Below are 57,671 nucleotides of genomic sequence, written 5' to 3'. Positions count from 1 at the left end.
CGATGGCGCGCGCCTCGAGCACCTCGACGATGCGCCCGCCGATGCCTTCATGCAGCCGGTCCTCGCGCACGAGCAGCGTGCGGACCTCGCCGATGTCCTTCCAGATGACGTGCAGGGCGCCGCATCCCAGCACCTCGCCCGCCGACTCGGCCACGACGAACTCTTGCACGGCCTCGTACAGCGAGACCATCTCTTTGCCCAGCAGAATGCGCCGGGCCACGAGCGGTTCGAGCAGCCCGAACATTCCCGGCACGTCGGAGGTGCGGGCCGGCCGGATGACGATGTCGCTCACGGTGAAGAGCCTACGTCGCCGGTGGCGCGTCGCCGCGGTATTGCGCGCGCGTCAGCCCTTCCAGACCGTCTTGAGGTTGCAGAACTCGCGGATGCCCGCGGCGGCCAGTTCGCGACCCACGCCGGAGTCCTTGACGCCGCCGAAGGGCAACTCAGGAAACGACGCTGTCATGCCGTTGACGAACACGGCGCCGGCGTCGAGCCGGTTGATGAACCACTCCTGTTCGTCCGCATCGGTGGTCCACACCGCCGAACTCAGGCCGAAGGTCGTGCCGTTGGCGACGGCGGCGGCCTCCTCGCGGCTGGCCACACGGTAGATGGATGCCACGGGCCCGAAGGCCTCCTCGAGGTACAGCCGCATCTCGGGCGTGATGCCCTCGAGCACGGTCGGCTCGAAGAACCAGCCGTCACGGTCGGGCACGGTGCCACCGGTGCGCACGGTCGCCCCCTTGGCCACGGCATCCGCCACCTGCGACTCGAGCTCGTCGCGGCCCGATTCGGTCGCGACCGGGCCGACATCGGTCGACTCGTCGAGAGGGTCACCGACGGTCAGGGCCGCGACCTTCTCGGTGAACAGGCGCACGAACTCGTCGTAGACGTCGGCGTGGACGATGAACCGCTTGGCGGCGATGCACGACTGGCCGTTGTTCTGGTTGCGGGCGGTGACGCCCACGGTCGTGGCCTTCTCGAGATCTGCGGAGGGCATGACGACGAACGGGTCGGAGCCGCCGAGCTCGAGCACGACGTGCTTGACCTCGGAGCCGGCGATCGAAGCGAGGGAACGGCCGGCGGGCTCCGAACCGGTCAGGGTGGTCGCCTTGATGCGCGGGTCCCGCAGCACGGATTCGACGCGGGATGCCGGAATCAGCAGCGTCCGGAACGCACCGGACGGGAACCCGGCGCGATCGAACAGGGTATCGAGGTAAAGAGCGGCCTGCGGCACGTTCGACGCGTGCTTGAGCAGCCCGACGTTGCCGGCCATGAGCGCGGGACCGGCGAAGCGCAGCACCTGCCACAGAGGGTAGTTCCACGGCATCACGGCCAGCACGATGCCGATCGGGGCGTACCGCGTACCCGCAGCCGACGCGTTGACCTTGGCGGGGTCGGCAAGCTGCTCGGGGGCGAGGAACTCCTCGGCGTTCTCGGCGTAGAAGCGCAAGCCCTTCGCGCACTTGAGCACCTCGGCGCGGGCGGCGGCGATGGGCCTGCCCATCTCGATCGTGATGAGACGACCGAGCTCGTCGGCGTCGTCTTCGAGCAGTTGCGCTGCCTTGTTCATCCACTCCGCGCGCTGCGCGAAGGTCGTGTCCTTCAGCGCCTCGAACGCGGCCTGCGCCTCGGCGATGCGCCGATCGACCTCTGCGTCATCGTGCGCCTCGAAAGTCTTCTCGACCTGTCCGGTGGTGGGGTTGATCGTCGCGATGGCCATGGGTCTCCTTCGAATACACGCCTGCCCGTCAAGCCTAAGCGCTCACGGGTGCCCGGAGCCCTGCGGTGCGCCGATGGGAGGCATGCGTGCACGCACGGCACAGCACCCCGCAGACACGCGCGCACAGCGTCGCCGCGCACGCACGCAGCCCCGCAGCGATCACCAGTCAATCGAAAGCGGCCCCGTTCCGAGAAACGGGGCCGCTCGATCCGGCGGCTGACTCAGCTGCCGGCGATGATGTCGGGCGTCGCGCCGATCTGCTCGGGCGCGCCCACACCGACCGCGACCTTCTCGCCGCGCGGCGCGTGCTCGAACACGAACTGGCCGTTCTCGGCATCCACCTTCACGTGATCGCCGGAGTTCAGTTCGCCGTGCAGAATCCGCTCGCTGAGCTGATCCTCGATCTCGCGCTGCATGGCGCGACGCAGCGGGCGCGCGCCCAGCGTCGGGTCGAAACCGATCTCGATGAGCTTGTCTTTCGCGGCATCCGACAGCTCGATGGTCATGTCGCGGTCGAGCAGGCGCTCGCCCAGACGCTTGGTGAACAGGCCGACGATCTGGCGCAGTTCGTCCTTGTTCAGCTGCGGGAAGACGATGATGTCATCCACGCGGTTGAGGAACTCGGGCTTGAAGTGGCGCTTGAGCTCTTCGTCGACCTTGCCCTTCATCCGCTCGTATGAGGTCGTCGAGTCGCCCTCGACCTGGAAGCCCACGGGGCCTCCGGCGATCGCCGACGAGCCGAGGTTCGTCGTCATGATGATGACCGTGTTCTTGAAGTCGACCACGCGACCCTGACCGTCGGTGAGGCGACCCTCTTCGAGAATCTGCAGCAACGAGTTGAAGATGTCGGGGTGGGCCTTCTCGATCTCGTCGAAGAGCACGACCGAGAACGGCTTGCGGCGCACCTTCTCGGTGAGCTGGCCGCCCTCTTCGAACCCGACGAACCCGGGAGGGGCACCGAACAGCCGCGACACCGTGTGCTTCTCACCGAACTCGCTCATGTCGAGCGAGATCAGCGCGCCCTCGTCGTCGAACAGGAACTCGGCGAGCGCCTTGGCCAGCTCGGTCTTGCCGACGCCGGTGGGGCCGGCGAAGATGAACGAGCCCGACGGACGCTTCGGGTCCTTCAGCCCCGCGCGCTGGCGGCGAATGGTGCGGGCGAGGGCCGAGATGGCCTCTTCCTGACCGATGACGCGCTCGTGCAGGGCCTTCTCCATGAAGACGAGCCGGCTCGACTCCTCCTCGGTGAGTTTGAAGACGGGGATGCCGGTGGCCTGTGCCAGAACCTCGGCGATGAGCCCCTCATCCACCACAGCGGTGGTCGCGACATCACCCGAGCGCCACTGCTTCTCCAGGCGCAGACGCTCGGCGAGCAGCGACTTCTCCTCGTCGCGCAACGACGCGGCCTTCTCGAAGTCCTGCTCCTCGCTGGCCTGCTCCTTCGTCGTGCGCACGTCGGCGATCTTGTCGTCGAGTTCGCGCAGCTCGGGCGGGCTGGAGAGGATCGACAGCCGCAGGCGAGCCCCGGCCTCGTCGATCAGGTCGATCGCCTTGTCGGGCAGGAACCGGTCGGAGACGTAACGGTCCGACAGGTTCGCAGCCGCCACGATCGCGCCGTCGGTGATCTGCACCTTGTGGTGCGCCTCGTACCGGTCGCGCAGACCCTTCAGGATGTTGATGGCATGCGGCAGCGTCGGCTCGTTGACCTGCACCGGCTGGAAGCGGCGCTCGAGCGCGGCATCCTTCTCGAAGTGTTTCCGGTACTCGTCGAGCGTGGTGGCGCCGATCGTCTGCAGCTCGCCGCGCGCGAGGAGCGGCTTCAGAATGGATGCCGCATCGATCGCGCCCTCGGCGGCGCCCGCGCCCACCAGGGTGTGGATCTCGTCGATGAACACGATGATGTCGCCGCGGGTGCGGATCTCTTTGGTGACCTTCTTCAGGCGCTCTTCGAAGTCGCCGCGGTAGCGGGACCCGGCGATGAGCGAGCCGAGGTCGAGCGAGTAGAGCTGCTTGTCCTTCAGCGTCTCGGGCACGTCGCCCTTCACGATCGCCTGGGCGAGGCCCTCGACGACCGCGGTCTTGCCGACGCCGGGCTCGCCGATGAGGACGGGGTTGTTCTTGGAGCGGCGGGAGAGGATCTGCATGACCCGCTCCGCCTCCTTCTCGCGCCCGATGACGGGGTCGAGCTTGTTGTCGCGGGCGGCCTGGGTGAGGTTGCGGCCGAACTGGTCGAGCACCTGCGACCCGCCCTGTGCGCCCTGCGCCGACTCGTGTGCGGCGCCCGAGACGGCAGCGGGCTCCTTGCCCTGGTAGCCGCTGAGCAGCTGGATGACCTGTTGGCGCACCTTGTTCAGGTCCGCGCCGAGCTTGACGAGCACCTGGGCGGCGACGCCCTCGCCCTCGCGGATCAGACCGAGCAGGATGTGCTCGGTGCCGATGTAGTTGTGGCCCAGCTGCAGCGCCTCGCGCAGGCTCAGCTCGAGCACCTTCTTGGCGCGCGGCGTGAACGGGATGTGCCCGGTCGGCTGCTGCTGACCCTGGCCGATGATGTCCTGCACCTGCTCGCGCACTGCGTCGAGCGAGATCCCGAGCGACTCGAGCGCCTTCGCGGCGACGCCCTCCCCCTCGTGGATCAGGCCCAGGAGGATGTGCTCCGTCCCGATGTAGTTGTGGTTGAGCATCTTCGCCTCTTCCTGGGCGAGCACAACCACGCGACGGGCTCGATCGGTGAATCTCTCGAACATCTCTGACTCCTCCGGACGCACACTTCTGGCGCCTTGCTTCGAGCGTAACGAGAGCTCGCGGGCCACGTCGCGCTGTTCGCTGGGGGCATAGCGGTGTGACGGTGTGCGGCGAGCACGCTGGGCCGCGGCATCCCGCCTCCCGCTCCGCTCCTCCGCCCGCGTTTCGTTCAGTCGTCACGGATGACTATTTCTGCGCGCCACAGCCGTAATCTGCGACGACTGAAATTGCGACTCAGACTTCGGTCGTCGCAGATGACCGTTCTGTGCCGGGAAATCGGTAATCCGCGACGACTGAAGTACACAGTGGATGCCGCGAGCCGCGCAGAAACGACGGCACGGGAAGCCGCGAGCCGCGCAGACCCCTTGACGCGCAGCATCCACCGCCCTTATCGTTCTTCGATAACAACGACTATCGATAAGGAGACGTCGTGGGCTCATTCTCGTGGGTGCACCTGCTGGTGCTGCTCGCCGTCGTGGCGATCATCGTGCTGGTCGTCGCGCTGGCGCTGCGCGGCTGGCGGCGGCGCGGCATCGACACCACTGTCGGCATCACCCTGTCGGGCGCAGCGATCGTCGCAGCGGTCTCGCTGCTGTTGGCCATCGGCACGGTCATCACGGTGCTGGCCTCGGACTCGGTGCACTTCACGATCCCGGTGAACGAGTATTGGCCGCCGCTGCCCGACGGCGTCACTGTCACGACGTCGGCGCACCTGGAGAGCGGCGGCTTCACCTCGGCCGACGTCTGGGTCACCGGGGCGAGCACCGCCGCGCGCGTGTTCTGGGCGCTCGGGCAGGGCATCGGCTACCTCGTGCCCGCCGCGGTGGCTGCGCTCATTGCCATCACGTGCTTCCAGCTGCTGCGCGGCGTGCCGTTCGCGCGCATGGTCGTGCGCGCCGCGCTTGTCACCGCGGTCATGGTGCTCGTCGGCGGAGTCACGGCCGACGTGCTCAGCCAGATCGGCGGCAGCATCGTCTCGCACGAACTGCTGTCGATGACCGCGGCATCGTGGACCGATCCGCAACAAGATATCGACGCGCTTCTGCCGCAGCCGACGATGTCAGTGATGATCCCGTTCTGGCCGATCGGCGCCGGGCTCGGCTTCGCCGCGCTGGCCGCGGTGCTCAAGTACGGCGCTGTGCTGCAGCGCGACACGGAGAGGCTCGTGTGATGACCACGACCACGCGCGAGAGAAGCGATTCGGCCACCGTTCTGGCGATCGGCGTCATCGCCGCGGTCGCCACCGTGTGGTGGGGAGCCGATCGCGCCTACTCCACGTTCCGCGCGCCGCTGGGCATCGCCTGGCACATCCAGATCGACGAGATGCCGGTCAACGCGACGGTCGGTTCGGCGACGGGCGACGTCTCCGCGATCGTCGGCGAAGGCACGGTCTTCGCCGAGCACGTCAATGCTGTGTCGATCGTCATGATCATCGTGTCGCTGGTCGCTTCGATCCTGACGGCGCTCGTCGTTATCGGATGCGTCATGTTCCTGGCGCGCAGCGCAATGCGCGGCACGCTCTTCACTCGCCGCACCGCGCGCGCCTGGGATGTCATCGGCGGCGCACTCGTCGCCGGCGGCGTGCTCATGCTCGTCGGCGACACCCTCGGCGGCAATGGCGTGCTTGCTGCCCTCGGCCTTCAAGATGCGGATGTCGCCCCCTCGGTCGGCTTCTGGGGATACGCCCCGATGTGGGCCGTCGGCTGTGCGTGCGGGCTGATCGGCATCGCGTACCGCCGCGGGCTCGCGCTTCAGCGCGACACCGAGGGGCTGGTGTGATGGGCTACGTCGACTGGGCGTTCCTCGCAACCTGGCTCGGCGCCCCGTCGCTGGTCGTCATCGTCATCGTCGCCCTCGCCGTCTTCGCCGGGAATCGCACCAGCCGTGCCGCACGGCGTGCAACAGCCGTGGTCGCCGCAGCAGCCGGCGCGGCCTCGCTGCTGCTCGCCGCATACAGCGCGACGGCGATCGTCAGCGTCGGCATCCAGGCGTTCACCTCGCCGACGCGGTTCTTCACCGACGTTGCTCTGAGCAGCACGGAGGCGCCCGACTTCGTGCGCGACACGCCCGCGATCGTCGACGGCGGCTACTCCACGCTCTGGCTCCAGGTGAAGGGGGTGGATGCCGCAACCCGCTGGGCCCTCTGGCTTCAGGACGCGCTGCCCTGGGTGGCCGCCCTCGCCGTAGCGATCACGATCGTCTGGCTGGCACTCCGCGTGCTGCGCCGGCGACCTTTCGGGCGACGCCTCCCGATCGCGATCGGCATCAGCGCGATCGCGGTGCTCATCGGCGGCATAGGCACCCAGGTGTTCGACGCGATCGTGCAGAGTCGTCTGATCGACTTCCTCGGTCCAGACGGCACCACCAGCGGATGCACCTCGGAGGGCCTCTGCGAAAGCATCGGGAGCGCGCTGAGCCTCGACAGTTCGCCCGTCTTCTGGGCGCTCGGGTTGGCCCTCGTGGCCGCGGCGTTCCAGTATGGTGCCACCCTGCAGCGTGACACGGAGGGGCTCGTGTGACTCCCGCCGACGAGGACGAGCTCACCGGCATCCATTGCCGGCTCGACGAGCTGCTCGCCGAACGCGGCATGACCCTGACCCGCCTCAGCGAGCTGGTCGGCGTCTCGATCGTGAACCTGTCGGTGCTCAAGAACGACCGCGCACGGGCGATCCGCTACTCGACGCTCTCGGCGATCTGCCGCGCGCTCGACTGTGAGGTCGGCGAGTTGCTCGTGCGGGCGGACTGAGCCGCGGCATCCCGTCCCGTCCCGGGCCACTTAGCATCGAAGAGTGACCGAGTTCGTGTTCAATCCGCGGCGCGATGCGACCGAAGATGCCGGCGACGACGCGCGCCCGCGCGACCTCGTCGATCGCCCTGAGATGTTCGGGCGCTGGGGCAAGCCCATGCGCGCCGCCGCGGGGGTCGACCCCACAGACGCACGGTTCATCGCCGCGAACCTGCAGCACTGGGTCGCGAACGCGATGCGTGAGGAAGTGCTCATGCTGCGCACGAACCTCGCGACGCTGCTGCCGACGCTTCACACCACCTCGCCCGAGGTCACGCTCGACCGCATCTCGCGGCTGCAGCATGGCGACGAGCCGATGCGCCTCGACGACCTGCTCGTGTTCGCGCGCCGCTTCGACAGCGTGCGCGACATCCTCGTGTCGGCATTCGGCGACGCGTCACGGCCGGCGGTGACGACCAAGCCGCCCGAAGAGGGCGGCATGGGCCCCGTCATCACGACCGGGCGCGGGCGCTCTGCCGGTTGAGGTTCGGCGGGCCGGGCTTCAGCGGGCCGCGCGTTGCGCGAGCCTCACGCGGCGGCTCCCGAACCCGTACCCTCGTTCAGTCGTCACAGATGACGACTTCACGCGCCGAAAACGGTAATCCGCGACGACCGAACGAATGCATCGAGTTTTCAGTCGTCACAGATGACGACTTCACGCGCCGAAAACGGTAATCCGCGACGACCGAATCGCGAGCGGGTGCATGCCGCGAGGGGTGGATGCCGAGAGCGGGTGCATTCCACGACCGAAACGACGAGAGCGGGTGGAAGCCGCACCCGAAACGACCGAGAGCGGGGTGGATGCCGCGACCCGGCGCGCTCGCAGACAGCAACGAAGCGCGGGCCCGACACCGCGACAAGCACGAGCCTGTGGATAACCGAAACGGCGGTCGCGGCATCCATGCCACAGTGTCTGCATGCCATCGGACGACCTGCCGCCGACTCTCGGCGCCGCGTTCGATGTCGTCGCCGCTCGCAGCGCCGGAGTGAGCCCCTCGCGCCTGCGCCGCCGCGACCTCGAGCGCCCGTTCTACGCCGCGCGCAGCGTCATCGGCGCGTCGCTCATCGTCGACGAGGAGGCCGATGCCCGGCGCGCGTATCCACGCAGCGCGGCGGAGAAACGCATCCACCAGCGCGCGATGCAGTTCGCCGCCGTAATGCCCGACGACGCCTTCTTCGCCGGCGTCACCGCCGCGGTTCTGTGGGATGCTCCACTCCCGAAGCCGTTACTGACAAGCACCGATGCTCATCTCGACGTCGGCGTGATCTGGCCGCACCGGGCACCACGCCACAGCGGCATCACGGGTCACGCCCTTCGCCGTCCGCTCGTGCACACGGTGGCGCACCCTGTCTCAGGGCTGCGGGTGACATCGCCATCCTCGACGTGGGCGATGCTCGCGACGGTCCTGCCGCACCCCTACGACCTCGTCGCGGCAGCGGACTACTTCGTGCGGGTCATCGACCACCGTTCAGCCGACCGAACGAACCAGTCGCGCCGCCACTTGCGACGCTGAAGCAGCTGACGTCTGCCGTGGACGCCGGCCGCCGCCGCGGCATCCACCATCTGCGGGACGCACTCCCTCGTGTGCGCACGGGTTCAGCGTCACGCCCCGAGACCTGGACCCGCTTGACCCTCATCGACGGCGGGCTGCCCGAACCCGTTCTCGACCATGATGTTCTCGACCACGCGGAGCGATTCGTCGCACGCGTCGACCAGGCCTACCCGCAGTGGAAGATCGCCATCGAGTACGAGGGCGCGCACCACAACACCGATCAGCAGTGGGAGAGCGACATCGAGCGGTATGCGCGCCTGGAGGCTGCCGGCTGGCTCGTCATCCGCGTCTCGCGCACGCTGCTCTTTCAGCATCCCGACCTGCTCGTCGCCCGCGTGCGCGACGCGATCGTCCGCCGGTCGCGCTGAACGCTCGCGCACGCGCCGTGCCGCGGCATCCATCGTCCCGTTGCCCTTTGCGCGCGCGACGCGAGTCTTCAGTCGTCACAGATGACCGCTTTCGAGCGCTGAAATGGTCATCTGTAACGACCGAAATCGCCGCGCGCCGTTCGGTCGTCACAGATGACCGTTCTGGGACGTGAAGACGGTAATCCGTGACGACTGAATGAGAGGGGTGGATGCCGCGGGCCGGCGCACCCCGCAAAGCCGCGGGATGCCGCGGTCCCGCGCACCCCCGCAAAACGACAAGCGAGCCGCGACCCCTACTGCAGCGCCGAGGTCAACCGCGCGATGTTGTCGAGCACGGTCGAGCGCAGCGGCTGCTTGCGCCACTCCTCGAGCGTGATCTCGCGCGACAGCTCGCGGTACTGCTGCTCGACCTCGCGCATCTCCGCGACGAACTCTTCGCCGCGCACGAGCATCGAGATCTCCAGGTTCAGACCGAACGAGCGCATGTCCATGTTGCTCGAGCCGATGATCGCGACCTCGTCGTCGATCGTCATCGACTTCGAGTGCAGGATGTACGGCGCCCTATACAGCCAGATGCGCACGCCCGCCCGCAACAGCGCCTCGTAGTAACTGCGCTGCGCGTGGTAGACGAGCGCCTGGTCGCCGATCTCCGACACGAACAGCTCGACCTGCAGCCCGCGATGGCACGCCGTGGTCACCGCGAGCAGCAGCGCCTCGTCGGGCACGAAGTAGGGGCTCACGATGATGAGCTTGCGCTGTGCCGAGTACATCAGCCCGAGGAACAGCCGCAGGTTGTTCTCGAACCGGAATCCCGGCCCGCTCGGCACGATCTGGCAGTCGAGGTCGCCACCGCTCTCGCCGATCGCGAACATCTCGTCTTCGGTCTGCAGCGCCTCGTCGGTCTCGCTGTACCAGTCCGACAGGAACACCGCGTTCACCGACCCGACGATGGGTCCGTGAAGTTTCACCATCAGATCGACCCAGTGCAATCCGCGCTTGACGTTCTTGCGCAAGTTGTACGTCGAATCGGTGACGTTCTGCGAACCCATGAACGCCACGTCGCCGTCGACGACGAGCAGCTTGCGGTGGTTGCGCAGGTCGGGGCGCTGATACTTTCCCTTCAGCGGCTGCACCGGCAGCATGAGCTTCCATCGCGCACCCATGGCGTCCAGCCGCTTCAGCGTCTTCCGATAGAACGGCTTGCGCCAGTTGGCCCAGTGGTCCAAGAGGACACGGACCGGGATGCCGCGGGCACACGCGTCTTCGAGCGCCGCGAAGAATCCGTCGGTCGAGGCGTCCGTCTGCAGGATGTAGAACTCGACGTGCACGTACTTCTGCGCCCCGCGGATGGCCTGGGCCATCGCATCAATGCTGCCTTGGTAGTCGGAGATGAGGTGCGCTTCGTTGTCGCCGGCCAGCGGCATGGCACCCAGCTGGTGGTTCATCGTCACCAGAGACGTGAACCACTCCGGCGCGCCCGGACGCAGCGATCCTAGGTCGAGCTGAGCGCTGGCGTCGCGGATGAACTCGTTGATGTCGTCCTGCTTGCGCCGCCGCTTGCGCGGCAGGTGCGGCGTGCCGATGAGCAGGAACAGCAACACGCCCGCGACGGGGATGAAATAGATGGCCAGAAGCCAGGCCATCGCCGCAGTAGGGCGGCGGTTGCGCGGAACGATGATGATCGCCGCGACGCGGATGATGATGTCGAAGACGAGGACGACGATCGGCCACCACTCGACGATCTGCGCCATCCGACCTCCCCCACACTCCCTGTGGACTCAGAGTATCCGCAAAGCGCCCGCCGTCAGAGATGGCGGGCGCGGGGATCGGGATGCCGCGGCGCGCGACGTGCGCTCAGGCCCCTGAGCGAGCGGGACGAAGAGCCGCTCGCTCTCGTGAAGTCAGCGGGTGACGGCCGGCGGTTTCGGCGGGAGTCCGCGCTTGGCCCGCTCTTCGGCCTCGACCTTGCTGTAGGTGCGGCGCTCGTTGCGATCCATGTGGATGATGCCGCGCAGCATGTAGATGAGCAACCCGAGCACGACGATGGTCGGGATGAGCGACCACACCGCGGCGACCCAGAAGTTGTCCATGCACCCATCGTACCCGCGGTCTCAATGAACGGGCGGGGCGCCGCGGGGCGCGGCATCCACCACCGTCACTTCACGAGCGGGAAGAGGATCGTCTCGCGGATGCCCAGGCCGGTGATCGCCATGAGCAGGCGGTCGATGCCCATGCCCATGCCGCCCATCGGGGGCATGCCGTGTTCCATGGCGCGCAGGAACTCCTCGTCGATGCGCATGGCTTCGTCGTCACCGGCGGCGGCGAGCTTCGCCTGTGCGACGAAGCGCTCGCGCTGGATCACCGGGTCGACCAGCTCGGAGTAGCCGGTGGCCAGTTCGAAGCCGCGCACGTAGAGGTCCCACTTCTCGACGACGCCCGCGATGGAGCGGTGGTCTCGCACGAGCGGGCTCGTGTCGACGGGGAAGTCCATCACGAACGTGGGGCGGGTCAGGCCCGGCTTGACGAAGTGCTCCCAGAGTTCTTCGACCCACTTGCCGTGCGTGGGATGCGGCGGCTCGTCGACCCCATTCGCCGCCGCGAGTGCCTCGAGCTCGGCGAGCGTGGTCTGCGGGGTGACCTCCACTCCGGCCGCCTCGGAGAGCGAGCCGTACATCGAGATGCGGTCCCACTGGCCGCCGAGGTCGTACTCGGTGCCGTCGGCCCAGGTGACCGTGGTGGACCCAGCGACCGCGATCGCGGCGTTCTGCACGAGCTCCTGCGTGAGGTCGGCGATGCCGTTGTAGTCGCTGTACGCCTGGTACGCCTCGAGCATCGCGAACTCAGGGCTGTGCGTCGAGTCGGCACCCTCATTGCGGAAGTTGCGGTTGATCTCGAACACGCGATCGATGCCACCAACCGCCGCCCGCTTCAGGTACAGCTCGGGGGCTATGCGCAGGTACAGCTCGGCGTCGAACGCGTTCGAGTGCGTGACGAACGGGCGGGCCGCGGCCCCGCCGTGCTGGATCTGCAGCATCGGCGTCTCGACCTCGATGAAGTCATGGTCGGTGAACGTTTGGCGCAGGCTCGCGTTGACCTTCGCGCGGGCGCGCACCGTCTGGCGCGCCTGATCGCGCACGATCAGGTCGAGGAACCGCGAGCGCACGCGGCTCTCTTCAGAGAGCTCGGTGTACAGGTTCGGCAGCGGCAGCAGCGCCTTGGATGCGATGGCCCAGTCATCGACCATGATCGACAGCTCGCCGCGGCGGCTCGAGATCACCTCGCCGCGCACGTACACGTGGTCGCCGAGGTCGACGAGTTCCTTCCAGCGCTGCAGAGACTCGTCGCCCACCGAGGCGAGCGACACCATCGCCTGGATACGGCTGCCGTCACCCGCCTGCAGCGACGCGAAGCACAGCTTGCCGGTGTTGCGGCTGAACACGATGCGCCCCGCGACGGCGGCGGTCACGCCGGTCTCGGCACCGGCCTCGAGGTCGCCGAAACGCTCGCGGAGTGCGCCGATGGTGTCGGTGACCGGAACCGTCACCGGATACGCGCCGCCCGCGGCATCCACCCGCTCCGCGATCAGCCGCTCGCGCTTGGCAAGACGGACCGCCTTCTGCTCGATGACATCGTCTTCATCGGTGTCTGTGGCAGGCGTGGTGGCAGGGGTGTCGGTCATGACGGCGGGCTCCTCGGAAAGTCGCCGTCCAGTCTATCGGCGCGCGGGTTGGGCCCCTGAGCGGCGGATGCCGGGGGGTGGTAGCGCGGGTGGATACCGCGGGCTGGATGCCGCGGGGTGGATGCCGCGGACCGGCGCGCCCGCACGGCGCACCGGCGCGGTGCCCTCGCCAACAACGCGCACGTTCGGCCGTCACAGATGACGGTCTTCACGCGTCAGAGCGGTCATCTGTGACGACTCAGCATCGGGCCGCGAACTCTGTCGTCGAGAACGACCACTTTCTCGCAGCATCGCGGTCACACGTGACGACGGAAGAATGGATGCCGCGGGCCGGCGCTCCCGCTCCGACGCCTGAGTCGCGCTACGCGCGCGCGTGCGCGACTCGGCGGAAAAGGTAGAACGCGTGGATCGCGCCCTCGGTGACCGTGCCTTGCCCGGTCGCCAGCACGCGGTTCGTCGAGGTTGCACCGGTCTCGACGAAGACATGGTCGACGTGCTCGAGGTGCCAGCCGACAGCTTCGATCGCGGCGAGCTGGCTGACGCCGCCGTCCCCGTGTCGGATCGAGTTGCCGGATGATCCGAAGCCCGACGGCTGCCCGTTCAGCGCCGCGGTCACATCCGTGAACTGGAAGAACCCGTCGCCGTTCGCATACGCCGCCTCGGCGCGCCCGAGCGGACTGGCCAGATATGCCGCCCGGCGACGCTGCTCCTCGGCCGCTGCCTGTTCGGCTGCCGCCTGCCGCTGCTCGGCCTCGCGCTGCTGTCGCTCGGCTTCCTTCTGCTCTTCGGTCTTGCCCCAGGCCATCGACGCCTCCTCGTGGATCCCTCCACACCGTAGCGGCCGGCCGGCCCGCGGCATCCACTCGGCACGCCGCGAGGTTCGTTCGTCAGCTTCTGCAGGCGCTCGTGTCTGGGCTCTGCAGAAGCTGACTGTCGGAATCGGCGGTGGGATGCCGCGCGCCGCGGACCCGCCGCGGTGACGGCGCCGAATCGCCGACCGATAGCCGCAACCCGCCGGCCGACAGCCCCGGCCCCGCGACGCCGGCCGCTCAGAGGTCGGGCTGCTCGGGCGCGCCCAACTCGGGCTCGCCCGGGTCGGCTAGCGCGTCGTCGACGGTCGAATGCACGATCACCGAGAGGAACGCCCGGGGGTTCTCCACACCGGCCGAGGCCAGCAGTCCGGAAGCCTGCCGCACGATCGAGCGCGAGAACTCGGTCGCGGTGGCGATGCCCTCGGCGTAGGCAGCGCGATCGGCGTCGTCGACCACGACCGGCTCGCAACCGAGCTCGACGGCCAATGCCTGGGCGATCGGCAGCACTGCCGCGGGGGCCGTGACGGCCGCGTACGCGTCGGTGAGGCGGCGCAGATCCATCGAGGTGCCGGTGAAAGTGATCGCGGGATGGATCGCCAGCGGAATCGCCCCGCTCCCCGCGGCCGGCGCCAGCACCTCAAGCCCGTACCCCGGGTCGGTGTGCACCACGAGCTGCCCCATCTGCCACGCGCCCACCTCTGCCAGCCCCGCCACGAGCCCCGGCAGCTCATCGTGCGGCACGGCCAGCACCACGAGCTCGGCGCGACGCACGACCTCGGGCGCGTCGAGGAACGGCGCACCGGGCAGCACCGACTCGACGCGGTCGTCGTCCGACCCGTGCGTGATGCCGACCACCGCGTGCCCGGAACCGGCGAGCGCAGCGCCGATCACGGGGCCGACACGCCCGGCGCCGATGATGCCGACGCCGAGGCGCCCGTCACGGCTCATGATTCCTCCGGGTCGCCGGGGCGGGATGCCGCAGCCCCGGGCTCATCGTCGGGGCGGGATGCTGCAGCCCCAGGCTCGTCGCCCTCGCCAACCGCTCCGGCGTCCACCCCAGCCGCAGCATCCATCCCGGTTCCGGCCTCATCCGGGACGACCTCGCGAAATCCGGTACGACCTCGCGGATTCAGGTACGACCTCGCGAAATCCGGTACGACCTCGGTGGGCAATGCGGGCCCCCGCGCGGCAGCGGGCCCACCCGCAACGTCGGACCCCGCCGCAACGACGCCGGCCTCCGCCACATCGACGACCTCGACGCCCCAGCGGTGGCTGCGGTCGCTCGTGCCGGCCACGACCGCGGCGGCCTCGGCATCCGCGAACAGGCGCACCGCGGCATCCCGATCCACGCCCCCGAGCTCGCCCGAGACGCGGCCCGCGATAGTGTGCGCATGCACCGACGCCACGCCCAGCGAGCGCGAGAGCGGCCCCTGGTGCATGCCGACGCTCTGCAGTCGCGCGAGCGGAAAGATCCCGAGCGTCCGCCAGATCACCCCGCGGCGCAGGAACAGCGCCGCCGGTGTCAGCTCGAAGCCATTGCGCCGCCACGAGAACAGCCGCAGAATCCGCGCGCGCCGCGGCGTATTCGTGTACGGGTCGCCGGGCTGAGGCCCGAGGATGCCGTGCTCGAACACGAGCGGCCATTCGGCCTCGGGCATGCCGGGCATGAGCAGCCGCAGCACGCGCTCGACGTCGCGCCGGTCGCCGACCGGCAGCACCTCGGCGAACTGGTCGTTGCCGTTCTGGTCGGCGCGCTTGCCGGTCATCCGGTTCACGGTGATCGACCACCACCCCGCCGGCCGCCATATCAGCGGCTGGCGCACCTCGATCGCGTGGATGCGCCCGGGTGGCAGCGTCTCGGTCACGGTCGTGAACAGCCCGTACGTGATGCGCACGCCGTCGGGCGTGGGAGCGATCGCGTAGCGCAGCGACTTGGTCAGCGACCGTACGAACACCGCACCGAACCCGAGGAAGATCGGCACGATCGTGAAGAGGATCCAGGGCGTTCCCACGACCGACCCGACGATCGCGGCGATCACGAGCACCACGAGAGCTATCAGCCGGCCGCTGAACACGCGCGAGAGAATCAGCCGCACGACCGGAATGTGCACGACCGACGCCTGCTCGGCGACAGGTTCTTCGGCGCCCAGAACGAGTCCGGTGAGGGCGTCAGTGACGATGGATGCCGCGGCCTGCGTCCGTGAGCCGTGCACGCCCTCGCGCGCTTGCTGTTCGGCCAGGCGCCGCCCGGATGCGAGCCGCAGGATGTCGGCGCGCACGGCCTCCGCGTTCGAGGTCGAAAGGTACTCGAGCTTGACGTTGGCGTCGGTGCCGGCACCGACGACCTCGAGCTTGGCCATGCCGCACAGCCGTGCGAGCATCGGCCGGGTGAGGTTGACCGCCTGCACGCGGTCGATCGGCGAGCGACGGTGGCTGCGGAACAGAACGCCCTGCCGCACCTCGACATCGTCGCCGGTGATGCGGAACGAGTGGAACCGCCAGGCGAGGTAGAACAGGCCGACGAGCACGATCACGATGACGAGCACGGCCAGCAGTGCGAGAGGCACGAGCCCGTGCCTGAGCACGAAGTCGACCGGGTCACCGGTGTCGTTGAATTCGGGTCCTTCCGGCACCGCCGACCGCAGGAAGAAGTCGATGATCCGCTCGCGCAGGTTCGAGATCACCAGGCCCGCGACGATCACCAGCACGAGCCCGCCGCGGAACAGCGGCGTGAGCGGGTGCATCCGGTGCCACTGCCCATCCGACAGCGGCGAGCGCGCCCCCGGCAGCGACCCGGGCGGGGCGCTCGGACCCGAAGGGAGCGGGCCCGGCAGCGGTGCGCCGGCGGGATCGGTCATAGTCCCGTCCTGCGGGTCTCGGCGACGGCGATGAGGGTGTCACGCAGGCTCTCGGCCGCGCCCTGGGTGAGTCCGGGAATGGACACGCCGGTGGATGCCGCAGCCGTGACGAGCTTCAGCTGTGCGATGCCGAACGCCCGGTCGAGCGGCCCATGCGTGATGTCGACGAGCTGCATGCGCCCGTAGGGCACCGCGACCATCCGCTGCCACAGGATTCCGCGACGGAACACGAGGTCGTCGGCCCGCAGCTGGTAGCCGAACGAGCGCGCCTGCCGCGGCGTGATCGCCGCCGTCCAGGCCGCTCCGATCGCGACCACGCCGGCCGGGACCCACAGCCAGACCTCACCGCTGAACGACGTGATCACCGCTGCCGCAGCCAGCACGACGACGAACAGTGCCGTCAGCGAGATCAGCCGCACCCACACGTACGCACGCGCCAGCTGATGCCACGTGCCGTCACCCAGCGGCAGCCGATTCTCGCTGCGCGGCTCGAGCACACGGTCGAACGTCTTGTCGTCGAGCACGGGCGCTGCTGCCTCGGCTTCGGCCCCCGGCGTCTCAGTGGGCGGCGTAGTGCCCGTCGGTGTCGCCGGTGTCGGAGTCGTCGACTCCTCCGGCCCCGCTCCCGGCTCCGGGATGCTTGTCATCGTCGTCCTTCCGGATCGTGCACAGGTGTTCGGCGATCAGGCCGCCCACCAGCAGCAGCACCGCGCCGACCGCCGTGCCGATCAGCGCGCCCAACGAGCCTACCGAGGGCTCAGCCGGGCGGGTCAGAAGAAAGAGAAGAAGTCCCAGCGACACCCCGGTGAACACGGCGCCGACCAGGCTCGAGGCCTTGGCCAGCATCGCTATTCGCACGGCATGGAACGGGTTCACCGGCGCGTCGGCCTTGCCCTGCGTCGCTCGGCGGATCGGCAGCGCCAGCAGCACGACGATCACGCCCAGCGCCACGAGCAGAATGGGCAGCGAGATCTGCGGCGTGAACGTCGGACGCCCCGCCGACGTCAGCAGCTGATCGAACAGGTAGCCGGCGCCCCCGCCGAGGACGGCGGCGACGATGAGGGATGCCGCTCCGGTGCGCTTCATGCATCCAGCCTCTCGCGCAGCACCGACACCGGCCCTGCGCCCGGCAGCTGCGCGTCGGGGTCGAGCGCGAGCCACGGGTCGAGCACGAAAGTGCGCTCGGCCGCCCGCGGGTGCGGCAGGGTCAGGTCGGGGTCGGAGCTTTGCACGTCGCCGTAGGCGATGATGTCGAGGTCGAGCGTGCGGTCGCCCCAGCGCTCGGTGCGCACGCGTCCGTGCCGGTTCTCGATGTCGTGCAGGGCGCCCAGCAACACATGTGGCGCGAGCCGGGTGGTGAGCGTGGCCACAGTGTTGAGGTAGCGGGGGGCCGCGGCATCCACTCCCTCCGGCTTGACCGCGATCGACGTGATCGCATCTGCCACCCGCACCTCGTCGGTCAGCGGCAGCGCGCGCAGCTCGTCGACGGCGGCCTGCAGCGTCGCCTCGCGGTCGCCGAGGTTCGCGCCCAGCGCTATCACGACCGGCGTTCCGATCGGGCGCGGCGTGAATCCCTGCGCGAGCCGGCGGTTCATGCGCGCCTCCGGGTGATGGTCAGGGTCACATCGTCGAACGGCACGGTGATCGGCGCATCGGGCTTGTGCACGGTGACCGAGACCTCCTGCACGCCGGCAAAGCGCAGCAGCGCGTCGGCGATGCGCCCGGCGAGCGTCTCGATGAGGTCGACCGGTTCGCCGGTCACGAGCGAGGTGACCGCTTCGGCGACCTCGCCGTAGTGCACCGTGTCGGACAGGTCGTCGGATGCCGCAGCCGCCCGCGTGTCGGTGCGCAGTGTGACGTCGACCACGAAGATCTGTCCCTCACGTCGTTCGTGCGGAAAGACCCCGTGATACCCGAACGCGCGCAGCCCGTGCAGGGTGATCTCGTCGAGTTCGTCGGTCATCAGTTGCTCCAGGCCTCCCAGACCCGCAGCGCGTCGCGGGTCGCCGCCACGTCGTGCACGCGTACGCCCCAGACCCCGGCCTGCGCGCCGAGCACGCTGGCCACCGCGGTGGCCAGGTCGCGGCGCTGCTCGGTGGCTTCACCCGCGTCGCCTTCTTCGAGCAGGTCGGCGAGGAACCGCTTGCGGCTCGTGCCGATGAGCACGCGCGGACCGAGTCCGACCAGCGTGTTCAGGCCCCGCAGCATCTCCCAGTTCTGCACGCCGCGTTTGGCGAAGCCGATGCCCGGGTCAAGAATGATCCGCGCCGGCGGAATGCCTGCGGCCGCGGCCGCGTCGATCCGGTCGACGAGCTCGCTCGCGACATCCCGCGCCACGTCGTCGTAGACCGCCTGCGCGTACATGTCGTCCGAGTGCCCGCGCCAGTGGCTGATGATGATGTCGACCTCGAGCTCGGCGGCGACCCGCAGCATGTCGGGGTCGGCGAGTCCTCCGGCGACGTCGTTGATGATGGATGCCCCGGCTTCGACCGACGCGGCGGCCGTGGCGGCGTGCATGGTGTCGACGCTGATCACGGCACCCGCGGCGGCCAGCTCGCGGATCACCGGCAGCACCCGCCGCTGCTCTTCAGACGGGTCGATGCGTGCGGCACCGGGGCGCGTGGACTCTCCGCCGATGTCGAGGATGTCGGCACCGTCGGCGCGCAGCTGCATCCCGTGTTCGATGGCGGCGTCAGTGTGCAGATAACGTCCGCCGTCGCTGAACGAGTCTGGCGTGACGTTCACGGCGCCCATGATGACGGTCATGCGCCCTCCCTGCCGATGAGAGCGATGATCTCTGCCCGGGCGACGGGCTCGGTGTACTCGCCGCGCGCGGCGATCGTGACCGTCGACGCATCGGTCTGTTTGCCGCCGCGCATCGTCACGCACTGGTGCACGGCGTCGAGCACGACGAGCACCCCGCGGCAGTCGAGGGCCCCGGCGATGGTGTCCGCGATCTGCTCGCCCAGGCGCTCCTGCACCTGCGGGCGCGCGGCGAGGACGTCGACGACCTTGGGCAGCGCGCCCAAGCCGACGACCTGCTCGCCGGGAAGATACGCGATGTGCGCACGGCCGGCGAACGGCAGCAGGTGATGCTCGCACATGGACCGGAAGCGGATGTCGCGCAGCATCACCGCGCCGCTGGGCACGGTGTCGGGCGCCGGCCCGTGCGAGACCGAGATCGTGCGGGCGAGGGGGGCTGCGGCATCCTCCCCCACTCCCGAGAAGAAGTCGGCGTATGCGTCGGCCACCCGCTGCGGCGTCTGCCGGAGTCCGGGCCGCTCGGGCTCCTCGCCGATCGCGACGAGGAGTTCCCGCACAAGCGTGCGGACGCGCTCACGGTCCACGGCCATGGGCGAGACCCTATGCCGTCGCGGGGCGGGGCGGCAGGCTCGGACGGCGGCGATGCGCCTTCTCGGCAGTCTCGGATCCGACGGATGCCGCAACCCCGACATCACCGCGACGCGGCACGTCGACCGGGGGCAGCGCCGAGACCGGACGGTCGTCGCTGGAGAGCCACTGCGGGCGCTCGGGCAGCTTCTTCACGTCGGTGAAGATCTCGGCGATCTCGGTGTGGTCGAGGGTCTCCTTCTCAAGCAGCGCAAGGGCGAGCTTGTCGAGGATGTCGCGGTTGGCGTTCAGGACCTCGTAGGCCTCGTTGTGCGCCTGCTCGAGCAGGTCGCGCATCTGCTCGTCGACCGCCTCGGCGAGCGAGTCGGAGAAGTCGCGGCCGTGGCCCATGTCACGACCCATGAACACCTCGCCCGACGACTGGCCGAGCTTGACCGGGCCGATAGCGCTGGTCATGCCGTACTCGGTGACCATCTTGCGGGCGATGTCGGTGGCCTTCTCGATGTCGTTCGCAGCCCCGCTGGTCGGGTCGTGGAACACGATCTCTTCCGCGACGCGGCCGCCCATGGCCCACGCGAGCTGGTCCTGCAGCTCGTTGCGGGTGATGGAGTACTTGTCTTCGAGCGGCATCACCATCGTGTAGCCGAGGGCCTTGCCGCGCGGCAGGATCGTGATCTTCGTGACCGGGTCGGAGTGGTTCAGCGCCGCGGCGGTGAGGGCGTGGCCGCCCTCGTGGTACGCGGTGATGAGCTTCTCCTTGTCTTTCATCACGCGGGTGCGCCGCTGAGGGCCGGCGATGACGCGGTCGATGGCCTCATCGAGCGCGCGGTTGTCGATCAGCTGCGCGTTCGAGCGGGCGGTCAGCAGGGCCGCCTCGTTGAGCACGTTGGCAAGATCCGCACCGGTGAAGCCGGGCGTCTTGCGGGCGACGACCTCGAGGTCGACGCCGTCGGCGAGCGGCTTGCCGCGGCCGTGCACCTGCAGAATCTTCAGGCGTCCCTGCATGTCGGGGGCGTCCACGCCGATCTGGCGGTCGAACCGGCCCGGACGCAGCAGCGCCGGGTCGAGGATGTCGGGGCGGTTGGTCGCCGCGATGACGATCACGTTGACCTTGGGGTCGAAGCCGTCCATCTCGACGAGCATCTGGTTCAGCGTCTGCTCGCGCTCGTCGTGTCCGCCGCCCATGCCGGCACCGCGGTGGCGGCCGACGGCGTCGATCTCATCGATGAAGATGATCGACGGCGAGTTCTCCTTGGCCTGGTTGAACAGGTCGCGCACACGGCTGGCGCCGACGCCGACGAACATCTCGACGAAGTCCGAGCCCGAGATCGAGTAGAACGGCACGCCCGCCTCGCCGGCGACGGCGCGCGCGAGCAGGGTCTTGCCCGTTCCGGGAGGGCCGTACAGCAGCACGCCCTTCGGGATGCGCGCGCCCACAGCCTGGAACTTGGCCGGGTCCTTCAAGAAGTCCTTGATCTCGTGCAGCTCTTCGATCGCCTCGTCGGCGCCCGCGACGTCGGCGAACGTGACGGTGGGCGATTCCTTCGAGACGAGCTTCGCCCGCGACTTGCCGAACTGCATGACCTTGCCGCCGCCCCCGTTGGCGGATGCGAGCAGGATCCAGAACAGCACGCCCAGCAGCAGCATCGGCAGCATCAGCGAAAGGAAGCTGTCGAACCAGCTGGTCTGCGGCACTGCGTCGTTGAACCCGTCCTTGGGCGACGCGGAATCGATGGCCTGCACGACCTGGTCGGCGCGCGCCTCGACGTAGTAGAACTGCACCTCGGTGGAGCCCTCGTACGCGTCGGACAGCGTCATGTCCACGCGCTGGTCGCCGTCGGTGTTGACGACCTTGGTGACAGTGTCGCCCTTGAGCAGGTTGAGCCCCTGCTGCGTGGTGATCTGCTTCGCGCCGCTCAGGCTGGAGATGAGCGAGAAGCCCACGATCAGCAGAACCCCGATCAGCAGGACATACAGCAGCGGGTTGCGGGTGATCTTCTTGAAGTCCATGGTGCGGAGACGGCCTCCGAGCCCTTTCGTCGCTGTCCGCCTCTCGCGGACTATCGTTTCAGGGTATCGCGCACGGCTTTGCGGGGTCTGTGCATTCGCCCACGGCGTACAGGGCCGGGCGCGGCGGGCCTGCGGCCGTTGGCATCAGCGGGTGGCGTCGGGCCGCGGCATCCCCCCACTCCGTTCAGTCGTCACGGATTACCGTTCTCCCCGCCGAAAGTGGTCATCCGTGACGACTGAAATCCCCGCCCGAGATGTGATGTCTCAGGACATCGGTGACGGTTCTGTATCAGGAGATCGGTGACGCTTCATGTATCAGGACATCGGTGACGGTTCGTGTTGTGTGGGTTGGGTGAGGGGACGTCCGCGGCGGGCGCCGCTGCTCACGTAGCGGGTGCCGTGGGGTGGCCAGGGGTGCTCGGCGATGACTTCGCCGTGGCGGTCGGCGAAGACGACGCCGAGCGGGTCCCAGATGGCGTGGATCCTCTGTCCTGCCCTGCGGCTGCTGATGTTGAACAGGATCATCCGCACGCGCACGGCGCCGTTGGCGGGGACGATCACGTTGCTGTGACCGTGCTCCCCCGTCCGGATGACGCCGGCCCTGGGACGGTGTGGTGGGTGCCCGGCTAGGCCGTCAGGCTTGGCGCGGGCGACGGGCACGACCGGTTCGACGGGCGCGGGCTTGGGTCGGGGTGGCTCGGCGAGAGGGGTGGCATCCCATGCGTGCTGCGGGGTCACCCGTCCCGGCAGTCCTTGATGGGGGCGTTCGGTGTTGTAGATCACGTCGAACCGGTCGACCTGCTCCTGGAGCTGTTGAATCGACTCGACGATGGGCTGCTTGTCCAGCCAGCGGAACAGGGTCTGATGGAACCGTTCGTTCTTGCCTTGCGTGGTCGGCTTGTACGGCTTCCCGGTGATCGCTTCCACCCCGAGGGACGTGGCGAAGCTCACCAGCTGACCTTCCCAACCGCGTCGGGTCGGGTTCAGCGCTACCCCGTTGTCGGTGAGGAGCCGCTGCGGCACCCCGCGAGCGGCCACGCCCTTCTTGAACACGGCCAACGCGCCCTCGCTGGTCTCTCCGGGGGCGACGTGGGACGCGACCGCGACCCGGGAATGGTCGTCCTGAAGCTGGAAGATCACGCACGTACGGCCACCGGTGAGCACGTACTCGGTCGCATCCAGCTGCCAGCACGCGTTCGGTGCCGGATAAACAAACCGGCGGTACGCAGAACGGGGCTTCTTCTTCGGCTCGTGCCGGGCAGCACCCTTCTCCCGGAAGATCCGCGCCAGCGACGCCGTGGACGGTGCGTGCATGCCCAGCGCGGTCATCTTGTCGTGCACGCTGATCGGACCATGGTCCAGCCCCGATGCCTCCAGCGCGGCACGCACGCCCAGCGCCTGCTGCTTCACGTCCTCCCCAAACGCGGTCGGGGAGGACCGCGGCCGCCGCGACCGCGGCTCCAGCGCCGCGGCTTGTCCCTCCGCCCGGGCACGGGCACGGATCGCGTAGAACGTCTTCCGGGAAAGACCGTGCTCAGCACAGAACGAGGTCACCGACCCACGCGGGGCGTCCACTGGCCACTGGGCGATCGCGAGACGGACACGGGCATCGACAGGCTGATTGCTACTCACCCACCAATTCCAGGAGAAGTGTCACCACCAAACCCCCCGAAATGTCACCGATGTCCTGATACAGAACTGTCACCAATGTCCTGCGACATAACAATCCCCGCCCGAGATTCGGTCGTCGCGGATTACCGATCCTCGCGCGAAAAGTCGTCATCTGTGACGACTGAACACGACGCGTCGGCGCGCGCGATGAGCCGCCGAGACTGAACGAGATGAGTGGATGCCGCGGCGCGCGACCGCGAGGCGTCGCCCCGTGGCATCCCGCCCCGCATCATTCCACGATCAGCCGGCCATCGTCGTCGAAGCGCCCGCGCCACCACGCGTCGGAGCGGTAGGGCGCGGGCACCCAGTCCTGCGGGTCGTGCGGCGGGATGTTCTCGGGCACGACGTCGGCGAGCTCGTCCCACCACTGCTCGCTCAGCGGCACGGGCAGTTTCGCTCCGCACCACGGACAGAACACGAAGAGCTGCCGCACCGCGGCCTGGCCCGGCGCCACGACCACCGGCATCCAGTACTCGCGGAACTGCGGGTCGTAGCCGACCGGCAACCGCGGATCGTCCAGGAACGCACGCAGTTCGCGGCAGGCGTGCGGCGGCTCGGCCGGCACACCCACCGGCCTAGGCACGCCGGCCATCTCAGCTATAGACGTGCGGCGCGAGCACGGCGACGTCGCGCACGTTGCGGTAGCGCTCGTCGTAGTCCAGCCCGTAGCCGATGACGAATTCGTTCGGGATGTCGAAGCCGATGTATTTGCAGTCGACCTGCACCTTCGCGGCATCGGGCTTGCGCAGCAGAGCGAAGACCTCGACCGAGGCGGCTCCGCGCGACGCGAAGTTCTCGAGCAGCCAGCTCAGCGTCAGTCCGGAGTCGATGATGTCTTCAACGATGAGCACGTGCCGGTCGTGCAGGTCGGTGTCGAGATCCTTGCGGATCTGCACGACGCCGCTCGACTTCGTGCCGCTGCCGTAGGAGGAGACGGCCATCCAGTCCATCGGCACGACGTACGGCAGCGCCCGCGCGAAGTCGGCCATCACCATGACGGCCCCCTTCAGAACGCCCACGAGCAGCAGGTCTTTGCCCTCGTAGTCCGCGGCAACCTGGGCTGCGATCTCGCGCAGCTTCTCCTGGATCTGCTCTTCGGTGACGAGGGTGGTCGTGATCTGGTCGGAGATGTCCGTCGCACGCATACGTCGAGTGTACGGGTCGCCTCAGCGCGCCGTGAAGACGATCCGCGCTCCCACCCGCCGTGCCGTGCATCCCGGCAGATCAAGAGGCCCCTGCCCCGCCCAGTCGGTGACGAGCCGCGCGACCTCGAGCGTCTGCGCGCGGGTCAGGCTCTGTCCGAATTCGCTGGCCACCACGTGCCGGATGATCCGGTGCCGCAGCGCCGCCGGGTTCGCGGCGAGCGCCGGCACCGAGACCGAGATACCGGCCTCGGCGGGTTCCACGATGTCTTCGATCGTCTCGTCGACCATCGCGGCGAAGGCTGCGGCATCCTCCCGCGCCTGCTCGGCCGTGCGAGCCAGCGCCTCGGCGATGCCGGGCCCGAGCTCGGCCTCGAGCACGGGCAGCACGCGCTCGCGCACGCGCACGCGCGCATAAGAGGGGTCGGTGTTCTGCGGGTCGTCCCACGGCTCGAGCCCCTGAGCCGCACAGGCTGCGCGGGTGGTCACGCGTCCCAGCGCGAGAAAGGGACGCAGCAGCAGAATCCCCTGGAGAGTGGATGCCGCAGCCATCCCCTGCAGGCTGCCGGCGCCCGATCCTCGGGCCAGCCCCAGCAGCACGGTCTCGGCCTGATCGTCGAGGGTGTGCGCGACCAGCACCGCTGCGGCATCGACCTCGCCGGCCACGCGCGCGAGCGCCGTGTAGCGCGCCGTGCGGGCCGCCGCCTCGGGCCCGCCGTCCGCGCCGACCTCGACGCGCTCGATGCGGGCGTCGAAGCCGAGCTCCTCCGCCTGGCGCGCCGCGGTCTCGGCGACCTCGGCGGATCCCGCCTGCAGAGCGTGGTCGATGGTCGCGCTGATCAGGGTCATGCCGCGCTTCGGCGCCTCGAACGCGGTCGCGGCGGCCAGGGCGAGCGAGTCGGCGCCGCCCGACAGGGCGACGACCACCGCCCCCGGGCGGATCTCGGCCAGCGCCTGCCGCACGGCCGAGCGCGTTTGCGCTGTGGCGGGGTCGAGGCTCGGGCGGTGCTCCATCGTCTCACCGTAGCGCTGCGGCGCGTACCGTCTACATGGTGAATCGGACTTCCGGCGCCTCCCGGAAGTCGCGAGGCACCGTTCCCCCTGTTGACGGTACGCATGAGCCGCGTCGCTTCGGCTCGCTGCGCCCGCTCAACGACCGGGCCCGTGGCACGACTAGGCTTGTCCGCGGAATTCCCGTCATCGAAGGAGCACAAGCATGGGCGCGTACGACGCCGTCATCGAGATCCCGCGCGGCAGCCGCGTGAAGTACGAAGTCGACCACGAGACCGGCAACGTCTACCTCGACCGAATCCTGTTCACGTCGTTCGGCTATCCGGCCGATTACGGCTTCTTCGACAAGACGCTGGGCGAAGACGGCGACCCGCTCGACGTGCTCGTCCTCCTCGACCAGACGCTGTTCCCCGGAGTGCACGTGAGCGTGCGCCCGGTCGGCGTCTTGCACATGACCGATGAGGCCGGCGGAGACGACAAGGTCGTCGCGGTTCTGGCGAAGGACCCGCGCTGGGCCCACATCCAGGACGTCGCCGATATCCCCGAGCACACGAAGAAGGAGATCTCGCACTTCTTCGAGCACTACAAGGACCTCGAAGAGGGCAAGTGGGTCAAGGTCGACGAGTGGGCGAGCGCCGCCGAGGCCGAGCGCCTCGTCGAAGAGGCCGCTGCGCGCTTCGAGAGCCACTGACAGCACACGAAGGGGGGGTGGATGCCGCGGCATCCACCCCCCCTTCGTTGCAGGAGAAGTCAGACCGAGATTCCGCGCGCAGCCATGAACGGCGCGGGGTTCACGGTGCGGCCGTTGACGTACACCTCGAAGTGGAGGTGGCAGCCGAACGAGTTGCCGGTGTTGCCCTCGCTGGCGATGACCTGGCCGGCGCTCACGTGCTGGCCGTAGCCGACGAAGATGCCGCCCTGGCGGATGTGCCCGTAGCCGGTCGCGATGCCGCCGCCGTGATTGATCTTCACGTAGTAGCCGTAGCCGCCGTTGTACCCGGCGTAGACGACCGTGCCCGAGTGCGCGGCGTAGATGTTGCTGCTGCAGCTGTCGGCCAGGTCGACGCCCTCGTGGAAGCTGCTCGAGCAGTATCCGCTCGTGCACTGCACCGATCGGCGCCCGTAGCCCGAGCTCTGCCAGCCGTGGTTGGGGCGGACCCATCCGGAGCCGCCGCCTCCCCCGCCGCCGCCACCACCGCCGCCGGACGACGAGCCCCCGCCTGAGGAGTGGTTCTTGGCGGCTGCCGCGGCGGCCGCAGCCGCGGCCCTGCGCCGGGCCTCGGCCTCGCGCTTCTTGCGGGCCTCTTCGGCCTTGCGGCGGGCTTCGACGCCCTTCTTGTAGTCGGTGACGGTCTTGCTGGTCTTGTCGTGGAGCGCCGCCAGCTGCGCCTCGAGGTCTTCGAGGTGGGCGTCCTGCGTCTCGACCGCAGCCTGCGCTGCCTGCGCGGCATTCTGCGCTTCGATCATCTTCTGCTCGGCGATCTTCTGCAGCCGGTCGCGCTCTTCGCGCTGCGACTTGGCCTGATCGCTGAGGCTCTGCGCCGAGTCGCGCGCGGCGACCGCCTCGGCATACACCGTTTGATTGGCGTCGAGCAGCTTGTCCATCGTGCCCAGGCGCGCGAGCAGGTCGTCGGCCCCCTTCGCCGAGCCGGAGAGGAAGAGCTCGAGCGAGGCATTGTCGCCGCCGTTGCGGTAGAGCTGGGCGGCGACCTGGCCGGCCTTGTCGGCGGCTTCGTCGGCCTTCTTGGCCTGCTTGTCGGCCTGATCCTGCAGGTCGTCAGCGCGGCGGGCTGCGTCGAGGAAGTCCTGCTGCGCTTGGAAGTAGGCGTCGCCGGCAAGCTCTGCCTTCTGCTGCGCGGCCGCGGCCGCCGCCTTCAGATTGGCGATGAGGGTCTCGATCTTGCTGACCTCGGCCGACTTCGCCGACTCGCTCCTCTTGGCACGCTGCACGTCGTCCCACGACGGGTAGTCGGCGGCGAACGCCGCGGGGATGCGCGGTGCGGCAACCACGCCGGCCGCAGCGACGCCGAGGATGCCGATCGCCAGCGCACTGCGCCGCGTCACGGTCTTCAGATCGGGCCACAGCACCCGACGCTCGCGCTCCGAGGGTGCACAATCGCACTCTTCAGGGTCTGTCGATCGGTCGTCGATCACCCGGCTTCCCTCCCCCGTGCACGCGTCGGGCTACGGCACAGTTGTTTCCACGGTAGCAACAGTTTTCACATTTGCAACAGCATTCACAGGATCGGGTGGTATCGCCGACCGCGGATCACCTCATCATGCGCGCGCTTCGTCCTATAGAGAAGGAGGCGCGGCGCGCGGCGTTTGATTCCGTTCGGTGGGGTGGATGCCGCGGCCCCGCGTTCAGAGGTCAGCCGATCCGGGCGCAACCCGGCGCTATGCGGCCCGTGCGCGGCGCGAAGCGCCCGAATGGATGAGTTCTGAACAGCCCCGGCCGAAGCGTTGGCCACACATCGCCTCGGGCGCGCCGGCGAGCGCGGCGCCGCGGCATCCACCCTCCCTTTCTGTTCAGCAGTCGCTATCTGCGCCTGCAGAAACCGCGTGTCGAACGTGCGCACGCGCGGGCGCGCGGGGCCGGACACGCCCGGGACACGTGAACTCCCCGGTCGGATTGGCGATTCTGGCGGGAATCTCTTATGCTTGAGCGTCGGCAAGCGTGAGACCAAGCCTGCGAGGGCGAGGGTTCATCCGGCCCCATCGTTTAGCGGCCTAGGACGCCGCCCTTTCACGGCGGTAGCACGGGTTCGAATCCCGTTGGGGTCACTCTTCCGATACAATTTCACAAGCATGGCCCTGTAGCGCAGCTGGTTAGCGTGCCGCCCTGTCACGGCGGAGGTCGCGGGTTCAAGTCCCGTCAGGGTCGCTCCGAGCGACGGGCCCTTTTCGAAGGGCCTTTCGTTTAGATGCGGCAGGAATGCCGCACGGCTCTGTAGCTCAGTTGGTAGAGCGCACGACTGAAAATCGTGAGGTCACGGGATCGACGCCCGTCGGAGCCACTGGAACCCTTGGGTGGCTTCTACGCCCGGGGGTTTCTTCTTTTTTTCCGGTCAAACCACCTTGCACGGCCACACGCCTCTCGTGCATGACTAGTGTTTCAAACCAATGATTGTGCAGTCATGGTGATCTCGACGACGATGGATGCCGCATCCCGTTCGGTCGTCACGAATGACCGTTTCGCTCTCGAAACACGGTAATACGTGACGACCGAAGCGCCGAGGCGAGGCCTAGCCTCTAGCCGCGCACTTCGGGCCGCCGAAGCACTCAGACCCGCGCATGCCGGGTCCGCCGAAGCGCGCGCCCCGCGGACGACTCCGCAACACTCCCACGCACCCACCCGCCACGCGCCAAGATGGGCAGATGCCCACCGGCGCAGCATCCACTCGTCTCGTCGTCCTGCGCGGGCCGTCGGCGTCCGGCAAGACGACCGCGGCGCTCGCGCTGCGGCCACTGCTCGGCCCGAAGACGGCGCTGATTCATCAGGACTACTTCCGCCGCGAACTGTTGCACAGTGATGAGCGGCTCAAACGCGCGGCCGACGCTGCGGCGCTCATCATCGCGACCGCGCGGCAGGCGCTCGATCGCGGGTACGACGTCATCCTCGATGGCATCTTCAACCTGCGCGACTACGCCGACGCTCTCGAACAGCTCGCGAACGATCACGCCGGCACCACACGCATCTATGCGTTCGACCTCCCGCTCGACGAGACGATCCGTCGGCATGCGACGCGGCCGCTGAGCGCCGAGTTCGGCGACGACAAGCTGCGCGACTGGTATGACGGATGGCAGCCGCTGCCGCGCCTGGCCGAGACGCGCGTGACCGCCGACGTCACGACCGACAAACTCGTCGCGATGATTCTGCGCGACGTCGAGCGCCCATGACTGCCCTCAGATGCAGAGCGGCTCGCCCAGGTCGATGCTCTCGCCGTCGAGCGTGATCACGCCGACCGCGCACAGCCGCGTCTGCGGCGTCGGCCGCACGACCAGCGTCGTGTAAGCGCTCTGCACATTCGGCTCGGTCGCCGTCTGCCGGTCCGGGCCCTGTGCGGACGTCTCGGGATAGATCGCGACCGTCATCGAATTGCCCGAGAACTTTTCGTCGTAGCGGGTGATGCGCGCCCAGCCGGCGTAACACTTGTTCGACCAGATGATCTCGATCAGCGTGTTGTGGGCGCGCGACGACGAGGTCGCGACCTCCGCATCGTTCACGCACGGCGTCATCGCGGGGTCCACACCGTTGTGCACGTTGATCTGCGCGCGGGGCGTCACGGGCGAATCGGTCAGCTCGTGCCGTGCGGCCGCGGCGCCGTCGGCGCGCGCCTGCGACACCGCCGCGGTGCTGACGAACCAGCTGACCCCGCTCGCCACCAGAATGCCGATCGCGAACGCAGCCGCCATTAGCAGACCGGCCGTGCGCCGGCGCATGGTGCCGGATGCGGGTGTGGATGCCGCATCCGGCCCCTCTCCGGAGGGAGAAGTGGATGCCGCAGACACGGCACCCTCCACCGAAGCCGAACCGGCGGCGGCCGAAGCAGAGCCGGCCGAAGCCGAACTCGCCGAAGCAGAGCCAGCAGAAGCCGAGCCCACAGCAGCCGGACCCGCAGTATCCGAACTCACCGAAGCAGAGCCAGCCAGCCGATCACGCCGCCGCACCCACGCGGCCGCGTCGCCACCGAGCGCACGCACGAGCCGATCGACCGTGCGCACCGACGGCAGATGCCGCCCGGCGAAGGCCTCCGACAGCACGCTCTTCGATATGCCCGCGTCGTTCTGCAGGCGAGCGAGGGTGGGGCTTTCGGCATCCAATCTCAACGCACGCAGGTCCGCGGCGAACAGGGCGACGGAGTCGGCGCTCGGGTCGGGGTCGGCTGTCATCGATGCTGGGCTCCTATCGGGAGAGAACCTGCCGGAAGAACATGAGAGCGCACTCATCCTCGAGCGCGGTCAATTCGTATCACAGCGCCTCGACACCCCGGCCGTGAGTCACGCTGCGTGACAGCTGGTACGGGTTTTCCGGCCTTTCCGGTTCGGACGTTTCCGGACCCCGGAGGTCGGAACCCCCTGCTTCGATGTGATGCGGGAGCGCTCGTCTTCGGCTGGGGCGAAGCGAGTCGTTCCTCATCGGGGGGAGGGGCCCGGCCCGCGGCGATCGCCGGGCCGGGTCCCTGACCGCGCCGGCGCCCGACCGAGAGCTCGGTCAGGCGCCACGACGCGTACGGGAGGACGACGCGTCGCACACGATGATGGCGACGCCCGTGGGCGCCGCGTCGGCTGATCGATCAAGCGTCCGCGGCACCCACGACTTTGCGTCACCACGGGTCGATCGGTGAAGGTGCGACAACCCAACTCCCCAGTTGCTCTTTGTCGCGAAACCTTCTCTGCACTCCCCAGTATGTGTGCACGTTCACCATAGCGGAGAAGGAGGATTTATACATCCCCCGGGCGTTACGAGAACAAACCCGATAGAACTACCCTGTAGGTAGTCGCAAGTTTCCTCCCGCCTCGAGTCCCCAGCTCGAGTTGCGCGCTGTTCCCCAGACAGCGCCGCGTGCGAGCCCCTCGCGACGAGTGGGTGCCGCGCTCTCTGTGCGAACCAGTGTCCGCGGCACCCACGCCTTCACGACCGCACGGACATGCCGTCGCAGCTCGATGTTTGAAGGCGCCCCGGAACGAACTCCCCAGTCGATTCCGTGATGGGCGCCTTCGGTAACAGATCCCCAGTCACTGTTGATATCACTCTAGCCTCCCATTTGTCCCCCATTTGGGGGACAAACCATATCCTGAGCAAACCTTCAGCCAAGCTGCGGGGCCGACTCTGCACAGTGGCCTCCCACGGACGGCGTCGATAGACTTCGAACGCACTTCTGCAGAGCGAGTGGGGTCGCGCCGGGAGTGGGATTGGGGATGCCGGTGGTCCGCACTGTGCGCGCACGTTGGCTCGTTCTGGGCTTGATCGCGGCCGTCGTCGTGATGCTCGCCGCTCTCGCCTGGGTCGGCGTGCGCGCGATCATGGCCAAGGGCGAGATCGACGAGGTCACCGCTCACATCGACGAAATGCGGCAAGCCGTCAGTGACGGCGACCTCGACAAGCTCGCGGTGGTTGCCGAAGACGTGGCGCCGCACGTCGAACGTGCCGACGCTCTGACCTCCGACCCGATCTGGCGTGCGACCGAGGTCGTTCCGGTACTCGGTCCCAACCTCGCCGCCGCCCGGGTTTCGTCGTCGCAGCTGAACGTGCTCGTGAACGATCTGGCGCTGCCGCTGATGAAGGACCTTCCGCATCTCGGCGACGGCAAGGGCGGCATCGCGGTACCCACACTGCAGAGCGTCGCGACGACATTGCAGGGAGTGGATGCCGCGTTGCAGGCCGGTCAGCGCGAGTTCGCCGCCCTCGACCTCGATGCGACGTTGCCCGCCGTCGGCGACGGCGCCCGGCAGCTGCAGAAGATCACCGGCCAGGTGGCGCCGATCGTCCACGGCATCGCACCGGTCGCGCACATCGCGCCCGGCCTGCTCGGTGCCGACGCAACGCGACACATCCTCATGATCGTGCAGAACAACGCCGAGCTGCGCACGGCGGGCGGCATCAGCGGGTCCTTCGTCGAGCTGACCGCCGACGACGGGCACATCACGCTGAAGAAGGTCGCGAGCGATGCCGTGTTCCCCGAGCCGAAGAAGCCGGTGGCTGACGTTCCCGCCTCGACCTCGAAGCTGTACGGCGACGTCATCGCCACCCACGTGCAGAACACGACGATGCCGGCCGACTTCGCCGTCACGGCCGATCTCGCCACCGCGTGGTGGAAGCTGCACACCGGCGAGACGCCCGATGTCGTGCTGTCGATCGATCCCGTCGTCCTCGCGTCCCTGCTGCAGGCAACCGGACCGGTGACGGTCTCCGGCACGACGCTGAACGCCGACAACGCGGTGCAGGAGCTTCTCGTCAACGCCTACCTGAACCTCGACGAAGACCAGCAGGATCCCTTCTTCGAGGCCGCGGCCACCGCGGTGTTCACGCGCTTGACCGATGGCAGCGCCGATCCGGTCGCGCTGGCGAAGGCGCTTCAGCAGCCGCTGACCGACGGTCGCATCTCGGCGTTCAGCGCTCGCGCCGATGAGCAGAAGGTGTTGAGTGTCAGCGCCTTGGGCGGCTCGACTTCACGGCACGTGGCCGCTGGCCGCGACGCCTACGCGGTGTACTTCAACGACGCCACCGGCAGCAAAATGGACAGCTTCCTGCGTACCTCGATGACGATCGGCAGTGCGGAGTGTCGCCCCGACGACCACCGCGACGTACTCATCACCGTACGGCTGGAGAGCGCCGCGCCCGCCGACGCCGGCACGTCGCTGCCCGGCCCGATGACAGGATGGGGTCTGAGCGGCACGCCGGCCGGCGACATCAGCACGATCGTTTCCGTCGCAGCACCTCGCGGTACGTTCTTCGCGGGCGTGCAGCTGCAGGGCAAAGACACCAGGTCGGTCAACGTCGAGGACTTCGGCTTCCCGACGAGCGCGACGACGGTGGTGCTCAAGCCCGGCGAGCACAAGACCGTCACGTTCCGGTTCACCGCCGCACACACCGGCGCCGTCTCGCCGGTGCTGTTGCACACGCCGATGATGACGGCACCCACTGTGTCAACGGGGAAGGTCGTCTGCGGCTGACCGCGCCGCGACCGGCCCCGCCACGAACAGCCTCAGCCGCCGCCGCGCGGCCGCCCCGCGCGCGCCCCGCAGCAGGAGCGATCGCACCGCGGCGTTGCACACGCCTGCCGCTCGGAACACCTGCCAACCGAGCGTTCCGTAGTGCTTGCGGATATACAGCTCGCCGCTCGCGTAGAAGTGCCCCTCGCGTATCGACGGGTCGCCGCCGGTGCCGGCGCCCTCGTGCGTGGCACTGACTTCGGCGACTCGGATGCTCCAGCCGTGTCGGCGCGCGCGGTACTGCCAATCGGTCTCCTCCGCATAGAGGAAGAAGCGCTCGTCAAGTCCACCCAGCTCGGCGATCGCTCGCGCATTCAGCAGCAGCGCCGACCCGATCGCGAAGCCCTTCGCCCGGTTCAGCGGTCCTAGGCCAACCGCCTCCAGCCACGCCCCCCACGGGCTCGGAAACGGCCACCAGACGCGCACGCGGGCGCCCGAATCCGGCTCGGTCTGGGTGGCGCCGACGGCTGCGACCCGCGGATGCACGTGCAACGCACGTTGCATCACCGCGACGGCGTCGGCGTCAATGCGGGCATCGGGATTGAGCAGCAGCACATCGCGGTCACCCTGGCCTGCGTCGGCGAGCGCGCGCAGACCGATATTCACCCCACCCGCGAACCCACGGTTGCCGCCGGCGTCGATGTAGCGCGCGCCATGCCGGTTGGCGACATCTTGAGTCTCCGGCAGCGAGGAGTTGTCGACGACCGTGATCGGCAGCCGGCCACTCAGCGCCGCCAGGCTCTCATCGAGCCCGTCCGGCGAACCGTATGCGACGACGAGAACATCGGGTGCGTACGCATTTCCCGTCTCGCCGAGCACCTCGGCGTACATCTCGCGCTGCGCGGCGGCAACGGCATCCCACGCGAACTGCGGGGCACGGGCGAGCCCCCGCTCGCGCAACTGCGTCCAGCGTTCCGGGCTCAGAGTTTCATCGATCGCGCGCACGAGCGCGGCGGCATCCCCCGGGGGCACCAGAATGCCCGAGTCGCCCACCACATCGGGGATCGCTCCCGTGTCGCTGGCGACGACCGGAACGCCCGACGCCATCGCCTCGACGGCGACACGGCAGAACTGCTCGAGCCAGCTTGTCGTGGGCAGCGAAGGCACCGCGAGAACATCGAGTTCGCGATAGCGCGAGGCGAGGTCTTCATCGGTCGTGAAGCCGAGAAAGCGCACGCGGTCGGCGATGCCGAGGGTGCGCGCCAGCGCCTCCAGCTCTGCCCGTTGCGGACCGTCACCGGTGATGCGCAGCTGCCAGTGGGGGCGGGATGCCGCGGCCCTCAGCAGCACGTCGACACCTTTGTGGGCCTGGAGCCGACCGATATAGCCGACGACCGGTTCGGTGTGCGGCGCCGCCCGTTCAGCGGGTGCGAACACGGCGGTGTCGACGCCGAGCGGAATCAGCACGGCAGGCGCCCGCAGGCCCTTCTCGTGCAGAATGCGGCCCGCTTCGTTGTTGCACACGTAGACCGCCGCAGCCCCGCGCAGCGAGACCCGCTCGATCCAGCGGAACGGTATGGGGTACCGCTTGGCGATGTTCTGGGCTGAGTAGAGCACGTACGGCGCGCGGCAGCGTCGCAGCCACCGGATGAGGAGCGTCTCGGCGGTGATCATCGCGTTGGGCTCTTCGTGCAGGTCGATGAGGTCGGGCTTCTCCCCGATGGCGCGCCAGATCGGGCGCGGGTCGCAGACGAAAACGCTGGGGTGCCGCCCCACCGTGCGTGCAGCACGCACGAATCCGTCTTCTTCGGCCTCGAGCGCGACATCCCGGCCGCCCTCATTCCAGACCGCGGCCGAGATCAGGGTGACGTCCACACCCTGATTTATCAGCCGACGCTCACGTTCTCGCCACGCCGATACGACGGCGTGATGGGCGATCCGAAGCACGCGCATGGTTCCCCGTTCTCGTCCCCACAACGACAGGCACCACAATAGACCCATGCGCCGACGGCCCGACAACACCCCCGTCCGTGTCCTGGCCGTCGACCACACGGCCGGACTCGCGGGCGGCGAAGTCGCGCTGGCCCGTCTGCTCGAAGAGATCGACCGCGACGAGTACGATCTCCGCGTGCTCGTGCTCGCCGACGGCCCGCTCGTCGAGCGGTTGGGCGCGGCATCCATCCCCACAGCCGTGCTCCCTGCTTCGCGCGCGCTCACCGAGGCGGGGCGTGACAAGGCGGCCTCTTCGCTCCTGCAGCTTGCCGGCAATGCAGGCCGCACGATGCTCCTGGTGCCACGGGTGGCACGGGCGATCCGTGGATCCGGCGCCGACCTCGTCGTGGCCAACACGCTCAAGGCCGCGGTCATCACGGCATTTGCGGCTCCCCTGGCCGGACGCCGCTGGGTGTGGCACCTGCACGACCGCATCGCGGCCGACTACCTGCCGGCGCCCCTGGTGAGTGCGCTGCGCATCCTCGCACGGATGGGGCCCCGGGTCGTCGTCGCGAACTCGGTGGCGACGCGGCGCACGCTGCCCGCCCTGCCCGACGACCGGGTGGTCGTCGCGTATCCGGCAGCACCGGCATCCACCCCCCTTCCTCCACGGCCGCCGAAGACACCGACGTTCGGTCTGCTCGGCAGGATCGCCCCGACGAAGGGGCAGCGCGAGTTCATCCAGGCGGCGGCGATCATCGCGGAGAACGCCCCCGAGGCCCGCTTCGTCGTGCTCGGCGACGCGATGTTCAACGACCACGCGTTCGCCGAAGAGGTGCGCGCGCTGCCGGCCGTACTCGGAGTCGCCGACGCGGTGACCTTCGCCGGATGGGTCGACGATCCGGCCGAGGCGCTGCAGACGCTGACCGCGCTCGTACACGCGTCGCCCGTACCCGAGCCGTTCGGCCAGGTCGTGGTGGAAGGCATGCTCGCCGGCATCCCCGTCATCGCCACCGCGGCGGGCGGCGTACCTGAGATCGTGGATCCCGACGGCGTGGCCGCTCCTGTCGCCGATGGCGTGACTCAGACGCCGTTCGGGCTGCTGGTGAGACCGGGGGATGCCGCGGCTCTCGCCCTCGCGATGCGCTACATCGCGGACCATCCCGGCGAAGCGGGCGATACAGCCGCACGCGCCCGGGCGATGTCACGGGAGCGATTCGACATCGCCAACACCGCCCGGACGGTACAGGACGCCTGGCGCCGAGCACTGCGCTGACAGCTGCTCACCGCTACTCGATGACGTCACACGCGCCATCCGGTCTTCCCCTTATCACGGGAGCGAGATAGAGTAAGCGCAAACCTTCAGAGACATCCAAACCGCACCACCGCTGGGGAGTGGCAGTGCGGGTCTGTGAAGGAAAGTGTGCGGCGCTTGCGTCGCTTCTGGGGAACACTGGGGAACGGCTATGTTGCATGCCTCTTTGGGAGAGGCTGTCGGCGCTGGGGCGCCGCAGTTCGGCACGATCACGTCATCTGTCTCACAGATGACAGCGGTCATCGACCGCGCCACGGCGCCGCCTATCGCTGCGCCGCACTTGAGCGTCGTCCTGCCGCGACACACAGTCACTCCACGCAGTGCACCTGCGCTCGAGCACCGGCAGAGCTGGTTGCGCCGTTACCGCGCGCGCGTGCTGCTCACCGACATCGCCATTGTGCTGATGGTGACGAGCATCGGCGCGCTGGTCCAGCTCGCCGGCGTCGCTGGCATCGATCCGCGTGACGCGTCGTGGCAGTACTTGCGGGTCCACGTCATCACGTGCGTCATCTGGTTGCTCATGCTCGTGCTCTTCCAGACCCGCGCAGAGCAGACGATCGGTCACGGCACGACCGAGTACCGGCGGGTCGTTCATGCGACCGGCATGGCATTTGGTGTGCTGGCGATCGGCTTCCTCCTCCTGCAATCGCAGGGGCTGCGCACGCAGCTGCTTGTGGGGCTGCCGGTGGGGATCCCCGCGTTGCTGGTCGGGCGCTGGGCGTGGCGGCATTGGCTGGTGCGCCAGCGGCAGCTAGGCGCCTTTCTTCCCCGTGCACTCGTCGTCGGACGTCGTCGCGACGTCGAGCACGTCACCGAATCGGTGCAGACGCACGATGTGGCGGGATATCACGTGGTCGGGGTGACTCTCGACGATGACGGCGCACGCACGGTCGTCGTCGGCGGCCGCGCCATCCCGGCCCTGGGCTCGTACAACACTGTCGCGCGCACCGCGCAACAGATCGGCGCCGACACCGTGATCGTCGCGAGCACACCCGATGACCCCGAGTACCTCAAGCAGCTCAGCTGGCAGCTTGAGGGCACCGCCGCAGAACTCGTGCTCTCCAGCCCCCTCACCGACATCGCCGGCCCGCGCATGTCACTCCACCAGCTCGAGGGCATGCCGCTGGTGCGGGTCACCATCCCCACCTTCGAGGGCACCCGATACCTCGTCAAACGCGCCACCGACATCATCTTGTCGTCGCTCGCGCTCCTCGTGATCGGCATCGCCACCCCGTTCATCGCACTCGCGATCAAGTTCGACAGCAGAGGTGCGGTGTTCTTCCGGCAGGAGCGGGTGGGCCGTGACGGCCAGACGTTTCGCATGGTCAAGTTCCGTTCGATGGCGGCCGACGCTGAAGAACGCAAGGCCGAGCTGCTCGAGCAGAACGACGGCGCCGGCCCTCTGTTCAAGATGAAGGCCGACCCGCGCATCACGCGGGTCGGGGGCATCCTCCGCCGCTTCTCCCTCGACGAGCTCCCCCAGTTCTGGAACGTCCTCAAGGGCGACATGAGCATCGTGGGGCCACGTCCGCCGCTGCCGTCAGAGGTGACGGCATACGACGGCAAGGTCTTCCGCCGGCTGTACATTCGCCCCGGCATCACCGGCCTCTGGCAGGTGAACGGTCGGAGCGATCTCTGCTGGGAGGAGAGTGTACGTCTCGACTTGCGTTACGTCGAGAACTGGTCGGTGACCGGCGACCTCCTGCTCATCTGTCGTACGGCGGCCGCAATGGTTCGCCCCAGCGGATCGTATTGATGCGATCGCGCGCGCAGATCTGGGCGCAACCCCCGAGCCGCGAGGGCATCCCCACCAATTCGCGTCTCGCAAGGGGATGAGGTCGTCGGTCACCCTGTCTTCGGGATGACCGGCCGGGCCTCACACGCCCATCCACTCCCTGACGCGCGTCCCGAAGGCGGCGCCGTCGAATTCCGCGGCGCGGGCGCGGCAGGCATCCGGCGCGCAGCGGGCCGCGGCATCCACCGCCTCGCGCAGCGCGTGTGCGTCGACGCCGTGCAGTAACGCGCCGGTGATACCGGCGACGACGGTTTCGGTCGCTCCGCCGACGGCATTGCCGACGACGGGCGTACCCGCCGCCATCGCCTCGACGGGCATGATGCCGAAGTCTTCCACCGGGGCGAAGACATACACAAGTGCGCGGCGGTAGAGCGCCCGCAGCATCGCATCCGACGGGCGGTCGATGAACGTCACGCGGCGGGCCTGCTTCTCAGCCAGGGCCGCGAGGCGTGCCCGGTCGGGACCGCTGCCAGCCAGCACAACGGGCAGGTCAGCGGCCGCACCAGCCGCGATTGCGACATCGAGCCGCTTGTACGGCACGAAACGCGAGGCGCCGAGCACGAAATCACGCGGCAGCGCCATGACAGCGGCGAGCTCGTCATCCGTGAGCTCGCCGTCGCTGCCGGGGTAGCTGCGCACGTCGACGGGCGGGTGGATGACCGTGCTCTCGCGCCCCCAGCAGCGCTCGACGCGTTCGGCGATATGGCGGCTGACAGCGGCGACCTTCACAGCTTCCTGAGCGCGCCGGCGGTCGATGCGCTGCAACGGAGCGGCCAGCGCGCGGGCGGCGGCGCTGCTTCCGCGCTCATCGATCTCAGGACTCCAGATGTACCGGGCAGGACTGTACGTATAGACGTACTTCGGCACGTCGCGCCCCCGCAGCCGCGCGTGATGGGCGAACAGGTGCGAGCCGCACAGCATCCAATCGGGATCGGCACTCACCGGCAGGTGCCGCCACCACGAGAGCAGAAACGGCATGCTGAGCGCCTTGTGCCGCCGCAGCGGGGTGCGAGCGAGCCAGGCCTGTTGCTCGCGCCCGGGCGCCCAGCGGTCGGGGCGGTCATCCCAGGGCACCACGAACGGCGCGTCGGCGAACTCTGCCGCCCAGGCGTCGACGACGCGTTCGGCCCCGCCCATGGCCTCGAGCCACTCATGGACGATGAGTCCGGTCATGCCACGCCCGGCGTGGCGATCTCGGCGGGAGCGTCGATCGTGACCGACAGGGTGGCGGGCGCGACAGCCTCGGCGCGTGCCAGTTCGAGATCGTGCGAGACCATGCGGCGTACGAGTCCCTTGAAGTCGACCTCCGGCCGCCAACCGAGCACTTCATGCGCCTTGCTCGCGTCACCGAACAGGTGCCCGACTTCGGCCGCGCGCTCGAATGTGCGGTCGTAGGCGACGTACGAGCGCCAGTCGTCGATACCGACCTCGGCGAATGCCTGCTCGACGAAGTCCTGCACCGAGTGGGTCATGCCGGTGGCGAGGACGAAGTCTTCGGGCTCGTCTCGTTGCATCATCAGGTGGATGCCGCGCACGTAGTCCCCGGCGTACCCCCAGTCGCGCCGCGGCCAGAGTGCGCCGAGGTGCAGGTCTTCTTGCAGCCCGAGACTGATGCGGGCAACCGCGCGGCTGATCTTGCGCGTGACGAATTCGGTGCCGCGGCGCTCGCCCTCGTGGTTGAAGAGGATGCCGCACACGACAAACATGCCGTAGCTTTCACGGTAGTTGCGGGCGATCCAGTGGCCATAGGCCTTCGCGGCACCATAGGGGCTGCGCGGGTGCAGCGGCGAGGATTCGTTGTAGCCGGTGCGGGGCATCTCACCGTCCACCCCTCCAAACATCTCCGAAGTGGATGCCTGATAGACGCGGGTGCGGTCTTCTCGGCCGGTGAGGCGCACGGCCTCGAGAACGTTCAAGACGCCCTTACCCGTGACATCCATCGTCACGGACGGGTGGGTGAACGAATAGCCGACGTGGCTGATCGCGGCGAAGTTGTAGAGCTCATCGGCGTCGGCGAGGTTGATGGCGCGTGCAACCGAACCGAGATCGAGGACGTCGCCCTCGATGATGTGCACGAACGGCAGGTCACGCTCGACCTCCGCCCGCCGCGGATTGTTCTGCCCGCGGATCATGCCCCAGACGGCATACCCCTCGGCATGCAAGTGCTGCGCGAGGTGGCCCGCGTCTTGACCGGTGATCCCGGTCAGCAACGCCGTACGTCTCCCCGCAGGTGGCATCATCTTCGTCACCGACATCACGCTGCCTTCTCCCCAGTGGCGAACGTGCCCACACTAGACCCTCGAAGCGCCTGGCCGCCAGGGACGTTTCAGCGGGGCGGAAACAAACCGACCAGAATCGCCGAGAGCGCCGAGTCGAGTTCGGCGCTCATCGCCCGCCACTCTTCGATGGGGCGACCGATCGGGTCGGCGACGTCATCGGCGACAGACGCACCGAGCAACTCGGCCCGCGACCGGTCGGCGGCGACAGCGTCGAGCCAGGGCCCGACAGCGGCGCGGCGCGGACGCCGGTGGTCGGCGAGCCAACGCGCGAACTGCTTCACGGTGAACAGCCGGGACCGCACCGATGCGTCTGCTGCCAGGAGTTCGCGTGCGTGCGCACGAGTGAGGGGCAGTAGCACATCGTAGACGGCGAGGTCGTCCCACGGCACGGTGCGGCTGAGGTGATGATCAAGGTCGATACCTCGCTCGTGGGCGTGCAGCCGTCCCACATCGGGCGTGGGGCGCCGCCAGGCATCGATGCCCGCCGACTCGAAGATGATCGGCAGATCACCTGCTTGCTGACGCCCTAGCGCTTCGGCGAACGGCGAACGGCACTCATTCGCCGTGCATACGAACAGCACCCGCGCGAATGACGTCATCGCTCGCTGTTCGCCTGGCTCTGCTCGTCGACGCGGGCTTCCGTCTCATCCGGAGTTTCGTTGTCGAATGCGTCGCCCGTACGCTCCTCACCGTCAACGATGTCGTCTGGCGCATCCGCGTGGTCGACGTCAGAGCTGTCGTCGGACACCCCGATGGGTTCCGGGGTGTTGCCCTGCTCGTCGGCGCTGTCGACCGTGTTGTCCGGTGCGACGGGCTCCTCGAGGCTTTCGCCGGTGCCATCGTCGTGCGCACGACTTTCGCCGCGCCCAGCGCCGCGTCGGCGCCTGCGTTCACCCACCGACCGCGCGTCGGCCGCCGCGTCTCGCACCTCGGCTGAGGTGGGATGCGCGTCGTCCTGCGTCTCGTCGCGGTGCGACTCGGCGACCAGCGCGGCGGCGATCGCAGCACCGTGCCGCTGCTTGTCGGCCGTCTGACGCAGGTAGTACGACCCGTACGACTTCGGCAGTTTGCGCCGCGAGCGGTTGACCACGAGGCCGAGAAGATTCAACCCATTCGCACGCAACGCGTCGACCGTGTCAACGACGAGTTCTTTCCGCGTGCGGCCGACCGACGCAAGCACGATCACTCCGTCCGCGTAGGCGGCCAGTTCCGAGGCGTCGGCCAGCGCAAGGGCCGGTGGGGTGTCGATGACGACGAGGTCAGCGTTCTTCGCCAGCACCCGGATGACGCGCTCCAGGGGCGCGCTGGCCAGTAGATCGGCGGGCTCGCCGTAGTGGCGCGGGTCACCGGCCGGCAGAACCCGCAGCCCCCGGTACGGGGTGCTCCGCAGGGCCCCGGTGATCTGCGCGTTGCTGAGGGCCTTCTTTGCATCGGCGGCGTCGGCAAGGAGTGTGCCGAGGCCGGGCTCTTCGCCGGCCGACTCGAAGTAGTGGGGCAGCTCGGCGCGACGCAGGTCGCCGCCGACGAGAATCACCTTGCGCCCCGACCGTGCCCACGAGAGCGCGAGGTTCGCCGAAACGAATGTCTTGCCATCCCCGGGCTCGACACTCGTGATCGCCACAACACCCCGGCCCTCGGGCAGCAGCACCTGCACACTCGTCCGCAGCGAGCGCATGCCTTCACTCAAGGCCGTGCGATGCACCGACGCGGTGGGCAGCCTCTCGCGCTTGCGCGCGACGGCACGGTCGTTGGCCAGCGTTCCGAGCACCGGTGTGTCGGTGAGCTCTTCGAGTCCGTCATCGTCGCGCAGTCGGTCGTCGAAGTGGTCACGCACCAATGCGACTCCCGCGCCGGCCAGAAGGCCACACACCAGCGCAAGGGCGACCACGACCGGCAGCTTCGGGTTCGTGGACGACCCGATTGTCGCGGGCGACGTCACCGTGACCGACTGCCCCGCAACCTCGAGCGCACTGACCTGCGTGCTGAGCGTACTCAGTGTGGTGGTCGCCGTCGCCAGGTTGGTCTGAGCGACAGGATCGTCGGGGTTCTTGGTCAGGGCCTTACGGTATTTGGTCGCCTCATCACCGACTTGCGTGTACCGCGTCTTCAGCTGGTCGAGCGTGGTCGAGACCATCGTGTCGAGGTAAGTGTTCAGACTCTTGACCACCGCATTGGCCCGCACCTGTGCGAGTGCGGAATCGGGCGCCGCGACCGTCAGATCTATCAACGTACTTGTCGTCGTCACGTTTGTCGTAGCCGGGGCGTATGTAACGGTGCCGTACAACGAGCCCTTGGGTTCGCCGAGGAGTTCAGCGGCGGGGTCGAGCACATCGGGTGAAGTGATGATGGTCGGGTCGGCGCTGACCGCGATACCACCGAGCTGCCCACTCGTTGCGGCGCTCGTGATCGTCGGGCTGAATCGCACGGTCACATTGGACTCGTAGTTCGGCGTGACGCGGTACAGGTAGCCCGCGGCCACCACGGCTGCCAGAAGCGTCACCGCAACGATGATCCACTTGCGTCGCCACAGGGCGACGAGTATCTGCCGGATGCTCACATGGTCCCTGTCGACGCTCGTTGGTGCTCGCTACAGAATAGCGTCAAGCACGCGCAGTCACCTGGGGATGGACCCCGAAGCGCCGCGGTCGCGGACCATCCGCAGCACCTCGGCGTAGGCATCGACTCGATCTGCCCAATCGGGCACATCGTCAACCGTCATGGTCGCCGCGCGCGCCGCCACGCCAGTCACCACGTTCTCGCTGAAAGTGTCTCGATCGCAGATCGTGAGGCCTGCCGCATCCTTCCGCTCCCGGAAACCCGCAACGGGAGTCGACACGATCGGCCGGCCCACCGCGCGATACTCGTACAGCTTGAGCGGATCGAGGCTGTTGGTGAACTCGTCGACCACGTGCGGAACGATGAGCACGTCGGCATGCTGCAGATAGGCGGGGATCTCCGCGTATGGCCGCGGCCCCAGCACAGCGACGCCGGGCGTCTCGTGAAGCCTCGACGTGTTCTCGGCCGACAGCGCGTTCGGGCCCACCAGCACGCAGGTCGCTCCAACCGTTGCGAGCCGCTGGCCTGTCTCGATGACGAGCTCGACGTCGAGACGGTCCTCGTGCAGGGTGCCGACGTACACCGCCGTGCCGCCCGGCGCGAGATCGGCCGGGCGCGTGGCCGGCCGACGGTACCGCGCAACGTCAACGGCATTCGGAATGAGGCGAATGTCGGGACGGATGCCGCGGCGCGACGCTTCGAGTCCGCTCGAGCAGGCAACGACCGCCGCGCATCGGCTCATAAGGATGCGTTCGTTCGCGACAAGGCGGTCATGCTCCCGCGCCGGGCGGTCCGCCTCGAGCCAGTCGTCCGTCATGTCGTACAGGGCGGGTGTCTCGCTGCGGGCGACGAGCATCGCCCAGCTCGGGTCGTTGACCCACAGGGCGTTGGGGGTGACGTTCGCCTTGCGCAGCGCGCGCCGCAACGTGGAGCGCAACAGAGTGTCGGCCAGCGGCCCGGCCGTACGGGGCAGCCACTTCGTCGGCTGGAAGGCGATCAGGCGCCCGTCGTAGCCGCCCACGGTGCGCACGCCGCTGCCACGGCGGGCGCCACGGCCCGAGCGCAGTTCGTAGAGCACGTCGCGGGGCGGTTCGACGAACAGCACCCGCAAGTCGGCGTCGCGTCGCAGCATCCCGTCGATCAGGTACTGATTGCGGCGCCAGACCGCATCCCACGGCTCGAGCGAGAAGATGACGAGGTCGGTCATCGAGCGAGCACCCTTCGGTAGACGTCCATGGTCTGGCACGCCCATCGTTCCACGCTGAACTCGCGCTGCTGCAGCGCGCGCAGTTCTTCGCCATACGCACGACGGGCTGACTCGTCGTCGATCAGCGCGGTCAGGCCATCGGCGGCGCCCTGCACATCGCCGGGCGCGAAGAGTGCAGCATGCTCGGCGGCTCCGACCGTCTCGAGGTGTCCTCCCCCGCCGGCGGCGATCACGGGCAGGCCGTGCGCCATCGCCTCGACCACAGACAAACCGTACGGTTCAAGCGGCGCGCTGGCCAAGAACACTCCGGCCGCATCCATGAGTTCGGAAACGTCAGAGCGATAGCCGAGAAACTCGACACTGCCGCGAACACCGAGATCGCTCGCGAGACGTTCAAGGTCTCCACGGAGTGCCCCCTGCCCGGCGACGCGCAAGGTCCACCCCCGCATCGGGCCCGCACTCGCTGCCCACGCGCGCAGTGCCAGCGCGGTGTTCTTCTCAGATTCGAGCCGCTGCGCGACCAAGACGAACGATTCACGATCGGTATCTGCAGCCTCGGCGGGGGGAACCCCGGTGAGGATCACGTCGCTGGGTACTCTAACCTCGCCCGCCACGAAGCCCGAGATGGCGATGTCTGCGGCGAACCGGCGCCTTGCTGCCCGGAAAGCCGTGCGCACCGCGGGAGACCCTCCTCGGGGAGCGGCGAAGTGCCGCGTGCTCACCAATCGCGTCGCGCCCCGGCGCGCATAAAGCAGACCGACGAGGTCGCCCTCGCTCATGTGCGTATTGACGATGTCGGGTGCGTGAAGGCTGCGCAATGCTCGCAGCGCCGACCGAACCGACGGCGCCGGGATGAAGCGTGCGCGCGTTCCCAGTGCCCCGCGCATCGGCTCTTCCGCGCCCCCGATCACGGTCACGTCGGCACCGAGATCGACCAGGGCGGGCGCGAGTACGCTGACGTAACGCTCCACGCCTGCGAACGCGTCGGAACACATCACCTGAACGATATGGATGGCTTTCTCCCTCTCACACAGATCGTGGAGGCACAGGACGGGGCAGGATGCGCCGTTGGCGATGTCGCGAGTCTCTCCCCGGAAGAACAATCTCCGTGCCCTGTGCGCGGTCACGTTCGAGGACGCCGTAGCAGATGCCTGCGATGATCCACAGCAGCGACGCCTGCCCCGCGACCCAGTACAGATCGAACTGTGCCTGCACGAAACGCGTGGCGATGATCGCCGTGCCGACAGTTCCATAGACGGGATTGATGCGCCATGTCGCCCATATCGCAACCGCGAACATCACGAGGAACCCGCCGAGCCCGACGACACCGAAGGTACTCAGCACCTCCAGTTCTGCGTTCGGCGGCTGGAAGGCCTCGCCGAACTGGCCCGTGTACCACCAGCGTTGGCCGACGCCGAAGACGGAAGACGTCAGCCAAATCCTGATGGTCTCGGCGTACCAGCTGAGCCGCTGATAACTGGAGTTGAATTGATTGCCCGAATCGAGCTGGTCATTGACCATCGTGAGAACGATGAAGAGCACCGGCACGGCGGCAAACCAGACGATCTTCGGAAAACGTCCGGTCTCTGGCCGGCGACGCAAGCTTACGATGAAGACTCCCGCAATCGCGCCCACCATCGCCTGGCGTGACTGTGCTGCGGAGATCCCCGCGCCGCACAGCAGAATCGTGCCCCACGTCATCCACGATGGCAGCCGTAACCACGTCGGTCTCGCGTATACCATCACGATGGCAAACCCGAGCATGCCGCCGATGGTGTTCTTGTTGAGGTCAGGTAAACCGACCGGCTGCAGCGCCCCTTGTGCAATGTATATCAGGCCGACCGCCGAGGCCCAGGCAGCGATCACGAGGCACGCAAGAAGGTAGAGGCGGGCTGCGAGGCTCGCACGCCCGGTGCGCCCGACGGCAAAGCCTACGATCATGCTGCCGAGCACGAGTGCGACCTCGTGGAACCACTCGATGATGTTGGATGAGAACGGATTCAAAACCACCGACGGCAGGCTGCAGGCGAGGTAGAAGGTGCCTGCCCACAGCAAGCTCTGCATGGACCTCAATCCTTGCGGTCGGACCAAAATGAGCACGACCGCAGCGGCGAGAGCCAAGACCAGGTCGGCAACACTCAACAGGCCGCCCACACGCGACTGCAAGACCGTCGCTGGCAAGGCGACGACGGCGACGAGCGGAGGATCCACCAACGCCAACGCCGCACAGACAACGGCGAGCGCGATGAGGAAGGCGACGTCACCCAGCGTCGCACTCAATATCCCCATGACAGCACCGGTGACAGTGAGCACCAAAATGACGGTGCCGCATTCCACCGGAAGCCGCCGCCGGCCCCACGGCGTTCCCCACACACTCATCAGCTTAGGAGAAGCCCAAGGGAGCCGCCACCGACCGCGACCGCTCAGCCCACTGCAAGCTGGGCCATGGCCGCAGCAGCTTTTGACCATGAAAACTGCTCGGCTCTGCGCAAGGCAGAGTGCTTTGCAGCCTCCAATCCATCTGGTGTTGACGCGAGTGCGACTAAATGCTCAGCAATCACGGCGGGGTCACCAGCTGGTGCAATCAGACCAGCATCCCCGACAGCTTCGAGCATCCCTGGCGAATCCGACGTGATGACCGCTGCGCCGCTCGCCATCGCTTCGAGAGCCGAGAGCGGCAGGCCTTCCGCCCATTGCGACGGCAGGCAAGCCACGTCGGCACGGCGCAGGTGCGCCGCAAGGTCTGTCTTTGGCATAAAGGGTAAGAACTCCACCCGCGTCTTGAGACGTCCTGCCACAGAGTGCAGGTCTTGTTCGAACGAGGTGACCTCACCTACGCGATGGCCGTATGAATCAGAGCCGATCACCTGAACATGCATCGGTCGGTCAATGCGGCGCTCCGCAAGCTTCACCGCTTCCAGAACGAGGTGCACACCCTTCGCGGCCGTGGGGCGCCCTGCAAATACGATCCGAAATTCCTCCTCAGGCTCCCTAGAAGCCGGGCTGAACTCCGCTCCAACCCCGTTGTGTATGGTCAGCAGTCTCGTAACCGATTGCGAGCCGAGGCGCTCTTCAACGTCCTCCCTCAAGTGGTCCGCACAGAAGATGACCGCGTCAGCGTGCGACAGAAGACGGCGCAACTCGCGTCGACTATATGAACGTGACAGCGGATTGTGCACATACAGCACGACCTTGCACCGGCGCCGTACTTGCGACCAGCGAGGTAGTGTCGCTGACGCATAGTGACCTTCATACAACAACACCATGTCAGCAGAAAGATCGAACGCGGCGGTGGTTGCAGGGTCGTAGAGTCGTCCATAGTTCGGTCGCAATAGACCTATCCGCCCGGCGACAACGTCTCTCGCCAGCTCGCATCGCGAGAACCACTCACGAGGACAATTCGTGGTGTAGTCGACATAGACCGCCTCCGCCCTCTCCACCGAGACATCCCGGTTGTGGCTGAGTATGGCGGAACTCTCAATACCGACCCCAGCCCCCGCGTCAATAAGACTCTGAGCGACGGCCATCAACGTCGACCCTTGTGTCGAGAGCGCCATAGGCACGTGCGTTATTGTTATCAATGCGCTTCCACCTGAGTCTCCGTGACTTCGGTCCAGACGGTATGGCGACACCACCACTGAGGTGAGACACGCGGACAAATCATTTATAGCCCCAGCTCCTCAATAACGACGCAAACCTATAGTCAATGATGTGCTCGCTGACCACCCTCCTCGCAGCATTCTTCGACAATCGAATAGCCAATTCAGGTTCTCGATGGAGTTTGCTCACCCAGTCCGGTATTTCATCCGCTTCACGCCAGGTGATCATTTCGACACCTGGCTCAAAGAAGTCAGCGGATTTTGGGTTGTCATCCACGAGTACCCCGCCGGCCGCGGCGATCTCAAACACTCTCGGGCTCACACCAGCCACGCAGGTGCGGTGGCCGTTGACACAAATCCGTCCCCCAGACGACAGAGCCAACGACTCTGAAAGCGTCACATCATCGAACAATCGAACGCACGGTGACGCGTCCATGTACTCGCCCCACGTGTGCCCCACAAGGTCAACACAAAACCCCGCGTTGACGAGCGCCTCCGCTGCCATACGCCGGCTGGGATATGGTGCCCCAAGCAGCAGCGGACCGGAAGATGCAGCCCTCGAAACGAAGCCAATCGGAGCGTACCCTTGAGGAACGTATGACACGTCGCACCCCCACCCGGACGCCAACTGAGAGGCCTGGTGAGCGCTGAACGACGCGTGGTAACCGAAAGCGCGATAGTCTAATCTGCTGACCGGCAAGGTCTCCACCTCGTCGAGGAGCCACACTCCCGTTGCAGCGCCTTGACCGTGAATAATGTCCAAGGTTGCATCGGTTGCGATACTCGCGGAATTTACAAACAGAACGAAGTCTGTCTTCGGCGCAGCACGACGAAACCACCTCGCGAAGCGGTTCTGGCCAAGTTTCAGCGGGTCGCGCTCGATGCCGAGCAATCCAGGGAGTCGAACACCCATGGCACGGTGTATTCGAGCACGAAGCGCGCGGTGGTCCGTCCCCTCGTAGAGAACTACGCGATGTCCGAGGCGCGACAGCGCCGACGCATAAAGCGGGGCATACCCGCGATACCCGAGCCCGACCAAGAGAATTCTCATTCCGCCCTCCCGCGGCGCAACGGGCTATACGTCCACACGGACGTCGCGTGTCAACTGTGACGGAGCTGTCGTATCAACGGCTCAGCATCTGGGTTTCGTTCCGATCTGTTTCCCCGCGCAGCCAGTGCTACCCAGGATGATACGTGGCCAGCGTAGTACGTGCCCTCTACCTCGGGAGCGTTGCAGCTGAGTTCGCCTTGGAGGCCCTGGCATTTCACTACCACACGTGAGCAAGGGCGGCGGTTTCAACCGGCTGAACAGTTCGCCGGTCTCGTCAAAGAAACATGAGCCTAAATACCCTTGGTGTAGGGGTTTGGGTCGTACACGGCGTGAACGCTGTCGACCAGCCCACCAAGGAATCCTCGTCGCGACCCGAAGTCTGACTCAACAACCTGGCTCCGCCGGATCAACCCCCGGGGAGAGCCCGTCGACCGTGTTGGCGAGTGCCCGATTACAGTTGTCGCGCACATGGTTCCCGTCGACGGTTTCGCGCCGGATTCTGCGATCCGCGTCGACCGGTGCTCGGCGCGATGGAGAGCTGGCTCAGCGGTCTGTCGCAGCGCACGACTGCACGACTGCACGACGCCATGTTCGCGCAGTGCCGAGTCAGTCGGTGATGAGGAGGTTCTTCTTGCGGAGTTGCGCGATGAATTCACGAGTGTCTTGTGCTGCGATGGATTCGGGCAAGTCATACTCTTCGGCGAGAGCGGATGCGAGTTCTCTTTCTGTCCGATCCTCAGTGAGCAGCTTCGTGAGGAACGTGCCGCTCCCGTTCGCCGTCAGATACACAGAGCCGGCGAGGTCGAGGACGACGAGCTCCCCGTCGATCTCCTGCCAAGTCAACGAATCTGTCCTTAGCTTCATGTGTCCTCCTTGGCGCCTGCTCATGTTTGGAATCATAGGCGCAGCGATTACCTTGTGCAGAGCGAGGCGGTCGGACGTTGCGGGCCGCTCCGCTACCACAGCGTGTCACCGTGAGCCTTGACCTTGTCGAGCGTGGCGCGGAGGCTGGGTCCATCATTCAGGAGCGGTCCGCCGAATAGCCGCTTCCGACTCAGCCGATATCGGCGGCCAGCACTCGCGCCTCCCGACGACGAGCCCGACGAACGCGTCGACGTTGGGTCAGACCACCCATAATCTGAAGTCCGTCTACACGACCCCGTCCAGGGGCGCGGCGGGAGCCAGGTTCGAGGGGTCCGCAGAGGGATCGGAATAGTGCAGGACGTATCCCACGATGGGCCCAACCGATGCCGCGGCGATTCCTCTACCTCGTGGCCAGCTCGTTTGACCCGGCCGGGCGTGGCCGGGAACGCTGAGCGACCTGTAAAGGTCCGCCCTGAACACCTTCGCGATCAGCTTCGAAGGCCGAATCAAGCAACAATGCACCAGGCCAGATCCAGCGTTCATGTGGCGGCTCCCTATCAGCGATCACACCCCGCGCCCAGGCTCTGTGACGGCATCGCCCGATCGTCAAGGACAGGGGCGCTCATACGAGCCCCGGCTGGCCCGCGCCGCCAGCCTGTCCGCAGAGCGGCCCCGCCGAAGAAAATTGCTGCTCGCTCACCGTGTCCGGCCCCGGTACGGCTTCGTGAGCGTCGGAACGGGGCGGTAGTCTGGAAGCGCGGCGGCTCCCCGGTTGCGGCGTCGCTAGAAATCCCGGTGCGTGATTCACGACAGTGAACGCGAATTCGACGACGGAGACGAAGATGGTTGTGGCTGCGGAGCTCGTAGAGTCGGGAGTCACTGCCCTGCGTGGTAGCGCTGAGAGGGCGGTCTGGTTCGGCCCCAATGATCGGCCGCTCTTCGGGTGGGTGGGAGTTCCGGAAGGGGACCGAGCCCGGGGAGGCATTGTGTTGTGCCCGCCCATCACCACGGAAGCCCGAGCGACGCATGGTGTTCTGCGGATACTTGCGGCGACACTACGTTCAGCCGGCTTCATGACACTCCGTTTTGATTACGACGGTACCGGTGATTCCTATGGAAAGTGGGAGGACCCTGGTCGCCTCGATGCCTGGACCAACAGCATAAGGTCCGCCGTGGCCGAGGTGCGGCTCGCGGGGTGCACAAACGTCTCCGCGGTCGGTGTGAGGATGGGCGCCACGTTGCTTGCGGCGACGGCCTCCGACTTGGGTCTTAGATCCGCTGTGCTGTGGGATCCGATCACGGACGGCCGCAAGTTTCTTCGTCGCCAGAACCTCTTACTCTCCGCCTCGATGGCCGGCAGTAGCGATACGACGTATGACGGCGTCGACGCGCTGGGATACGCTTTTCCCGCGGCTGTGGCGGAAGAGCTGCGGCAGCTGCAGCTTGAATCGCTGATGCCGAACCTGGCGGGTCTCGACCACGTGTTGTATGCGCATCCCACGGAGAGTGGACTTTCGAAAGCGCTTCTCCGTGTGATAACAGAGTCGTCCAATTGCGAGACGCTTGCCGTGGCCGGACAGGTTGAGCTCTTAGAAGTGTCTCCCGAACGCTCAGAGATCCCGATGGACGCACTCGTCGACATCAGCCGCTGGCTGTGCACCGTGGCGGATGACGTGCTCGCGGCGATTCACTGTCAGTCAGGGCGCGACAGTATTGAGATCTCGGATGGAGGGCGCGTCGTCGCCGCGGAGCGCGCGCGTAGCTTTGGTACCGCTCAGCTGTTTGGAATATTCACCGAGCCCGTGGGGGAGATGCGGGCAGAAGCCTCATCCCGCCCGTGGCTGGTCATGTTGAACAACGGTGCCGAGACGCACATAGGGCCGGGGCGCAGGTGGGTCGAGTGGAGCCGACAATGGGCGGCGCTGGGGTTCCGGTGCTGCCGGATCGACCTGAGTGGTCTCGGCGACAGTGGGGTATGGCCGGGGCAAGATCGGCTCGTCATCCTCGCACCGCAGTGGATGGAAGATGCAACCGAGATCATCCAGGAGTTATCTCCCGAGGAGTCCCCGGGCGTGGTCTTTATGGGCCTGTGTTCGGGAGCGCACGTCGCGATCGAGGCAGCGCTTTCAGATCACCCACCGCGAGGTGTGGTCGCGCTGAATGCCATCCTGCGTGAGAATAGCCTGCGTCTGAAGGACCTGCGGAACGAGCGTCGCCGTGCATGGCGACCTGATCCGAAGATCATTGACGTCATCAGCAGACGGAATCCGCGCCTCGGGCAACGCTTGGCGCGCGCGGTTCGAGAGCTTCACGTTCGGAGTTCCCCCTTCGACCCGTTCGCCAAGGCGGCGCGCGCGGGCGTCAACGTCTTGGCGATCTACGGGCCGGGCGATATCTGGCAGTTCGGCAACGATATCTACTGGCGACGTTTCGGCGTCCCGCGGCTGCAGCGACGCCATGCATTTGAGTTTGTACGCCTTCGAACGCTCGATCACTCGCTCTATCACCGTGCGGCACAGTGCGATGTGGAGAGACTTGTGCGGACCCATCTATTGGAAAATTATGGGAACGCCCGCGATCTCACCAATTCCGCCGAAGGCGGCGGCCTCGTGGATTCGACGAGCGGAGTGCGTGGATGAAGACCTCTTCGTAGGCTTCGGCGATGTGGTTCCAAGTGAAGCTCTCGCTACTGACTCTCTGATGACCGCGCTCGGCCAGGCGCACACGCAGGGGTTTATCGTCGAGCACTCTGATGAGCGCATCTGTGAGCGATGCAGGGTCGTCAGGCGGGAACAGGATGCCATCGACCCCATCGTCTATCAGGTCCGCGATACCGCCTCCGTTAGTTGCGATCAAGGGGGTCGCAGAGCGCCAACCTTCGAGCGCTACGATGCCGAAAGCTTCGATCCGGCTGGGTATTACCTGCACGACGGCGTGATCGAGCAGCGTGGCGACCTGCCCTTGACGCAGAGGACCGATGAGATGAACACGGTCGGCGATATGCAGGTCAGACGCGAGTTGACGCAACTTCTCCCACTCCGGTCCCTCGCCCGCGATCACCAGTTCCGTGCCGTCAACCGAGTTCTTGGACACCGCCAACGCAAATGCTCGGATGAGCGTCGCGAAACCCTTGTTCTCAACAAGCCTGCCGACTCCCGCGATGAACCTCGGCGGAAGTGGGTGCTCCACTGGCTCGCGAAGAATGTCGAGAAGGATGCCATTGCCGACGACGGTGGGCTGCGCAGTCGCACCGAACTGCGCGAGGTCCCGACCCGCGTGCGGCGAGCACGTCGTGACGTTCGTATGTTGCACGGCGAACCGTAGCGCGCGTCTGAGCAGCGCTGATTTTGCAAAGACGTGGTCGGCATCCATGTACGTTTCACCGTGGTTGCTATAGATGACCGGGATGCTGTGGATCCGTGCGGCAGCGAGCGACCAAGGCCCGTTCGGCCCGAAACATTGGATATCAATAACGTCCGGTCGGTCCGAGCGAAGCGCGCGATTCCATGCTCGAAGCGCGCCTGGAGCGGCCGCCGCAAACCGGGCGGCCGAGCGCATAGATCTGGCTGGCAATGGGGTTGGGAGATAGCGGACCTCGATGCCGTCTTCGCGATGCGCCTCGGCATCGCCCCGATCGACGGCCCAGACGGCGACGGTGTGGCCACGTCGGCGCAGGGCATGCGCGACGGAGGCCACGTGCTGCTCGACGCCTCCGATCCGCGGGTGGTATGAACTCGCTGCGAGCACGATTCGCACGATCACTCCGCCTCGGGACTCGGCGCGGACGTTAGACTCTCGAGCGCAATTGCAGCTCGCCGCCAACTGAATATCCGGCTCTGGACGAGCGCGCGTGACTGTAATTCGGCAAGGAGTCCGCGCGAGGTGGCGAGCGAGGTCAGCGCATCAGCGATCGAATGCAGCTCTGGCCTGACTGCCAACGCGGCGTCCCCTACAACCTCGGCTACGCCACCGGTCGGAATTGCGATGACGGCACAACCTGACGCGAGAGCCTCGACCGCCGTGAGGCCAAAGGGCTCAGGCACCAACGGCAGGATGAGCGCTACGTCGAACTCGCGGAGCGCGGCGGCCATCGACGTCGCGGGTATTCGTCCAAGCATCGTTCCGTTGCATGCCTCGACGGTTCGGCACAGTTCCGCGTAATACGCTGCGGCTGCCTCTTCGCTTGAATCGAAGGCACGGAGGCCTCCGATCACAGTGAGTTCGATGCCGGTTGCCCCGCCTTCTTGCGCAGCGCGAACCGCCTGAGCCCCGAGCAGTTGTCCCTTGTTGGGGTCGATGCGGCCGCAGAATGCCACTCGGAGACGTTCGCTGTCGTGGCGTTGGAGGGGCGGGCGGAACGACACGTGATCCACGCCGTTATAGATCACGGTGATGAGTTCGGCAGCGACATGGCATTGCTCCTGCGTCCACGTGCGCACAGACTCGCTGACGGTGACGACGCGGGTCGCCGAGGGCAGTGCTCCCAGTTCTTCCGCTTGTGCTCCCCGTAGGTAATTGTGAAGCCATATCACTATCGGGTTCGCGCAGGCCTCACGGATGCTCGCCGCCAGCGCTGGGTCGTTCGCAACGACAATGGTCGTGTGCTCGCTCAACTCTCCGGCATACTCGACTACTTCACGAACGTACCTCTCGCGTCGCCCGAAGCGACCGGGGAATACGCGCCCGAGAGCGCGTATCATTAACCACCGAACACGCGAGCGGGGTCCACCGACCAACTTGAGTTCGTGTAGGTCCCCCGCGTCGTACGGCGTCTCATCCAGTCTGGGTGTTACGATCAGGGCGAGACTCCCGAGTGACGCAAGTTCCTTCACAATAGCTTGAGTGAATGTCGCGATTGCGCCGCCTTTGGATGCCGAATACGGCTCGTCCTCCGGAAGGATGAACGCATATTTGTGCTCGTGCGTTGGTTTCATCATGTCGTGAGTCCACCCGCCGATAAGAGGCCGTCCAGCGTCCTTTCCCACGTGAACGATTGGACGCGTTGGAGTGCGCGTTGTCCAAGCTCTTCGCGAAGCGTGGAATCCTGAATAAGAGGCTCGAGTGCGGCGGCGAGTGCCTCTGGGTTCTCACGTTCCACAAGTCGCCCGCTGTCCGAAACCATCTCTGGTATGCCTCCGACCGCGGTCGCCACGAGTGCACAGCCTGCCGCCATGCCTTCGAGCACAGTCAGTGGGAGAGGGTCGTCCCATCTAGACGGTACGACGTGCACGTCCGTGGCGGAGAGAGCGGCCGGCACCTCGGCGCGAGAGAGGTGTCCAGTCCGGTGAACGTGTATACCCGCAGAAGTTAGAGAGGCTACGAGCTCGTTCAAGCGCCGACTATAGGGATTCTCCTGCGAGTACCCCCAGTTCGTGTCGCCCACGACTTGAACGCTGAACCTATTGCTTCGGGCTGCGAGTATGAGGCACGACTCCAGGAACGTGTCGACACCCTTTTCCACTGCGATCCGCCCCAAGAAACCGAGTACGGGGAGCTTCCCGGAGCGATATTCTCTGCTTGTTCTGAAGCGTTGTGCATCAACCCCGTTATGCACCGTTGTGACCCTGAATGGCGTCAGTTCGTCGACGTTCTCAATTGCCCGTGCCAGGTAGGAACTAACTGCGGCCAACGAGAGGCCTGACTCTCGCATAATCAGACGCTTGAAGCGATCACCGGTCGTTTCCAGATTGTGAAACCAGTGAAGAACTCGGGTCTGCGGTAGCTTACGCTGCAGAAAGATGGCGATCTCCGGGTCATTGTTCACGATCACCAGACCTGCGGCGAGATCGCGAAGGACAGCAAGGGACTGCTTCGCGTATGCGCGCTGATCCGGCCGAGCCCAGCCATCAAGACGGCGGCGTACACGCCGGACGAGGGAGCCGAACGCCGACCCGGGTGTCGGCGCGTGCAACAGCGTCACATCCTGCCACGGGTACGCCGCACCTGGACCGTCTCGGGTGATTACGTGTGGTGTGAAGCCGCGGGAGGACGCCACACGAACCAGCTCCCAGATACAGGTTCCGATGGCACCGCTTCGGTCCGCGGTGAAAGTCTCTCTGCTGTTGTTGAGAAAAACGACGCCGTTCTTTTGCATCAGGAGCCCTCCGAGACCGTCCGGATCATTATGCATACCGTGATTCGCCGTACGCGCAGTGCGGGATGGTGAGTCCCACCGCTAGCCGCCGGCATCGTCATGCTGCGTCCTCAGCTGCGGCACGCCAGATGGCGGCGTGTCGGTCCAAGCAGCGCTCCCATGTGAATTCTGCGGATCTGGCGCGGCCGTGTGAGATCATACGTTCGACGTCCACCTTCCCTCGCAATATAGCGAGCAGGCCATCGGCGACGCCTTCGGCTGTAGGCGGCACGAGGAGTGCGGCTCCGCCCGCCACCTCCGGGAGCGATGTGGAATTTGCTGCGACCACCGGCACGCCCGCCGCCATACCCTCGAGAACGGGAAGTCCGAAGCCCTCATGGAGGGACGGGACAACGAGGGCCGTGGCGCCGGCGAGGAGACCGGGTACATCCGCGTTCCCGGTCCGGCCAATGAGGCGCGTTCGAGGCAACGTTGAGAAGAGTGCCGTGCGGTGCGGATGGGGCGGCCCCGAGAGCACAAGAGACAGTTCAGGGCATTCCCGTGCGACGACGGACCATGCGTCGGCGAGCGCTCCGAGATTCTTCCGGTTGCTTGCTCCGCCAGCATGAACGATGTATGGCTGCTTGATGCTGAGTTCGCGAAGACGTCCGGGATCAAGCGGCCGCGCGTTGCGGAAGTCCTCGCTTATGCCAGGGTAAACAACATGCGTGTTAGTGAGGCCGAGCAACTGTTGAGCGTCATCCGCAGTCGCCTGAGATACGCAGATCACTGCTCGCGCGGCGCGCAACTCTGCACCTGCCGAGCGGATGACCGCACCTTCGTCAGGAAACCGCCACGCGACTACATCGTGGAGCGTGACCACCTCATTCGGAGCCGGCGGCAGCGACAGACTCATGCGATGTACGAGACTTTGACGCGGATAGGTCAGAGATCCGACCGCACGCCTCAGCGCGCCCCCATTCCTCTCCAAGAGTCTCATGGGCAGTCTCGCGGTGCCGGCCAACGGCGACCGGAGTGAGCGTGCCACAAGATGAGATACCTCCCATCCTCCATCACGCGTAGCCAGGGCCCGCGCAGCGCCTTCGACGATCGCTCGCTCGTAAACTTGCGCGCCCATCGGCGCCGCACTGGCGACGGTCGCTATGACCAGATCGTTCACGCCTTTCGCTCCTCTGTCGCTAACCCCCGGCTTGTGGGACTCCTGCGAAGTGGTCGCGGACTCTTACTGGCGCCAACCGATTGAAGCCATTCAACGACCGGCTCGACAGCCTTCTCCCACGTTAGACGGCCGAGAGCGTATTCGCGCAGCGGCGCCGGAGCTGGCGCCGTACGACGTTCTCGTAGCCGTTCGATGATCCATCTGCTCCACTCGTCGGCGTCCTGGCTAACATGAGCGGGCGCAGCCGGGAACGCGCTCGCGCCGTCTGGTGTGGAGATGACGCTTCCGCCGCTTGCCAATGCTTCGGCATACTTGAGTGGAGCTCCGACACCGTCGAAGACAGGAACTGCGACGACGGTTGCTCGCGAGAGGAAGCCCGCGAGATCAGCGACACGACCCACGTAGTGGGCGCCGGTCGGCCACGCACCCGCATCTTTGACGCCCGGCCCTGCGACGAGCAGT

Annotated in this window: 51 protein-coding genes and 3 tRNA genes (2 of these 54 running past the window's edge); 16 read left to right on the top strand and 38 right to left on the bottom strand. The window is 67.2% G+C overall.

Going from position 1 to position 57,671, the window contains the following annotated elements:
* The 3 genes from PU630_RS01330 to PU630_RS01320 all read right to left on the bottom strand — a co-directional run.
* On the bottom strand, positions 1–244 hold the 5' portion of the coding sequence (locus tag PU630_RS01330) for an amino-acid N-acetyltransferase (RefSeq protein WP_275280146.1). It extends 209 nt beyond the left edge of the window; 244 of the gene's 453 nt are visible here — the first part of the coding sequence; the start codon lies at positions 242–244; its stop codon lies off the left edge, out of view.
* 99 nt (positions 245–343) lie between these two features.
* Complete coding sequence (locus PU630_RS01325; protein ID WP_275278555.1) at positions 344–1,720, bottom strand: NADP-dependent succinic semialdehyde dehydrogenase; 1,377 nt, start codon at positions 1,718–1,720, stop codon at positions 344–346.
* Positions 1,721–1,941: 221 nt separating this feature from the next.
* Complete coding sequence (locus PU630_RS01320) at positions 1,942–4,464, bottom strand: ATP-dependent Clp protease ATP-binding subunit (RefSeq protein ID WP_275278554.1); 2,523 nt, start codon at positions 4,462–4,464, stop codon at positions 1,942–1,944.
* Between the two features lie 428 nt (positions 4,465–4,892).
* Between PU630_RS01320 and PU630_RS01315 the strand changes: the two genes are divergently transcribed.
* From PU630_RS01315 to PU630_RS01285, 7 genes are all read left to right on the top strand, one after another.
* Entirely contained in the window at positions 4,893–5,633 is a 741-nt protein-coding gene (locus PU630_RS01315; protein WP_275278553.1) for a hypothetical protein, read from the top strand.
* Complete coding sequence (locus PU630_RS01310; RefSeq protein ID WP_275278552.1) at positions 5,633–6,241, top strand: hypothetical protein; 609 nt, start codon at positions 5,633–5,635, stop codon at positions 6,239–6,241. Before PU630_RS01315 ends, PU630_RS01310 begins: the two co-directional genes overlap by 1 nt.
* A complete protein-coding gene (locus PU630_RS01305; protein WP_275278551.1) occupies positions 6,241–6,981 on the top strand; it encodes a hypothetical protein in 741 nt (246 codons plus the stop codon). The genes PU630_RS01310 and PU630_RS01305 overlap by 1 nt, the downstream gene beginning before the upstream one ends.
* Complete coding sequence (locus PU630_RS01300) at positions 6,978–7,208, top strand: helix-turn-helix domain-containing protein (protein ID WP_275278550.1); 231 nt, start codon at positions 6,978–6,980, stop codon at positions 7,206–7,208. The genes PU630_RS01305 and PU630_RS01300 overlap by 4 nt, the downstream gene beginning before the upstream one ends.
* Positions 7,209–7,251: 43 nt before the next feature.
* Positions 7,252–7,731: a hypothetical protein gene (locus PU630_RS01295; RefSeq protein WP_275278549.1), complete on the top strand. Its 480-nt coding sequence runs from the start codon at positions 7,252–7,254 to the stop codon at positions 7,729–7,731.
* Between the two features lie 433 nt (positions 7,732–8,164).
* On the top strand, positions 8,165–8,761 hold the full coding sequence (locus PU630_RS01290) for a hypothetical protein (protein WP_275278548.1): 597 nt from the start codon (positions 8,165–8,167) through the stop codon (positions 8,759–8,761).
* 17 nt (positions 8,762–8,778) lie between these two features.
* Positions 8,779–9,168, top strand: coding sequence for an endonuclease domain-containing protein (locus tag PU630_RS01285; RefSeq protein ID WP_275278547.1), 390 nt, complete (start codon positions 8,779–8,781; stop codon positions 9,166–9,168).
* Between the two features lie 293 nt (positions 9,169–9,461).
* Here PU630_RS01285 and cls read toward each other — a convergent pair whose 3' ends face one another.
* The 17 genes from cls to tilS all read right to left on the bottom strand — a co-directional run bounded on the left by cls (position 9,462) and on the right by tilS (position 25,705).
* A complete protein-coding gene (gene cls, locus PU630_RS01280; RefSeq protein WP_275278546.1) occupies positions 9,462–10,919 on the bottom strand; it encodes a cardiolipin synthase in 1,458 nt (485 codons plus the stop codon).
* Between the two features lie 150 nt (positions 10,920–11,069).
* Positions 11,070–11,258, bottom strand: coding sequence for a hypothetical protein (locus tag PU630_RS01275; protein WP_275278545.1), 189 nt, complete (start codon positions 11,256–11,258; stop codon positions 11,070–11,072).
* 65 nt (positions 11,259–11,323) lie between these two features.
* Positions 11,324–12,847 (bottom strand): lysine--tRNA ligase, encoded by a 1,524-nt coding sequence (gene lysS / locus PU630_RS01270; protein ID WP_275278544.1) that lies wholly within the window; start codon positions 12,845–12,847, stop codon positions 11,324–11,326.
* Positions 12,848–13,208: 361 nt separating this feature from the next.
* Positions 13,209–13,652, bottom strand: a complete 444-nt coding sequence (locus PU630_RS01265) for a hypothetical protein (protein ID WP_275278543.1) — start codon at positions 13,650–13,652, stop codon at positions 13,209–13,211.
* Positions 13,653–13,896: 244 nt separating this feature from the next.
* Positions 13,897–14,607, bottom strand: a complete 711-nt coding sequence (locus PU630_RS01260) for a DUF2520 domain-containing protein (RefSeq protein WP_275278542.1) — start codon at positions 14,605–14,607, stop codon at positions 13,897–13,899.
* Positions 14,604–16,517: a PH domain-containing protein gene (locus PU630_RS01255; RefSeq protein WP_275278541.1), complete on the bottom strand. Its 1,914-nt coding sequence runs from the start codon at positions 16,515–16,517 to the stop codon at positions 14,604–14,606. The genes PU630_RS01260 and PU630_RS01255 overlap by 4 nt, the downstream gene beginning before the upstream one ends.
* Positions 16,514–17,164 carry a PH domain-containing protein gene (locus PU630_RS01250; protein ID WP_275278540.1) on the bottom strand — a complete coding sequence of 217 codons (651 nt, stop codon included), beginning with the start codon at positions 17,162–17,164 and terminating at the stop codon, positions 16,514–16,516. Before PU630_RS01250 ends, PU630_RS01255 begins: the two co-directional genes overlap by 4 nt.
* On the bottom strand, positions 17,076–17,603 hold the full coding sequence (locus PU630_RS01245; RefSeq protein WP_275278539.1) for a DUF3180 domain-containing protein: 528 nt from the start codon (positions 17,601–17,603) through the stop codon (positions 17,076–17,078). The genes PU630_RS01250 and PU630_RS01245 overlap by 89 nt, the downstream gene beginning before the upstream one ends.
* A complete protein-coding gene (gene folK, locus PU630_RS01240) occupies positions 17,600–18,112 on the bottom strand; it encodes a 2-amino-4-hydroxy-6-hydroxymethyldihydropteridine diphosphokinase (RefSeq protein ID WP_275278538.1) in 513 nt (170 codons plus the stop codon). The genes PU630_RS01245 and folK overlap by 4 nt, the downstream gene beginning before the upstream one ends.
* Entirely contained in the window at positions 18,109–18,480 is a 372-nt protein-coding gene (gene folB, locus PU630_RS01235) for a dihydroneopterin aldolase (RefSeq protein ID WP_275278537.1), read from the bottom strand. The genes folK and folB overlap by 4 nt, the downstream gene beginning before the upstream one ends.
* Entirely contained in the window at positions 18,480–19,283 is an 804-nt protein-coding gene (folP, locus tag PU630_RS01230) for a dihydropteroate synthase (RefSeq protein ID WP_275278536.1), read from the bottom strand. Before folP ends, folB begins: the two co-directional genes overlap by 1 nt.
* Entirely contained in the window at positions 19,280–19,870 is a 591-nt protein-coding gene (gene folE, locus PU630_RS01225; RefSeq protein WP_275278535.1) for a GTP cyclohydrolase I, read from the bottom strand. Before folE ends, folP begins: the two co-directional genes overlap by 4 nt.
* 10 nt (positions 19,871–19,880) lie before the next feature.
* Entirely contained in the window at positions 19,881–21,878 is a 1,998-nt protein-coding gene (ftsH, locus tag PU630_RS01220; protein WP_275278534.1) for an ATP-dependent zinc metalloprotease FtsH, read from the bottom strand.
* 315 nt (positions 21,879–22,193) lie between these two features.
* Positions 22,194–23,510, bottom strand: a complete 1,317-nt coding sequence (locus PU630_RS01215) for an integrase core domain-containing protein (protein WP_428981970.1) — start codon at positions 23,508–23,510, stop codon at positions 22,194–22,196.
* A 268-nt stretch (positions 23,511–23,778) separates the two neighbouring features.
* Entirely contained in the window at positions 23,779–24,132 is a 354-nt protein-coding gene (locus PU630_RS01210) for a DUF6980 family protein (protein ID WP_275278533.1), read from the bottom strand.
* 10 nt (positions 24,133–24,142) lie between these two features.
* Complete coding sequence (hpt, locus tag PU630_RS01205; protein ID WP_275278532.1) at positions 24,143–24,694, bottom strand: hypoxanthine phosphoribosyltransferase; 552 nt, start codon at positions 24,692–24,694, stop codon at positions 24,143–24,145.
* A 21-nt stretch (positions 24,695–24,715) separates the two neighbouring features.
* Positions 24,716–25,705 (bottom strand): tRNA lysidine(34) synthetase TilS, encoded by a 990-nt coding sequence (tilS, locus tag PU630_RS01200; RefSeq protein ID WP_275278531.1) that lies wholly within the window; start codon positions 25,703–25,705, stop codon positions 24,716–24,718.
* A 202-nt stretch (positions 25,706–25,907) separates the two neighbouring features.
* On the opposite strand from tilS, the gene PU630_RS01195 reads away from it, so the two are divergent.
* The gene (locus PU630_RS01195; protein WP_275278530.1) at positions 25,908–26,393 is read left to right on the top strand and encodes an inorganic diphosphatase; all 486 of its coding nucleotides are present in this window, start codon (positions 25,908–25,910) and stop codon (positions 26,391–26,393) included.
* 59 nt (positions 26,394–26,452) lie between these two features.
* On the opposite strand, the gene PU630_RS01190 is transcribed toward PU630_RS01195, so the two are convergent.
* The gene (locus PU630_RS01190) at positions 26,453–27,856 is read right to left on the bottom strand and encodes a M23 family metallopeptidase (RefSeq protein ID WP_275278529.1); all 1,404 of its coding nucleotides are present in this window, start codon (positions 27,854–27,856) and stop codon (positions 26,453–26,455) included.
* A gap of 557 nt (positions 27,857–28,413) precedes the next feature.
* Here PU630_RS01190 and PU630_RS01185 point away from each other — a divergent pair.
* The 4 genes from PU630_RS01185 (at position 28,414) to PU630_RS01170 (ending at position 29,602) form a co-directional block, all read left to right on the top strand.
* Positions 28,414–28,486: transfer RNA gene (locus PU630_RS01185), tRNA-Glu, on the top strand.
* 26 nt (positions 28,487–28,512) lie between these two features.
* Positions 28,513–28,586 (top strand) — tRNA-Asp (locus PU630_RS01180).
* Positions 28,587–28,646: 60 nt separating this feature from the next.
* Positions 28,647–28,719 (top strand) — tRNA-Phe (locus PU630_RS01175).
* A gap of 361 nt (positions 28,720–29,080) precedes the next feature.
* Positions 29,081–29,602, top strand: coding sequence for an AAA family ATPase (locus PU630_RS01170; protein WP_275278528.1), 522 nt, complete (start codon positions 29,081–29,083; stop codon positions 29,600–29,602).
* Between the two features lie 6 nt (positions 29,603–29,608).
* On the opposite strand, the gene PU630_RS01165 is transcribed toward PU630_RS01170, so the two are convergent.
* Positions 29,609–30,595: a DUF2690 domain-containing protein gene (locus PU630_RS01165; protein ID WP_275278527.1), complete on the bottom strand. Its 987-nt coding sequence runs from the start codon at positions 30,593–30,595 to the stop codon at positions 29,609–29,611.
* Between the two features lie 1,029 nt (positions 30,596–31,624).
* On the opposite strand from PU630_RS01165, the gene PU630_RS01160 reads away from it, so the two are divergent.
* Positions 31,625–33,379 carry a DUF4012 domain-containing protein gene (locus PU630_RS01160; protein WP_275278526.1) on the top strand — a complete coding sequence of 585 codons (1,755 nt, stop codon included), beginning with the start codon at positions 31,625–31,627 and terminating at the stop codon, positions 33,377–33,379.
* On the opposite strand, the gene PU630_RS01155 is transcribed toward PU630_RS01160, so the two are convergent.
* The gene (locus PU630_RS01155; protein WP_275278525.1) at positions 33,353–35,311 is read right to left on the bottom strand and encodes a glycosyltransferase; all 1,959 of its coding nucleotides are present in this window, start codon (positions 35,309–35,311) and stop codon (positions 33,353–33,355) included. The genes PU630_RS01160 and PU630_RS01155 overlap by 27 nt on opposite strands.
* 46 nt (positions 35,312–35,357) lie before the next feature.
* Here PU630_RS01155 and PU630_RS01150 point away from each other — a divergent pair, with 46 nt between their 5' ends.
* Positions 35,358–36,566, top strand: a complete 1,209-nt coding sequence (locus PU630_RS01150; RefSeq protein WP_275278524.1) for a glycosyltransferase — start codon at positions 35,358–35,360, stop codon at positions 36,564–36,566.
* A 268-nt stretch (positions 36,567–36,834) separates the two neighbouring features.
* A complete protein-coding gene (locus tag PU630_RS01145) occupies positions 36,835–38,361 on the top strand; it encodes a sugar transferase (protein WP_275278523.1) in 1,527 nt (508 codons plus the stop codon).
* Positions 38,362–38,481: 120 nt separating this feature from the next.
* Here PU630_RS01145 and PU630_RS01140 read toward each other — a convergent pair whose 3' ends face one another.
* From PU630_RS01140 to PU630_RS01095, 10 genes are all read right to left on the bottom strand, one after another.
* A complete protein-coding gene (locus PU630_RS01140; RefSeq protein WP_275278522.1) occupies positions 38,482–39,573 on the bottom strand; it encodes a glycosyltransferase in 1,092 nt (363 codons plus the stop codon).
* The gene (locus PU630_RS01135) at positions 39,570–40,655 is read right to left on the bottom strand and encodes a GDP-mannose 4,6-dehydratase (RefSeq protein WP_275278521.1); all 1,086 of its coding nucleotides are present in this window, start codon (positions 40,653–40,655) and stop codon (positions 39,570–39,572) included. Before PU630_RS01135 ends, PU630_RS01140 begins: the two co-directional genes overlap by 4 nt.
* Before the next feature lie 71 nt (positions 40,656–40,726).
* Positions 40,727–41,278: an arsenate reductase/protein-tyrosine-phosphatase family protein gene (locus PU630_RS01130; protein ID WP_275278520.1), complete on the bottom strand. Its 552-nt coding sequence runs from the start codon at positions 41,276–41,278 to the stop codon at positions 40,727–40,729.
* Positions 41,275–43,236, bottom strand: coding sequence for a tyrosine-protein kinase domain-containing protein (locus PU630_RS01125; RefSeq protein ID WP_275278519.1), 1,962 nt, complete (start codon positions 43,234–43,236; stop codon positions 41,275–41,277). The genes PU630_RS01130 and PU630_RS01125 overlap by 4 nt, the downstream gene beginning before the upstream one ends.
* A 57-nt stretch (positions 43,237–43,293) precedes the next feature.
* Positions 43,294–44,442 carry a glycosyltransferase gene (locus tag PU630_RS01120; protein ID WP_275278518.1) on the bottom strand — a complete coding sequence of 383 codons (1,149 nt, stop codon included), beginning with the start codon at positions 44,440–44,442 and terminating at the stop codon, positions 43,294–43,296.
* Positions 44,439–45,437, bottom strand: coding sequence for a glycosyltransferase family 4 protein (locus tag PU630_RS01115; RefSeq protein ID WP_275278517.1), 999 nt, complete (start codon positions 45,435–45,437; stop codon positions 44,439–44,441). Before PU630_RS01115 ends, PU630_RS01120 begins: the two co-directional genes overlap by 4 nt.
* 31 nt (positions 45,438–45,468) lie before the next feature.
* The gene (locus PU630_RS01110) at positions 45,469–46,821 is read right to left on the bottom strand and encodes a hypothetical protein (protein ID WP_275278516.1); all 1,353 of its coding nucleotides are present in this window, start codon (positions 46,819–46,821) and stop codon (positions 45,469–45,471) included.
* A 44-nt stretch (positions 46,822–46,865) separates the two neighbouring features.
* Positions 46,866–47,969, bottom strand: a complete 1,104-nt coding sequence (locus PU630_RS01105) for a glycosyltransferase family 4 protein (protein WP_275278515.1) — start codon at positions 47,967–47,969, stop codon at positions 46,866–46,868.
* A gap of 133 nt (positions 47,970–48,102) precedes the next feature.
* On the bottom strand, positions 48,103–48,933 hold the full coding sequence (locus PU630_RS01100) for a glycosyltransferase family protein (RefSeq protein ID WP_275278514.1): 831 nt from the start codon (positions 48,931–48,933) through the stop codon (positions 48,103–48,105).
* 765 nt (positions 48,934–49,698) lie between these two features.
* The gene (locus PU630_RS01095; RefSeq protein WP_275278513.1) at positions 49,699–49,980 is read right to left on the bottom strand and encodes a PqqD family protein; all 282 of its coding nucleotides are present in this window, start codon (positions 49,978–49,980) and stop codon (positions 49,699–49,701) included.
* A gap of 1,049 nt (positions 49,981–51,029) precedes the next feature.
* Here PU630_RS01095 and PU630_RS01090 point away from each other — a divergent pair.
* Positions 51,030–52,595, top strand: coding sequence for an alpha/beta hydrolase family protein (locus PU630_RS01090; RefSeq protein WP_275278512.1), 1,566 nt, complete (start codon positions 51,030–51,032; stop codon positions 52,593–52,595).
* On the opposite strand, the gene PU630_RS01085 is transcribed toward PU630_RS01090, so the two are convergent.
* The 5 genes from PU630_RS01085 to PU630_RS01065 form a co-directional block, all read right to left on the bottom strand.
* Positions 52,537–53,712, bottom strand: a complete 1,176-nt coding sequence (locus PU630_RS01085; protein ID WP_275278511.1) for a glycosyltransferase family 4 protein — start codon at positions 53,710–53,712, stop codon at positions 52,537–52,539. The two genes, PU630_RS01090 and PU630_RS01085, sit on opposite strands and share 59 nt — an antisense overlap.
* A gap of 2 nt (positions 53,713–53,714) precedes the next feature.
* A complete protein-coding gene (locus tag PU630_RS01080; RefSeq protein ID WP_275278510.1) occupies positions 53,715–54,893 on the bottom strand; it encodes a glycosyltransferase family 4 protein in 1,179 nt (392 codons plus the stop codon).
* Positions 54,890–56,050, bottom strand: coding sequence for a glycosyltransferase family 4 protein (locus tag PU630_RS01075; RefSeq protein WP_275278509.1), 1,161 nt, complete (start codon positions 56,048–56,050; stop codon positions 54,890–54,892). The genes PU630_RS01080 and PU630_RS01075 overlap by 4 nt, the downstream gene beginning before the upstream one ends.
* 97 nt (positions 56,051–56,147) lie before the next feature.
* Positions 56,148–56,945 (bottom strand): glycosyltransferase family 4 protein, encoded by a 798-nt coding sequence (locus tag PU630_RS01070; RefSeq protein ID WP_275278508.1) that lies wholly within the window; start codon positions 56,943–56,945, stop codon positions 56,148–56,150.
* A 260-nt stretch (positions 56,946–57,205) separates the two neighbouring features.
* Positions 57,206–57,671, bottom strand: the 3' end of a protein-coding gene (locus PU630_RS01065; RefSeq protein ID WP_275278507.1) for a glycosyltransferase family 4 protein. Its footprint extends 692 nt past the window's final position; the window shows 466 of its 1,158 coding nt (coding positions 693–1,158); its start codon lies beyond the right edge, outside the window; its stop codon occupies positions 57,206–57,208.

It is taken from the genome of Microbacterium horticulturae, from assembly GCF_029094505.1.
In the GTDB taxonomy this organism is placed as follows: Bacteria; Actinomycetota; Actinomycetes; order Actinomycetales; family Microbacteriaceae; genus Microbacterium; species Microbacterium horticulturae.
Note: the sequence above shows the minus strand (reverse complement) of the source record. Positions and strands in the feature narration are given on the sequence as shown.

Bases quoted from the DNA above. Each gene is read 5' to 3' on its own strand.
- PU630_RS01305 (WP_275278551.1), top strand. From the start codon at position 6,241: ATGGGCTACGTCGACTGGGCGTTCCTCGCAACCTGGCTCGGCGCCCCG.
- PU630_RS01120 (WP_275278518.1), bottom strand. From the start codon at position 44,442: ATGACCGACCTCGTCATCTTCTCGCTCGAGCCGTGGGATGCGGTCTGG.
- folP (WP_275278536.1), bottom strand. From the start codon at position 19,283: ATGACCGTCATCATGGGCGCCGTGAACGTCACGCCAGACTCGTTCAGC.
- PU630_RS01275 (WP_275278545.1), bottom strand. From the start codon at position 11,258: ATGGACAACTTCTGGGTCGCCGCGGTGTGGTCGCTCATCCCGACCATC.
- PU630_RS01150 (WP_275278524.1), top strand. From the start codon at position 35,358: ATGCGCCGACGGCCCGACAACACCCCCGTCCGTGTCCTGGCCGTCGAC.
- tilS (WP_275278531.1), bottom strand. From the start codon at position 25,705: ATGGAGCACCGCCCGAGCCTCGACCCCGCCACAGCGCAAACGCGCTCG.
- PU630_RS01155 (WP_275278525.1), bottom strand. From the start codon at position 35,311: ATGCGCGTGCTTCGGATCGCCCATCACGCCGTCGTATCGGCGTGGCGA.
- PU630_RS01140 (WP_275278522.1), bottom strand. From the start codon at position 39,573: ATGACCGGACTCATCGTCCATGAGTGGCTCGAGGCCATGGGCGGGGCC.
- PU630_RS01320 (WP_275278554.1), bottom strand. From the start codon at position 4,464: ATGTTCGAGAGATTCACCGATCGAGCCCGTCGCGTGGTTGTGCTCGCC.
- PU630_RS01255 (WP_275278541.1), bottom strand. From the start codon at position 16,517: ATGACCGATCCCGCCGGCGCACCGCTGCCGGGCCCGCTCCCTTCGGGT.
- PU630_RS01245 (WP_275278539.1), bottom strand. From the start codon at position 17,603: ATGAAGCGCACCGGAGCGGCATCCCTCATCGTCGCCGCCGTCCTCGGC.
- PU630_RS01170 (WP_275278528.1), top strand. From the start codon at position 29,081: ATGCCCACCGGCGCAGCATCCACTCGTCTCGTCGTCCTGCGCGGGCCG.
- PU630_RS01080 (WP_275278510.1), bottom strand. From the start codon at position 54,893: ATGATGAAACCAACGCACGAGCACAAATATGCGTTCATCCTTCCGGAG.
- PU630_RS01195 (WP_275278530.1), top strand. From the start codon at position 25,908: ATGGGCGCGTACGACGCCGTCATCGAGATCCCGCGCGGCAGCCGCGTG.
- PU630_RS01115 (WP_275278517.1), bottom strand. From the start codon at position 45,437: ATGTGTTCCGACGCGTTCGCAGGCGTGGAGCGTTACGTCAGCGTACTC.
- folB (WP_275278537.1), bottom strand. From the start codon at position 18,480: ATGACCGACGAACTCGACGAGATCACCCTGCACGGGCTGCGCGCGTTC.
- PU630_RS01070 (WP_275278508.1), bottom strand. From the start codon at position 56,945: ATGAGTCTGTCGCTGCCGCCGGCTCCGAATGAGGTGGTCACGCTCCAC.
- PU630_RS01130 (WP_275278520.1), bottom strand. From the start codon at position 41,278: ATGACGTCATTCGCGCGGGTGCTGTTCGTATGCACGGCGAATGAGTGC.
- cls (WP_275278546.1), bottom strand. From the start codon at position 10,919: ATGGCGCAGATCGTCGAGTGGTGGCCGATCGTCGTCCTCGTCTTCGAC.
- folE (WP_275278535.1), bottom strand. From the start codon at position 19,870: ATGGCCGTGGACCGTGAGCGCGTCCGCACGCTTGTGCGGGAACTCCTC.
- PU630_RS01310 (WP_275278552.1), top strand. From the start codon at position 5,633: ATGACCACGACCACGCGCGAGAGAAGCGATTCGGCCACCGTTCTGGCG.
- PU630_RS01325 (WP_275278555.1), bottom strand. From the start codon at position 1,720: ATGGCCATCGCGACGATCAACCCCACCACCGGACAGGTCGAGAAGACT.
- folK (WP_275278538.1), bottom strand. From the start codon at position 18,112: ATGAACCGCCGGCTCGCGCAGGGATTCACGCCGCGCCCGATCGGAACG.
- PU630_RS01105 (WP_275278515.1), bottom strand. From the start codon at position 47,969: ATGGCCGTCGCTCAGAGTCTTATTGACGCGGGGGCTGGGGTCGGTATT.
- PU630_RS01260 (WP_275278542.1), bottom strand. From the start codon at position 14,607: ATGAGCCGTGACGGGCGCCTCGGCGTCGGCATCATCGGCGCCGGGCGT.
- lysS (WP_275278544.1), bottom strand. From the start codon at position 12,847: ATGACCGACACCCCTGCCACCACGCCTGCCACAGACACCGATGAAGAC.
- PU630_RS01165 (WP_275278527.1), bottom strand. From the start codon at position 30,595: ATGACAGCCGACCCCGACCCGAGCGCCGACTCCGTCGCCCTGTTCGCC.
- PU630_RS01090 (WP_275278512.1), top strand. From the start codon at position 51,030: ATGACACTCCGTTTTGATTACGACGGTACCGGTGATTCCTATGGAAAG.
- hpt (WP_275278532.1), bottom strand. From the start codon at position 24,694: ATGCGTGCGACGGACATCTCCGACCAGATCACGACCACCCTCGTCACC.
- PU630_RS01135 (WP_275278521.1), bottom strand. From the start codon at position 40,655: ATGTCGGTGACGAAGATGATGCCACCTGCGGGGAGACGTACGGCGTTG.
- PU630_RS01265 (WP_275278543.1), bottom strand. From the start codon at position 13,652: ATGGCCTGGGGCAAGACCGAAGAGCAGAAGGAAGCCGAGCGACAGCAG.
- PU630_RS01290 (WP_275278548.1), top strand. From the start codon at position 8,165: ATGCCATCGGACGACCTGCCGCCGACTCTCGGCGCCGCGTTCGATGTC.
- PU630_RS01145 (WP_275278523.1), top strand. From the start codon at position 36,835: ATGACAGCGGTCATCGACCGCGCCACGGCGCCGCCTATCGCTGCGCCG.
- PU630_RS01095 (WP_275278513.1), bottom strand. From the start codon at position 49,980: ATGAGCAGGCGCCAAGGAGGACACATGAAGCTAAGGACAGATTCGTTG.
- PU630_RS01110 (WP_275278516.1), bottom strand. From the start codon at position 46,821: ATGAGTGTGTGGGGAACGCCGTGGGGCCGGCGGCGGCTTCCGGTGGAA.
- PU630_RS01160 (WP_275278526.1), top strand. From the start codon at position 31,625: ATGCCGGTGGTCCGCACTGTGCGCGCACGTTGGCTCGTTCTGGGCTTG.
- PU630_RS01250 (WP_275278540.1), bottom strand. From the start codon at position 17,164: ATGACAAGCATCCCGGAGCCGGGAGCGGGGCCGGAGGAGTCGACGACT.
- ftsH (WP_275278534.1), bottom strand. From the start codon at position 21,878: ATGGACTTCAAGAAGATCACCCGCAACCCGCTGCTGTATGTCCTGCTG.
- PU630_RS01075 (WP_275278509.1), bottom strand. From the start codon at position 56,050: ATGCAAAAGAACGGCGTCGTTTTTCTCAACAACAGCAGAGAGACTTTC.